The sequence below is a fragment of the Neoroseomonas terrae genome (assembly GCF_018129025.1).
Taxonomy (GTDB): Bacteria; Pseudomonadota; Alphaproteobacteria; order Acetobacterales; family Acetobacteraceae; genus Neoroseomonas; species Neoroseomonas terrae.
Genome location: NZ_JAAEDI010000007.1, coordinates 112,883 through 167,924 on the forward strand (window position 1 = coordinate 112,883; position 55,042 = coordinate 167,924).

Consider the following 55,042-nt stretch of genomic DNA (forward strand, 5'->3'; position numbering starts at 1 on the left):
CGCTGCCCGGCTGCACGCGCCCCGGCCACTTGATGGCGAAGGGTACGCGATACGCCCCTTCCCAGTTGCTGTTCTTCTCGCTGCGGAAGGGCGTCACCGCCGCATCCGGCCAGGAGTTGAAGTGCGGGCCGTTGTCGGTGCCGTAGATGACGATGGTGTTGTCGGCGATGCCGAGGTCGTCGATCTTCTGCAGGATCTTCCCCACCCATTCGTCGTGCTGGAGCATGCCGTCGGCGTACTCGTTCAGCCCGGATCGGCCGCGGAAGTTCGGCGGCACATGGGTGCGGAAGTGCATCCGCGTGGAGTTCATCCATACGAACATCGGCTTGTTCGCCGCCTTCTGGCGATCCATGAAGTCCATGCCGGCGGCGAGGAACTCGTCATCGATCGTCTGCATGCGCTGGCGCGTCAGCGGGCCGGTATTCTCGATGCGACCGTCGGCAAAGGACTTGATGACGCCGCGCGGACCGAAGCGGCGGCGGAACTCCGGGTTGCGCGGGTAATCCTCGTTCTCCGGCTCCTCCTCGGCATTCAGGTGATAGAGGTTGCCGAAGAACTCGTCGAAGCCGTGCGCGGTCGGCAGGTGCTCGTCGCGGTCGCCCAGGTGGTTCTTGCCGAACTGCCCGGTCGCGTAGCCCATCCCCTTCAGGATGGTCGCGATGGTCGGGTCTTCCGCCTGCATGCCGGCGGCGGCACCCGGCAGGCCGACCTTCGACAGTCCGGTGCGCGCGGTGCACTGGCCCGTGATGAAGGCGGACCGGCCGGCGGTGCAGGATTGCTCGGCGTAGTAGTCGGTGAAGGCCATGCCCTCGTTGAAGACGCGATCGATATTGGGCGTGCGGTAGCCCATCAGGCCACGCGACCAGTAGCTGATGTTCGACTGCCCGACATCGTCGCCCCAGATGACGATGATGTTGGGCTGCCGGGCGGCCGCGGCTGGCGCCGCCGGCGCCTGTGCCGGAGCGGCCGGGGCTGCCGGCGGTGTCGCGGGGCGCGTCTGCGCCTGCGCCTGCGCCATCTGCGTGCCGGCGCCGAGCGAGGCCGCCCCGCCGAGCAGCATGTTGCGCCGGTTCACTCGGCTTGCTGTGTCACGCTCGTTCATGCTGGCTCTCCTGGATGGGCCGTGTGTCGCGTCACGCAGCGGAAGCCGATATGGCTCATGCCGCTGTCGATCATCTGTGCGTGCCGTGCCGCCGGGCGGTAGCGCCGGCAATAGGATGGCGCGCAGAGGAAGGACCCACCCTTCACCACCTTGCGCGGGATGCGGATGGTCGGCTGGGCAGGGTCGTAGCTGGCTTCGATCGCCGCGGCGCGGCCGCCGCCGCAGCATGCCGGCGCCGTTGCATCCGGCTGATGGCGCGGGGCGAACCAATCCGTGGTCCACTCCCAGACATTGCCGCACATCTCGTACAGGCCGTAACCATTCGGCGGGAAGCTGCGCACGGGGCAGGTGCGGTCGAACCCGTCCGTGGCGAAGTTGCGCCATGGGAAAGGGCCCTGCCAGGTGTTCGCCATGTGCACGCCGCCCGGGGCGAGTTCCGCGCCCCAGGCGAATTCGGCGCCGTCGAGACCACCGCGCGCGGCGTATTCCCACTCGGCCTCGGTCGGCAGAGACTTACCGGCCCAGGACGCGAAGGCCTCGGCATCGCGATAGGCGACTTGCACGACGGGATGATCCTCGCGCCCGGCGATGTCGCTGCCGCCACCTTCCGGCCGGCGCCAGCAGGCGCCGGGCACCCAACGCCACCAGTTGCGAAAGTCAGACGTATCGACCGGCCCATCGGTCATATGGAAGACAAGGCCGCCAGGCTGAAGCATGTCGCGCATCGCGCCCGGGTACATCGCTGGATCCAGCGGCTCCTCGGCGACGGTCACGTAGCCGGTGGCCTCGATGAAGGCCGCGAACTCGCCATTCGTGACGCAGGTATCATCCATCACCAGCGCCGCAACCTCAGTCGGGTGGGCGGGCCGCTCTTCTGCGTAGTGACGATCAGAGCCCATCAAGAACGTGCCGCCGCAAATTCCGATGGGCACAGGGCGGTGATCGCTGGCGAGGCTATCCACTGCTCCATCCTACCAGTCGCGGATGACCCACTGAGCGCGCATGATGTCTGGGGCGCACGACAGATGCAACCACGCGTTGTTTTGTTTCGTGCGCGGCCGACGCCCGTCTGGGTTGGCCAAACCTGCTGGTCCCCGGACGCCGGCGGTGCGGTACGAGTGAGGCCGTCTCGCTTCCGATCTAACTGATGGCGGATCCTCTTTCGCGATAGGGAGTTAGGGTTGTTCGCGGGGAGCCGGGCGCTACTGACCTGGCCGAATGAGCGCGACAAGTACGCTACGGAAATCGCGCGGCCACCAAGGTTGCGAGCCGCGCGTCTCTGGATGCGACCTCCCGCAGCGTGTCTTTTTGGCCCCGGAGCCGAATGACCCCGTCATCCCGGAACACCGGCACGTTCCGGGTATGGAGCGGTCGGGTCGGGCCGCGCAGGTCGTCCGTCCCCGCCACGATGCTGACCAGGCTCCGCTCCCAGGGCTGCCACAGCAGGCCCTCGGGCATGTCGAGGTAGTCGGCGATTTGCGCACGCGCCGTCACCGGCAGCGCCTTAGGCCGCCAAAAATATCCAACAGGTGGAGAAGCCGGCTTCGCGGACAACAATCGACAACGCGCAAGCCACAACTGGCAAAGGACAACCCTCGGAACTCCGGGAACAATCAACACGCCCTGCCATCAAGGCATGCCGGGAACAACGAGGTAGCCACCGCAGGAGCCGGGCAAGCTCCTTGCCGGTCGATGTTGGAGACGGCCGATCGCCGTTCCTTCCGCTAGCTTTGGCTTCTCCACCGCCCTGCACCGACGTACGCCCAAACTGGAAGGGCCGCCGGGCAAGCTCGTCAGGACGCGATTCGTGCTTCCTTCAGCGTCTCAACGGTCACCGGATCGAGGACGATCCGCGTGTTGAGATTGATAGCCGCCACCGCATCGGCGATGTCAGCGCGCTCCCGACGAGCCGCCGCCTTCTTCTCGGCGATATGCTCGTACCGGAGCGTGTCCACCAAGGGCAGCGAGACGGTCTCGCTGCCATAGAGGTCATGGCCCGAGGCGACGCGCTGCTTCGACATGGTGATGTCCGAAACCATGATGGCAAGTGTCTCGGCCGCGTCCTGCCCCTTGCCGGCCTTCTCGGTGACGACCGTGAGCTTCTTCTCGATCGCCTCCAGCCGTGCCCGGCGGGTCAGCAGGTCGTCAAGGCCGCTCTGAGCATTGGCGGCGCCGATCCGGCCACGGATGGCGTAGTGCGCAGCCAGCAGGGCCTCGAACTTCTCCATCGCGTCATCGAAGGCCTGCATCGCGCGTCCCGCCGCGGCGACCGGATCAGGGGCGTGAATAGAGATGGACGCCTTCGGCTCGAGGTTGAATTCATTCGCCGCATCCAATGCGGCGCGGGCCAGATCGGCGGCCCGCTTGAGAGTGACTTCCATGGTGGCGATCCTGACGACGAAGATGCGGGACAGTCCTTTCCCGAAGACGCCGAGCAGCGGCATCGTCAGCCGCTCCGCGCGGTGGGAAAGGTCCAGCGTCTGACGCGGCCGGGCTACGGCAGCGTTCGGTCTCTTGGGTGCAGCTCAGAGGCCCGCGAATGTGTTGTGCGGAAGCGCGCGGAGAGCAGCAGCGACATTCACCAGCGGCCCTCCTTCAGAGCTCGGATCGCCACTCGATTGCGGCGAGGGGCGGGCGGATATCACCGGGAACTGCCTGAGGTCAACAGAATCCGTCACCATGGACCGACGGGTTGACCGTCAGGGCTGACACCGACTCGAATGCCGCGGCACTGCAGCTTGTGATTGAAATGGACGTCGCATTGGCGGCCGTCAACGCAGAGGATCACGGGCTGCGAAGACAGTTCGGACGACAGCACCGCGCGCATTGGACCCTCTCACCAGGTGGGCCGGCAGCCTCAATGCGCCATCGCTCGCGGAGCCTTTCAACTGGTCCACCGGGGCTCGCACGCTCCAACCTGCCCAGCTGAGCGATTCCCGCGCCGGCCCGAAGGTCGTGACGCTGCAATGGGCCTATGGCCGAGCCCCTGCCAGACCGAGTCTACCACGATTCGCCCGACGACGAACGCGCTGCTGCGTCCGCCGCCCGGCCGGATCGCGACGACGCGTCTGCGCAGAACGCCCTGCTGATCGACCTGGTCCGCGCCCTGGCGCGGCAGGCGGCCGCAGACGCGTGGGGTGAGGCCACCCAACCCAGAACCTCGGAGCCTTACCCGTGAGCACCACCATCACCTCGTCCCGCCGGGCCGGGCGTCATTCCACGTCGTGCCTGCTGAGCGTCGCGGCCATCGCCGAGCGCCTGGACGTCTGCGAGCGCACCGTCCGTCGCCTGATCCAGGCCGGCCATCTCAAGCCGCTGCGCGTCGGCCGCTGCCTCCGCATCAGCGAGGAGGACCTGCAGACCTACATGGCCGGCTGCCGCTAGGCAGCCGTCGAGTCCACTAGAGTCCATGTAGTTCCTCAACATTGGCGGCCATCGTGACTGCGTAGGACGCGATATCCACTACGCTACACGGAAGACGCAGTCACGTTTGTCTATCCCGCCACACTAAGGATACAAAGGATCCCGACGTGTCCACTTCTGTCCACTCGGAGAGCGCGGACCATCCTCGCACCCACCCCACCCTCGGGGAAGTCCGCGCCCGCATCCAGGCGGACCTCGCGCTGCCCGCCAGCCGCCGGCGCGACATGGCCTCGGCGGTTAGCAGCCTCGCCAAGGCCATCGGGCAGCCCGCCGAGATGATCGCCGCGGACCCCAAGACCCTGCGCCCGCAGGTCGCCCATCTCACCCCCGCCATGGCCGGCCACAAGCCCGGCCGGTGGCGCAACATCCTCTCGGCGACCGGCAGCGCCCTCGAATATGCCGGCGTCGTCGCCGTGCCGGGGCGGCTGAACCTCGCGCCGTCGGCGGCCTGGCGCGCCGTCCTCGGGATGCTGGAGGCGGGTGCGCACCGGCATTTCAACCTCTGGCGCTTCGCGCGCTGGGCCACCCACAACGGCATCGAGCCGGACATGGTCGATGACGGTGTGATCGTCCGCTATCGGCTGGATCTCACGGAGCGGAGCCTCGTCACCGAGCCCGATCGCGCCGCCCGCGACGCGGCCCGGTACTGGAACATGGCGGCCGAGGCCCACGAGGCGTGGCCGCAGCAACGGCTGGAGGTGCCCGACAATCGCGACGTCTATTCGCTGCCCTGGGAGCGATATCCGGAGAGCTTGCAGCGCGATGTGGAGGCCTGGTGCGCGTGGCTCGGCGCCGATGACCCGTTCCTCGAGCGGGACTTCACGTCCCTCAAGCCCGGCTCGATCCGCACCCGGCGCAAGCAGGTGCAGCTCCTCCTCGGCGCCCTGGTGCAGCAGGGTGTGCCGCCGGAAGACCTGCCCGACCTCGCCGCGGTGACCGCGCCGAGCATGGCGCAGTTGGGGCTGCGCTACATCTGGGAACGTGTGGGCAAGCGCGCGACGCCGCACACCTTCCAGATGGCCGGCGTCGTGCTGATGATCGCACGACACTGGGTCAAGCGTCCCCGCTCGGATCTCGACGTGCTCCAGGGGATGGTGAAGAAGCTGCGCCCCAGCGGACAGGGCATGTCCGAGCGTACCAAGACGCGTCTGCGCGCCGTGGCGGACAATCCCGACCGCCTGGCCGCCCTGCTCGCGCTGCCCGACCTGCTCATCCGCGAGGCCCGCCAGGTCGGCCCGCCCAGCGAGATCCTGGCACAGCAGGTCCAGACCGCGGTGGTGCTGCTGGTGCTGCTGTACACGCCGATCCGCCATGGGAATCTGCGTGGCCTCCGTCTCGGCACGCACCTCGTGAGCCGGGACGGCGGCCGGATCGCGATCTCCATCCCGGGTGCCGAGACCAAGAACGGCAAGCCCTATGCGGGCATCCTGCCGGCCACGGTGAGCCGGACCATCGATCTGTACATCAAGGCCTACCGCCCCTGCCTGGCGACCGGTTCGGGCGACTGGCTGTTCCCCGGCGCGACGGCCCAGGGGATGAAGTCGGATGATGGCCTGCGCTCGCAGATCCGCAAGGCCATCGAGATCCGCTGCGGCGTCACGCTCACCCCGCATTGTTTCCGGGCGCTCGCCGGCTGGATGGTGCTGAAGGACAATCCGGATGCGCATGGTCTGGTGCAGCGGCTGCTCGGGCACAGCAATCTGGCCACCACGATGGCCTACTACACCGGCCTCGAGCAGTCGCGGGCGGTGGAATCCTACGGCGAGTTACTGGACCGCCATCGGGTGGATGGCGGCGCCAAGCCCCGCCAGCCGAAGCGCCGGAAGATCGCGTCGTGAGCGCCCTTCGGTCCCGCGCGCACGCGGCGTTGCCGCTGGCGTCCTGGCCCGCGGCCGATCGCGCGGCCTGGGCGGCCGCCCATCGCCAGGGGGACTTTCTCCAGAAGGACGGCCACGCCACGACGTGGCGCGCCGCGACGGAGCGCAGCGCGCTCGGCGCCTATGGCCGGTGGCTGCGCTGGTCGGCGGATCAGGGGGTGGAGTTGTCGCGGGAGGAGCCGTCGGCGCGGCTGACGCCCGATCGCGTGCACGCCTATGTCGCTTACCTGCAGCAGGACCGCGCGCCGGTCACCGTCGCCAGCGTGCTGGGCGTGATGTGCATGGTGGTGGTCGCGCTGTTCCCCGAGCAGGACTGGTCCTGGCTGCGTGCCGTCCAGCGTCGCGCCCGACGCCGGGCGCGTCCGGTCCGCAACAAGGAGGCGCGGGTGGTGCCGGCCACCGACCTGTTCAACCACGGACTCGCCCTGATGGCGCAGGCTGACGAGGCCCTCGAGCGTCCCGAAGCGGAGGCACCCCAGTTGCCCGACCGGCAGCGCGTCGCCGCGGCGCGGGATTATCGGGACGGTCTGATCATCGCGGTCCAGGCGACGATCGCACTGCGGGTCAAGAACCTGCTGTCGATCGAGTTGGGGCGCCACCTGCGGATCGCGCATGGCCGCGCCACGCTGTACTTCCCAGCGAGCGAGATGAAGACCCATCAGGCGCATGAGACTGATTGGCCCGCGAGCCTGGTGTCGCACCTCGACCGCTATCTCTCCACGGTGCGGCCCATCCTGGTGGCCGCGCCAGCGCCGGGGGGTTGCGGCCGGTATGCCAGGCCGCCCGGTGCGCGGCTCTGGGTCGGCCAGGGAGGATCGCCGCTGACCCCTGCGGGTGTGCAGAAGGCGCTCGCCCGCCACACCCGGCTGCGCTTTGGCCATGCCCTGAATCCGCACCTGTTCCGGGATTGCCTGGCGACGACGCAGGCCGCTCTGGACCCGAAGCATGGCCGCTACGCCAGCGCCCTGCTGGGCCACGGCAATACGCGCACCACCGAGCGCAGCTACATCATCGCGTCCCAGCAGGTCGCCCTGGATCACCATCACAGGGTGATCGACGCCATGCGCAAGGCGGCGCGTGCCAAGGCCCGATCGTTGTCGCGCCCCCGCGCGCTCGTCGGCGCACCGCCCCGTCGGAGGACTGATCCATGACCGTCGCACGGCGCTGTTTGGTCTACGCGCGCTACTCCACCGACAATCAGCGCGAGGCCTCGATCGAGGATCAGTTGCGGGTCTGCACGGTCCGTGCCGAGCGTGAGGGCTGGCTGATCGTCGGCACCCATGCCGATGCCGCCATCTCGGGGGCGACGACGGTCCGCCCGGGCTATCAGTCCCTGCTCGCGGCCATCCGCGATGGTCAGGCCGACATCATCCTGGCGGAAAGCCTCGATCGGTTCTCCCGCGACCTCGAGCATGTCGCGGCCTTTCACAAGCTGACCGTCTTTGCAGGCGTCCAGGTCATTACCCTGGCCGAGGGCGAGATCTCTGAGCTCCATGTCGGGCTCAAGGGCACCATGGGGGCGCTGTATCTCAAGGACCTCGCGCAAAAGACCCATCGCGGTTTGGAAGGTCGCGCGCGGCAGGGGTTCGGGACCGGCCGGTTGGCCTATGGCTATCGCGCCGTTCGCCAGTTCGGCCCGGATGGCGAGCCGGTGCGCGGGCTGCGCGAGGTTGATGAGGCCTGCGCGGTCGTCGTGCGGCGGATCTTTCGCGACTATGTCGGCGGTGCCAGCCCGCTGGCCATCGCCCGCGCGCTCAACGCCGAGGGTGTTCCTGGCCCCGAGGGCCGGCCCTGGCATGACTGGACGATCCGCGGCCGGCCGGGGCGGGAGAATGGCCTGTTGCGCAACCCGCTCTATGCCGGGGTCCAGGTCTGGAACCGGACCAGCCGCCGACGCGATCCCGTCCGTGGTGGTTGGGTCAGGCGCATCCATCCCAAGGAGGCCATGGTCGAGACGCCGGTGCCGACCCTGCGGATCATTGACGACGAACTCTGGCAGCGGGCCCAGGATCGCCTCGCCGAGGAGGCGTCGCCCGTCGAGCAGAACCGGGGCAACTCCTTCTGGGACCAGCGGCGGCCGAAGCATCTGCTCAGCGGCAAGGTGTTCTGCGGCTGCTGCGGGAAGGCGTTCTCGGCGGTGGGGCAGGACTATCTGGCGTGCCCGGCGGCCCGCGCTGGGCAGGGCTGTCCCAACCGCCAGACGGTCCGCCGCTCGACGCTCGAGGCGCGGGTGCTCGACGCGCTGGCCCGGCGCCTCATGCGGCCGGATCTGGTCGAGGCGTTCTGCAAGGCGTTCATCGCGGAATGGAACCGCCTGTCGGCCGAAGCCTCCGCGGGCGCGGACACGCGCCGGCGCGAACTCCAGGCCGTCGAGCGCAAGATCGAGAACCTGGTCGAGGCGATCTCCGACGGGCTCAAGGCCGCCGGGGTCATGACGAAGCTGTCCGACCTCGAGGCCCGCCGCGACGAATTGGCAGCGATGGCGTCCGCTGAGCCGGCCTCGCCGCCGGCCCTGATGCCGAACCTCGCGCAGGTCTACGCCGCGAAGGTCGCCCAGTTGCAATCAGGGCTCCAGGCCGGGAAGGGCCAGGAGGTGCTGGAAGCGGCGCGCGCTTTGATCGACAAGGTCGTCATCATCCCCGGCGACGGGCCGGACGACCCGCCCGGCATCGAACTGGTCGGGCACCTCATGGCCATGCTCCAGGCCGGCGGGGCCTTCGCCAACGGCGCCGATGAGACTAGCCGCAGTCTCATCAACGCCGTATCCAACGGTTCGGTAAAGGGGACTATGAGGGGGCGGCGCCCCTCCGATCTTCACTACCTGCAAGCGGGACGACGGGCCGCCTCCGCGCCCATCCGGCCGAGGCGGGCTGGCGTCAGGCGCGTGACGCCGTTCGAATCACCAGCGCCGCGCCGGGCCGCAGTCGAGATGGACGAACCCGTCGCGGCGATAGAGGCCGACGCCCCCGATCTGCATGTCGGCCGCGGTACGGGCGATGCCCATCGCCTGCCGTCCCGGCAGCCGCACATCCGCCGCCATGCCCGACATATGCAGCGACACGCGGGAGACGCGGCGCGATTGGCGCGCGCGCGAGGCGTTGGTTTCGGGCGCGCGGTAGCCGCTGATCACCTCGTAGAAGCCATCCGCGTCGAGCCGGTCGGCGACGGTGAACAGCACGTCGAACAGGCGCGGGTCCATGGGCGTCGTCTCGTCCATGGAAGGGTCGCGGAACACCACGTCCAGGCGGCGCAGCGACTCCCGGTCATAGCGACCGTCGCGCCAGTAGACGCCGCTGAAGGATTCGCCGGTCTGCACGCGACGGATGCTGATGCTGCGCGCGGCGGCGCCGCGGGCGGCCTGGGCAGCGGCGGCGGCCGGCGTGACGGCCAGGGCGAGCAGCCCGCCGATCCCGGCGCGGATCAGTTCTCGCCGCTTCGCAGTAGCCGGGTCGCAGCAGGGACAGTCGAAACGGTGAAACAGGCGCGCCATGCTCAGCGCGCCCCCGTGCCGCGTGTTGCCCCCCCTTCCGCGGAAGCGACGCGCTGGCTGGTCGCGCGGTCGAGGGCACGGGCGTAGTCGGCATCCAGGCCATAGACGTCGGGTCGCATGATCACTTGGCCTCCATCCACGATGACGGTGCTGTAGAACAGCCGCACCGGGATGGAGCGCGCGAGCGGCGCGCTGCGGGTGGCACGGCTGGCCAGGACGCGATTCACCTGCGCCCCGTCCCACGACGTGCCCGAGAGTGCGGCGGAAAGCAACTCCATGGGCCGTTCGAGCCGGATGCAGCCAGAGGAGAAGGCCCGTGCGCCGCGGGTGAACAGATGCCGGTCCGGCGTATCGTGCATGAAGATCGCATCATTGTTTGGCATCACGAACTTGATGTTGCCGAGCGCGTTCCGCTCCCCGGCATCCTGCCGGATGAAGTACGGGAAGTTGTTGCGGCTGTAGGCGCTGAAATCCACCGTTTCGGGGTCGATCTCGATCGACTCTCCCTCGACCCGCTGGAACAGGCGATAGCCGCCGGCCCGCATGGCGGCGGGGTTGCGCTGGAAGCGCGGCAGCAGGTCCTCACGCGCGTTGCGCTCGGGCACGCCCCAGGGCGGGTTGAACTGCACCGAGGTCATGCGGACGTTCAGCATCGGCGTCTGCCGGTCACGGCGGCCGACGATCACCGCCATGTCGAGCACGGCGCGGTCCCCTTCCAGCAGCTGCAGCCGGTAGAAGGGGACGTTGACCTCGATGCGGCGCTCGGTCTGGCGCGGGCCCTGGCCGCGGCGCATGTCAAGCGCGACGCGCAGCTGGTTCAGCTTGGCCTCGATGGGCACGTTCAGCGCCGTCCAGGTGATGGTGCCGACGCGGCCGTCGGTCTCGAGGCCCTCGGAAGCCTGGAAGCGCTTCACCGCGTCCAGCAGCGCCTCGTCATAGACGGGCGTCGTCAGGTCGGTCACGGCCCGGTCGGTGGCGGCGAGGCGCGCGCGGAGCTGCGGCACCCGCTCGGCATCGGTGCTGCCGGGTTCCAGAGTGCGGCGTGTGTCGCCGGTGATGCGCGGCCAGCCCCCGGCCGCCACACCCGCGCGATACTGGGCGAGCACCGCCTTGATGGCCCGGGCATCGGGCGGAAGGTCGGCGGCGCGATCGATCACCTGGGCGGGCTCGGCCGCGGCGGCGAGTTCGGCGGTCCAGGCCGGCAGGTTCGCGGCCGCCGGGTCGCGCCGCAGGTCGACGCGGCCGCGGAGGCCATTCACCCGGCCGAGCAGCAGGTCGGACAGCGCGGCCTGGGCCGAGCGAAGCGTCCCGGCACGGTAGGCGGCGGGGTCGGTGGCGGCGAGCTCCGGCGCCGGCACGGCGTAGTGGCGCGGGTCCAGCCCGTCCTCCTCCAGCCGCGCGAGGCGGTCGGCCAGGCGCTGGATGGCGGCCTGGGAGGCGTTCACCGCGGTCATTGCCGTGGGATCGGTGCCGGAAGCGAGGGCCGGACCGGTCGGCGGGACGAGGGCAGTCGCCGCGAGCAGCGGCAGTATCAGCAGAGCGCGCATGTCTGTTGCGTAACCTCCTGACGTATGAAAGCCAATGAAGCGATGCAGTTGCAGCGCGTTATTCCGACCTGTGTTGCAATGATTCCGCAGTTGCGGCGAGCAGCCCGACGCTGAGCGGCTTGTACGGCGCCCGGGGCCGCAGCGGCGGGACGGCATCGGGCGGCAGGCCGCGTGTCTCCGCGATCAGCGCGGCGACGGTCGGCGCGCAGATCCGGCCCTGGCATGGACCCATGCCGCAGCGGAGATAAGCCTTGAGCTGGTTCGGGCCGGTGGCGCCGAGTCGCGCAGCGGCACGCACGGCGCCGGCCGTCACTTCCTCGCAGCGGCAGGCGATGGTGTCGTCGGTGGGGGTCAGCAGGTCGCGTGCCGGAGCGTAGACCGCATCGAGGAAGGGCCGCAGCGCCAGGGCAGTGGCTCGCGCGGCGAGTGGGGCGGCCGCGCGGGCGGCGAAGGCGTCCTCCGCGATCGCGCCGAGCCGACGCGCGGCGTCGAGTCCGGCGAGGCGGCCGGCGGCGGCGGCCGCTTCCCAGCCGCCGATGCCAGCACCGTCGCCGGCCAGCGCGACGCGGTCCAGCGCGGTGGCGCCGAAGGGTCCGGTGACCGGCCGCCAGCAGCTCTGCGCCGCGTCCCAGTCGTGGTCCAACCCGATGGCACGGGAGATCTGCGTGGCCGGGATCACGCCCTCATGCAGCAGCAGCGTGTCGCAGGGGGCGCTGCCGCCGTCCCAGGCGACGCGCTCGACGCGGCCGTTGCCTTCGGCACGCAGGCCACGGACGGCCGGGACGATGCGAAGGCCGGCGCGACGCGCCTCGGCCATCAGGGACAGGCCCTTGGCGAGCATGCGCCGCCCGGCCCAAAGCCCCCCGGCCGCACGGATCAGCGAGGCCGCGACGCCGCCGCGCCGCGTCTCGAGCACCAGGGGCGGTGCGCCGGCACGCGCGAGCTGCACCGCCAGCAGCCAGACGAGCGGCCCCTGCCCGGCGAGCACGATCTGGCCGGCCGGCACGGCGCCGGCGGATTTGAGAAGGATCTGCGCCGCGCCCGCGCCCATCACCCCGGGCAGCGTCCAACCCGGGATCGGCACGGGCCGCTCCTGCGCGCCGGTAGCGAGGATGATGCGTCGGGCGGCGATGGTCTCGGCCGCGCCGGCAGAGGAAAGGCTGAGCACGCCGTCGGCCGGGTCCAGGTGCCACAAGGTCGTGGCAGGCCGGTACGCCGCGCCGCAGTGGCGGAAGGCATCGATCAGCGGCAGGCCCGGGGCGATATCGGGCGCGACGGCGGGGTCATCGGCGGCCGCCTCTGCCGCGCGGAAGACCTGGCCGCCGGGGGCCGCGTTCTCGTCCGCCACCAGCACGGACAGCCCCAGGGCGCGGGCTTCCACCGCGGCCGCCATGCCGGCCGGACCGGCGCCGACGATGGCGAGGTCAACGGTCATATGCGGTTGCTCATGGTCATTGCGCACGCGATCGCGAGGGGGCAGGCTGTCATCGCGCTGCCGGAACGCCCGCCATGACCTTCGACGTCACGACTCTGCTCGGTTTCCATACCGTCATCAGCCTCGTCGCGTTGGCGGCGGGGATCGTGGTGGTGCTCGGCATGGCAAGGAATGCCACCATGCCCGCCATGACCGCGCTGTTCATGGCAAGCGCGATCCTGACCAGCGTCACCGGCTTCCTCTTCCCGGTGGACCGCGTGCTGCCCTCGCACGTCTTCGGCATGGTCTCGCTCATCGCCCTCGCGGCGGCGCTGCTGGGGCGATACCTCTACGGGTACCGTGGCGGGTGGCGAATCACCTACGTGCTGTGCGTGGTGCTGGCGACCTATCTCGATGCCTTCGTCGCGGTGGTGCAGGTGTTCCTGAAGGTACCGGCGGCGCATGCGCTGGCGCCGACCCAGGGCGAACCGCCCTTCGCCATCGCGCAGGGTGCGGTGCTGGTGGCGTTCGTCGTGCTGGCGGTGCTCGCCGGGAAGTGGTTCCGGCCGGGCGGCCTGGAATCCGCCTGGAGACGCGCGCCGATGCCCGACGCTCCGAACAGCCTCTGACGCGGTCATGGCCGCGCCGCCCGTGCGCCGTGCTGGCGCGCGATGCGCATGCCCGGGGCGACCGTCACCATGCAGGCCTGGCGGTTCGCGACGCCATCGATCTCGGCGAGGCAGTCGAAGCAGACGCCCATCAGGCAGAGCGGACCGCGCGGCGCGCCGGTGACGGGCGTCTCGCGGATCGCGACATGGCCGGCGAGCAGGAAGGCGGCAGCCGCCGACGCACCTTCGGGCACCAGCACGGGGTCGCCTTCGACCAGGACCTCGACCGTGGCGGGGCGGGCATCAGGCCGCGTTCTGAACATCGAAGCGCCTTGCGGAGAACGGGTCGAGGACAGGATCGAGTGCACCGGCGGCGATCATCGGGGCCAGCACCCGCGCATGGGCGCCGGCGAGCGTGACGCCGGAATGGCAATTCGCGGTGAAGGCGCCGGGGAAGCGGTCGGACTGGTCGTAGATCGGCAGGCCGTCAGGCGCCATGACGCGCAGCGCCGACCAGGCCCGGACAATGTTGAGTTCGGCGATCCAGGGAAAGGACCGGACGGCGCGCTGGGCTATCGCCGCCATCACCGGCGGCTGCTGGCTGAGGTCGAAGCCGGCCTCCTCCTGGCTCTCGCCGAGCATGATGCTGCCCTCACCGGTCTGGCGGATGCTGGTGGTCGGCATCGGCAGGATGGTGCGGGCGCGCTCGGTGACGAGCACCTGGCCCTTCTGCGGTCGTACCGGCGCATTGAGCCCGAAGACCGGCGCGAGTGCCGCGTTGCCGAGGCCCGCGGCGAGCACGATGCGCGGCGCGGCGAAAACGCCGGCGGCGGTCTCCACGCGGAAGTCGTTCGGCGCCGCAGTGCCGCCCGTGACCTTCGCGTTCGGGATGTAGGCGCCGCCTGCCTCGGTGAAGGCGCGATGCAGCGATTGCAGCAAGGCGAGCGGGCTGACATGGCCGTCATAGGGCGTGAAGGAGCCGCCGACGACGGAAGGACCTAGGCCCGGCAGCATGTCGCGCAGTTCCGGCGCGCGGATCATGCGGAAGTCGAAGCCGAAATTGCCCGCCTCGGCACGCATCTGCTCCATGCGGCGCGCCCGGTCCTCAAACTCGGCTTCCGAGAGGCAGAGGGCGATGCCGCCGGGCTGCTGGAGTGCCAGCTCGATGCCGGTGCGGCCTGTCAGGTCCTGCGCGAGATCCGGCCAGGCGGCGGCCGAGTTGCGCGTCCAGCGTTGGTACCAAGGCGCGCCGAGGCCCTTCGACTGCACCCAGACCAGGCCGAAATTGCCGCGGCTCGCACGGAAGGCGATGTCGCCCTCGTCCAGCAGCGCCGTGTCGAGGCCCTGGCCGCGCAGGCCATGCGCGATCGCCGCACCGACCAGCCCGCCGCCGACGACGATGGCGTCGAAGGCGCGCGCGCTCATGCGGCGCGGCGCGGCAGGGTGACGATGCCCGGCAGAGCGGCAAGCCGCGCGATCCAGGCCGAGACGCCGGGCCAGCGCGCGAGGTCGAAGCCGCCCTCATCGGCGACATGCGTGTAGGCGAACAGCGCGAGGTCCGCGACGGTCGGCCCGGCATCGGTCAGCCAGTCATGCACGCCGAGGCGATGTTCCATCGCATCCAGCGCACGAGCACCGCCCTCGTCACAGCGGGCGAGGCGTTCGGCGTTCTCCGCCGCCGTGCCCTGATAGGCGCGGATATTGCGCGCGACGGCGATGTAGGGCTCGTGGCTGTACTGCTCGAAGAACAGCCATTCCATCACGCGGGTGCGCGGCAGGCCCGGCGCGGGCAGCCACGGCGTGCCCTCCGCGACATGCGTCAGGATGGCGTTGGATTCGACCAGCACGGTGCCATCGTCGAGTTCCAGCACCGGCACCTTGCCGAAGGGGTTGCGGCGGAGGAAATCAGGGCGGCGGGTCTCGCCGCCATTGGTGTCGACCTCGACCCAACGGAAGGGTTGGCCGGTCAGGCGCAGGATCTGCGCGACCTTCCAGCAATTACCGGAGGGGGTCATGCCGTAGACGGTTGCCATGGCGCACAGGTTAGGGGCGGCGCGGCGCGGCGTCATCCCTCCCCTCACCGCGGCGGTGGACGAGTTCCGCGCGGCGCGCAAGCCGGTGCTAACGCCGGGCTGGCAGCCCGGCGCGCCTACCACGCTGTCTGGCTGGGCGGCATAACCTCCTTCGCGCCCGTACGCATCCGCGGGAAGTTCACCACGCCCCAGCTGCCGGGGCCGTAGTTGCTGTCCTGCACCTCGGGCGGCGGGTCGTAGCGCCAGAAGCGGCCATCGCGTGTGGCGACATAGCCCATGATCTGCCGGTAGTCGGAGATCTCCTTGTCGCCGCCGATGAACTTGTCCCATTCGAGCTTCGCCGGCTCGTTGTTGAACTGGATGTTCTCGAGCTCATACAGCGGATGCGTATGATACCAGGCGAGCGGCTTCAGGTTGTCGCCGAGGCCGAGGTTGATCTTGTGCTGGCCGACATCGACCGTGACCGGTTCCCCCTTGATGGGGCCGGTGGCGTGGATCTGCTTCGTCGTCTCGTTGCGATAGATCACGCCGCCATACTCGATGCCCTCGGTCTTCGAGACGCCGATGGCGCGCGACAGCATGTGATAGGCCGCGGCTTCGATGCGGATGCCCTCGACCGTCGTCAGCTTGGGTTGGCCGGGTGCGTCGCTCATGTCCTGTCCCTCCGCCGGCCGCGGAGGGCCGGCTCACCGCCCGCCGCCGATCGGCAGGCAGGTGCCGGTGATGTATGACGATGCGGTTCCGGAAAGGAAAAGAACTGCTTCAGAGACCTCCTCCGCCTTGCCCGAGCGACCCATCGGCACGCCGGGGGTGAGGCGCGCCAGCCGGTCGGGCTGGCCGGACGCCGCGTGGATCTCCGTCTCGATCAGGCCGGGATTCACGGCGTTGACGCGGATGCCTTCGGCAGCGACTTCGCGCGCGAGGCCGATGGTCAGCGTATCGACCGCGCCCTTGCTCGCCGCGTAGTGGATCCATTCGCCGCCGGAGCCGATCTCCGAAGCGCGCGAGGAGACATTGACGATCGCACCGCCCTTGCCGCCGCGCTTCGTGGACATGCGGCGCACGGCTTCGCGGCAATGCAGCGCGACGCCGATGACGTTGGGTGTGAAGACGGATGTCCAGTCTTCCAGCGTCGTGTCGGCAAGCAGCCGCTTCGGTCCGGTGATGCCCGCATTGTTCACCAGCACGTCGAGCGTGCCGAAGGCTTCGTCGCACCGGTTGAAGGCGGCGAGGATGTCACTCTCGGCCCCCGCATCCCCCTGCACCAGAACGACGCGCGCGCCGGCTTCCTCGCACGCCCGCTTGGTGGCATCGGCGCGCTCCACCGCGTTGCGGTAGGTCAGCAGCAGGTCGTAGCCGCGCCCGGCGGCCATCAGCGCGGTGGCCGCGCCGATGCCCCGCGAACCGCCCGTCACCATCATCACGCGCCGCGCCATGGGATGTCCCTCCGGTTGTTGTGCGGCATCTCAGCCTTGCCGGACGTATCCGCGCAAGCGAGCATGGCGCGAGCCGAGGAGACCGCCAATGGACTTGCCCGCCCCGCAGACCTATTCGCCCGTAACCTTCCGTCCGCTGACCTTCCACGATGCGGTGCCGCGCTTCCTGTCCGGTGAAGACACGCCGCGGGCCTATCTGGAACGTTGCCTCGAGACCATCGCGGCCCGGGAGCCGGAGGTGATGGCCTTCGCGCATCTGAACGCTGAAGGCGCACGAGCGGCCGCGGATGAATCAACCGCGCGGCATCGCGCCGGCGTACCGCTGTCGCCCATCGACGGCCTGCCGATCGGCATCAAGGATCTCTACGAGACGCACGACATGCCCACCGAGATGGGCTGCGAACTCTACAAGGGGAACCGTCCGAACCGTGATTCCGCGATGGTGCAGGCGCTGCGCGCCGCCGGCGCGGTGATCGTGGGCAAGACGGTGACGACCGAACTCGGCATGTCGCATCCCGGGCCGACGCGCCACCCCTTCGACCTTCGGCGCACCCCGGGTGGGTCATCCTCCGGCTCCGCCGCCGTGATCAGCGCGGGCATGCTGCCGGTCGCCATCGGGTCGCAGGTGGTGGGCAGCGTGGTGCGTCCGGCCTCCTTCAATGCGAACTGGGCGCTGAAGGTGTCGCAGGGCGCGCTGAACCGCGGTGAACGCCAAGGCTACAGCCAGTCCACCGTGGGCGTGCATGCCGGCTGCCCGGAGGACATGTGGGCCGTCGCCGTGGAGATCGCGAAGCGCGTCGGCGGCGACCCCGGCGCGCCCGGCCTGTTCTGGACCGGCGAGACCGCCCCGCCCGCGTTCAAGCCGCGCCGCCTGGCGGTGCTGGAGACCGAAGGCTGGGCGGCCGCGCATCCCGGCGCGATCGCTGCATTCGAACAGGCGCTGGACGCGCTGCGCGCCGCGGGCGTGACGGTGCTGCGGCGCGGCGACCACCCGCTGCTGGAAGCCTTCGAGCAGCGCGCGTCCACGGCCATGGAGATGTCGCGGGAAGTCGTTGCGTATGAATCGGGATGGTCGGTCGCGAACCTGATGCGGCAGGACGCCTCGAAGCTCAGTGACAGCCTCAAGGCGCGGTTCAAGGTCGGAAACTCGGTGACGTTGGCTGATTACCGCATGCATCTGCTGCGGCGAGAGGAAATGCGCCGCGCCCAGGCGGCGCTGGCCGGCGAGGTGGATGCCTTCATCGGCCTGGCCGCCACCGGCCCGGCGCCGGTGTTGGGCAGCACGGACGGCACGATCAGGGGCATCACCCACACCACTGGCAATCCGGCGATGAACACGGCGAGTTCCTGCCTGGGCTGCCCGGTCGTGACCGTGCCGATCATGGCGGTGGACGGCATGCCGGTCGCGCTGGCCGTCAGCGGCCAGGTGCACCAGGATGAGCGCGCGACGGCCATCGGCCGCTGGATCGCCGGGGCGGTTCCGCCGATCATGGTCTGAACGACCAAGGGAGGGTGCCATGAGCGGGATCGTCGTCACCGACGCGGAGGGGCTGCGGACCATCCGCATCGACCGGCCGGAGAAGAAGAACGCGCTGACGCGCGCGATGTACGGCGCCATGGCGGACGCGCTGCGGGACGCGGCAACGGCGCCCGGTGTGCGCGTGGTGTTCATCACCGGCGGCGATGCCTGCTTCACCTCGGGCAACGATGTCGCCGACTTCAAGGCGCGCGGGGAACAGCAGGCCGAGGTGCCGTCGCCGGCGCGGGAGTTCCTGGCGGCGCTGCGCGCCTGCCCGAAGCCGGTCGTGGCCGCCGTGGCGGGCTATGCGATCGGCATCGGCACCACGCTGCTGCTGCATTGTGACCTGGTCTACGCTGCCGATACGGCGGTGTTCCGCATGCCCTTCGTCGATCTGGGGCTGTGCCCGGAGGGCGGGTCCTCGCTGGTCGTACCCCAGCGCGCGGGGCAGTTGCTCGCCAATGAACTGCTGATGCTGGGCGAGGCCTTCACGCCCGAGACCGCGCTGCGCGCCGGCATTGCCAATGCCGTCGTGCCGCTCGCCGACCTGTTCACCGTGGCGGAAGGCGCCGCACGGAAGCTTGCCACCAAGCCGCCTACCGCCTTGGCGGCCACCAAGCGCCTGCTGCGCCAGGCCGAGGAGACGCGGCTGACGACCCACATGGTCGAGGAGTTCTCACTGTTCGGCGCGCTGCTGCGGGGGCCGGAGGCGGCGGAAGCCGTCGCCGCCTTCCAGGAGAAGCGCAAGCCGGACTTCAGCCGCTTCCTCGCGGCAGAGTAGCACGCCTCCGCCCTTGCACCCGCCGGCGCGGGGTGGGAGGAAGCATCGACGCGGATCACCGCGGCGGGAGCGACTGGGCGCGGCGCGGACCGCGCCTCCGTTGGTCGGCGCGGCCACGCGGGACAGAAAGGGATTCATCATGAGACTCACGGGCTGGATGGCGGCAGTGGCCGCCGGATTGGGAATCGCCTTCAGCGCACCCGCCATGGCCGGCGCGACACTCGATGGCGTGCGCAGCCGCGGCGTCCTCGCCTGCGGCGTGAATGTCGGCGTGGCGGGCTTCTCGCTGCCGGACAGCCAGGGCGTGTGGCGCGGCATGGATGCGGACCTGTGCCGCGCCGTCGCCGCCGCCGTGCTCGGCGACCCGAACAAGGTGCGCTTCGTGCCGCTGACCGCGGTGCAGCGCTTCACCGCGCTTCAGTCGGGCGAGATCGACGTGCTGATCCGCCAGACCACGCTGTCGATGACGCGCGACACCACGCTGGGGCTGCGGCTGACCATCGCGAACCTCTATGACGGCCACGGCTTCATGGTGCGGCGCGATGCCAACATCACCAACCCGCGCGAGATGGATGGCATGACCATCTGCCTCTCGCCCGGCACGACGAACGAGCTGGTGACGACCGACTATTTCCGCACCAACAACCTGAGCTTCACCCCCGTGCTGCAGGAGCGGATGCAGGACAACGCGGCCTCCCTGCAGGCTGGCCGTTGCGACGCGATCGGCACCGATGCGACGCAGCTCGCAGCACTTCGCAGCCAGTTCACCAACCCGAACGACTACGTGATCCTGCCTGAGCGCTTCTCGAAGGAGCCCTACGGCCCGGTGGTGCGCCGCGACGACCAGGAATGGTTCGACGTGATCCGCTGGACGATCTCGGCGCTGATCAATGCCGAGGAGCTTGGCGTGACGGCGGCGAACGCCGAGGAGATGCGCCGCACCAGCACGAACCCGGAAGTCCGCCGCCTTCTTGGCGCCGACCCGCTGCTGGGCAATGCGCTGAAGCTCGATCCGGCGTGGGCGTACAACGCGATCCGCGCGATCGGGAACTACGGCGAGCTGTTCGAGCGGACCCTCGGCCCGAATACGCCGATCGGGCTCGACCGCGGGCTTAACCGCCTGTGGACCAATGGCGGCCTGATGTATTCCTGGCCGATGCGCTGAACGGGAGTTGGAGAGGGGCGCCGCCCCTCTCCGCCTTCCTCACAACCGATACGCCTGCCGTGCCAGCAGCTGCCAGTCGCTGCCCGGCTTCTGCCAGACCTGCAGCACACCGATGCGCACGGGCGAAACCTGCCCCTGCGGCGTCTCCGTCTCGCCGACGAACAGGTGCCGGACGATCGCGGTGTTGCCCACCATGCCGATGGTCTGCTCGCTCAGCTCGATCTTGCGGAAGGCGCTGGCGCGCGAGACGAGATAATCCACGAATTGCTGGCGGTTCTCGATGCGGCCGGCGGAATGGCCGTAGCTGAGCTGCGCGGCAGTCAGCGCCAGCAACTTTTCCCGATCCACCTCCAGCATCGCTTTGGTCAGCGCATCCACGGCCTGCGCCACGGCGGCCTGGTCCTGGGCGGCGGCCTCGCCTGCAGCGAGGGCAACGCCGGCGAGCACGGCGGCGCCGGCAAGGACGTCACGACGGCTTCCTGAAGTCATGGGGTTCCTCCCAAGTTCTTGTGTCCCGGCATGCGTTCTTGCACGCAACGGCACCGTAACGGTCGGATCGCACAGCGTCGACGGGTATCAGCCAGGGGGTACTCGCTTTTCCGTTGCGCATGCCCGCTGCGCAGGCGGATCATCGGCCCAACCGGAGCAACCGGATCGGAGGAAGCGACCGATGGAATTCGGCTACTTCGCCATGCCGTCCCACCCGCCCGAACGCGACCTGAAGGCGGGGCACGACTGGGATCTGCAGGTCCTGCGCTGGCTGGATGAGATGGGCTTCGCCGAGGCCTGGATCGGCGAACACCATACCGCCCCCTGGGAACCCCATCCCGCGCCGGACCTGCTCGTCGCGCAGGCGCTGATGCAGACGAAGCGGCTGCGCATCGGCCCGGGCGGCTTCCTGCTGCCCTACCACCACCCCGCCGAGCTGGCGAACCGCGTCGCCATGCTCGACCACCTGTCGGAAGGACGGCTGAACTTCGGCGTCGCCGCCTCCGGCCTGCCCTCCGACTGGGCGATGTTCAACGTCGATGGCATGTCCGGCCAGAACCGCGACATGACGCGGGAGGCGCTGGACATCATCCTGCGCCTGTGGACCGAGGACGGACCCTGGCATCACGAGGGCAGGTACTGGAAGGTCGACAAGCCGGACACGATGTTCGGCTTCCTGAAGCCGCACATCAAACCCTTGCAGGCGCCGCATCCGCCGATCGGCGTCGCCGGTCTGTCGAAGAACTCCGACACGCTGAAGCTGGCCGGCGAGAAGGGCTTCCTGCCGCTCTCGCTGAACCTGAACCCGGCCTATGTCGCCTCCCACTGGGACAGCGTCGAGATCGGCGCGAAGAAATCCGGCCGGACGCCATGGCGCGGCGACTGGCGGCTGGTACGCGAGATCTTCGTCGCGGAAACGGATGAGGAGGCCTGGCGCCTGTCGGTCGGCTCCCACATGGGCCGGATGATGGGGGAATACTTTCTCGACCTGCTCGCGCAGTTCGGCTTCAAGGACTACCTGAAGCACGATCCATCGGTGCCGGATTCCGACGTGACGGTGGAATACTGCGCAACGCACAACTGGATCGTCGGCAGCCCGAAGACGGTCGCCGAGAAGATCGAGCGCATCTACCACGAGGTCGGCGGCTTCGGTCAGTTGCTCGTCTTCGGCTTCGACTATGTCGAGAACCCGGAGGCGTGGAAGACATCGCTCGGTCTGTTGCAGACCGAGGTGGCGCCGAAGCTGAAGCATCTCGTGCCACCGCGCGGGGCGTCGCTCGCCGCCGCGCAGTAGGTTGCCGGGCAACGGCCATCGCCGCATCCTTCGCGCCGGGGATCGGAGGATGCGATGACCGCCAGCCTGCACCAATGGCCCGCCCAGGGCCGCGTCCATCACGGCGCACCGCTCGCCCAGGTGCTGCCGCGCGAGGTGGAGGACGCCGGTCGGGTCGTGCTGGTCACGACACGCTCGCTTGCGGATGGCGCGCTGGCCGCGTCCGCCAAGGCGGCGATCGGCCCCCGCCTGGCAGGCGTCTTCTCCGCCATGCGCGCGCACAGCCCCGTCGAGGACGTACTCGCCCTCGCCGCCTTGCTGCGCGACGCCGAGGCGGACCTCGTCGTGGCGCTTGGCGGTGGGTCTGTGATCGATGGCTCCAAGGTCGCGTGCATGGCGGTGTGGCGGGGTATCGCCGAGGCAGGGTCGCTGATCGCGGCGGCCGCCTCCCGGGGTGCGGCGCCGGGCTTCTGGGATGGCGCGGCGCCGGCGCCGCGGCTGGTCGCCGTGCCGACCACGCTCTCGGCCGCGGAGTTCGCGCCACATGCGGGCTACACCGATCTCGCGGCCGGGTGGAAGTATCGCGCGCTGGATCCGTGGATGGTGCCGCGCGCCGTGCTGCTCGACCCGGCAGCGACGCTGGAGACGCCGGCAGCGCTGTTCCTGTCCTCCGGCATCCGCGCACTGGACCATGCGGCGGAGCGCTGGTGCTCGACGGAGCCCCTGCCCTTCTCCGACGCCGTCTCCCGCCAGGCGATGGTCATGCTGGCGGAGAACCTGCCGCGGGCGCATCGCGATCCGCGGGACCTCGCGGCGCGCGGGGCGTGCCAGCAGGCCGCCTGGCTGTCGGTGATGGGCGGATGGGCTGGCGTGCCGGTGGGGGCAAGCCATGGGCTCGGCTACATCCTGGGCGCCGCGCGCGGGGTGCCGCACGGCATCACTTCCTGCCTGATGCTGCATGCGGTCATGCGCTGGAACGCGCCGGTGAATGAGCGTCGGCAGCGGGAGCTCGCGCACATCTTCGGCGGCGAGGAGGCCGGGCCGGCGATCGAGGCCTTCGTGCGCGGGCTCGGCCTGCCCACCCGGCTATCGGAACAAGGCATCACGAAAGCCGAGATCCCCGGCCTTGCTGCGCGCTGGACGGGGGATGCGCCGATCGCGACCAATCCCCGCCGGATCGGCGGTGCGGCCGACCTGGAAGCCATTCTGCATCTGGCGGCGTAACCGCCGGCCTGTATCGTTGCGCGGCGGCATGAGGAGACGGCGCGCGATGCACATGGTGCTGGTTATGCTCGGCGGGGTGCTGCTGCTGGGCGTGTTCGTGCTGTTCGGCTGGCTGTGGGGGCATGGGCTCGCCGGGTCGGCGACCGGCGCGCAGGCCTTCGTCGCGGCGTGGCTCGTGGTGGCGCTGGTCAACATGTGGGTTGGCGTGACGCGGGCCGGCTACACCGTCATGCAGGAGCTGCCGATCCTGCTGGTGAACTTCGCGGTGCCGGCGGCGATCGCCATGCTGGTCGCGTGGCAGCTTCCCCGGAGTTGAACGGGTGACGGGCATCCCGGCCTAAGGCGCCGCCGCCGCCGGCGATGCCGATCCGCCGGTGCTGCGCGTCACCGGCCCGGCGGTCTTCGCGGTCTAGAAGCGCTCCGCCGCGAAGGGTGCGAAGTCGAAGTTGGGGCGCTCCCCCGCGATCGCGGCACCGAGCAGCGCGCCGGTCGGCGCCGAGCCCGTCAGGCCGAGATGGCCATGGCCGAAGGCGCACCAGATGCCCTGCCAGTCGCGCAGCGGGCCGACCACCGGCAGGCTGTCCGGCAGGCAGGGGCGGTGGCCCATCCAGCTTTTCGCGCCGCTTGTGTTCACGTCCGGGAACACCGCCTTCAGGTCGCCGAGCAGCAGTTCCGCGCGCGCCTCGTTCGGCGGCGCGTCGAGGCCGGCGATCTCGACCGAACCGGCGACGCGCAGCCCCTCCTCCATCGGCGAGATGAACACCTTGCGGTCGGCGGGCGACAGCACGCGGCCCGGCATGACGCCGGGATCAGGCAGCATCATGTGGTAGCCGCGCTGGGTCTCCAGCGGCACCTTCAGGCCGAGCGGCGCGAGCAGGCGCGCAGACCAGGCGCCGGCGGCGAGCACGACCTGGTCGGACGGGATGAAGCCGTCGGCCGTTTCCACGCCGGTGACGCGGCGGCCGTCGGTGCGCAGCGCGCGGACCTCGGCGGCACGGACCTCGCCGCCCTGGCGCTGGACGCCGCGGGCGACCACCTCGGCAAAGCGGGCCGGGTTCACGCTCGACCCATGGTCGCGCAGATAGGCGGCGCGGGTATAGACCGGCGAGACGGCGGGCTCGAGCGCGGCGAGTGCCGCACGGTCCAGCACCTCGATCTGCAACCCGTGGCGGCGGCGCAGGTCGAGGCCGGCCTTGTCCTTCGCCATCTGGGCATCGTCGCGATAGAGATAGAGCTGCCCGGCCTCGCGGATCAGCTCCGGCGCGCCCTCGGCCGCGAGGATTTCCTTGTGGCGGTCGAGCGTGCCGAAGAACAGCGCGGCGAGCGCATCGGCCGCGGCCTCCACCTTCTCCGTCCGCGCGGACGCCACGAAGCGCAGCAGCCAGGGCGCGGCCTTCAGCCAGTAGCGCACCGGGATGTGGAGCGCGCCCTTCGGGTCCATCATCATCCCCGGCACCTGCTTCAGGATGCCGGGCATGGCGAGCGGCGCAACCGAACCGTGGCTGATCGCGCCGGCATTGCCGGAGGACGCCGCGCCCGGCTTCTGCGCATCCAGCACCAGCGGCTTCAGCCCGCGCTTCGCCAGGTGCCAGGCCACGCAGAGCCCGACGATGCCGCCGCCGATCACGACGATGCGCGGCGATTCCAATGCAGATTCCATGGCCGGCATGCTGCCCCGGCTGCGGCCCGCGCGGAAGCCCGCCCCCGCGTTGACGGAGGCCGGCCCGCATCGCACCCTTGGCGCCAATCAAGACGAGGAACGTTCCGATGAGGATCACCCCGAACAATGCCGGGTTGGGCGCCCGCGTGGAGGGCATCGACCTGTCGCGCGCGCTGTCGCCCGAGGATTTCAGAACCGTGCTGCGCGCGCTCGGCCAGTACGGCGTCCTGTGCTTCCCGGGGCAGGACCTGGACGCCCCGGCGCTGTCCGGCTTCGGCAGCCGCTTCGGCGAGCTGGAAGTGAACGTCGCCAACCTGTTCCACGCCGAGGGGCATCCGGAGGTGATGCACCTGTCCAACATGAAGGACGCTGCCGGCAAGCCGCTCGGCCTGTCGGATGCCGGCCAGGGCTGGCACACGGACATGTCCTATTCGAAGGAGATCGCGCTCGCCAACGTGCTGCACGCGAAGCGCGTGCCGCGACGGGATGGCAAGCCGATCGGCTGCACGCAGTTCCGCAACATGCATGCCGCCTATGACGACCTGCCCGCCGAGGTGAAGCAGCGGATCGAGGGACGCACCGCGATCCATGACTTCGCGAAGTTCTGGGACATGATGCGCATCCGGCCCGGTTCGATCCGTGGGCCGCTGACGCCGGAACAGCGGGCGAAGAAGCCGCCCGTCTCCCAGCCCATGGTGCGGCAGCACCCGATCACCGGGCGGAAGGTGCTGTACTGCAACTCCGGCTACGCGATGTTCGTCGAGGGCATGGACCGGGCGGAGAGCGACGCGCTGCTCGACTACCTGTTCCGCCACCAGGCGCAGGAGAAGTTCTTCTACGAGCATGAATGGAACGAAGGCGACGTGCTGATGTGGGACAACATCGGCACGCTGCACAACGCGGTTGCCGACTACGGGCCCGATGAGCCGCGCTTCATCCTGCGCGTGCAGGTGATGGCCAATCTCGACTACGCGGCGCTCGCGGCATGAGGCTGGTCACGATCGAGGGGCCCGTCCTCGGCGGGCTGATCGGGGATGAGGTCGTGGCGCTGCGGCCCGCTCTGTCGGCGGCGATGCGGGCGGCAGGCGAGGCCGACACCGCGGAGGCCGTGATCCCGGCCGACATGGTCGCGCTGATCGGTGACGAGGCGGCGATGGTCGCGGCGGGCCGCGCGCTCGCCTTCGCCGCGCGGGCGGAGAACGCCGCGCTGCGCGCGCCGGTGGCGTCCGTGCGGCTGCTGGCGCCGCTGACGCCGGGGAAGATCCTCGGCATCGGGCGCAACTACGCCGACCATGCGAAGGAGGCGGGCGGACCGAAGCTCGAACTGCCGCGCGTGTTCATGAAGCCGACCTCCTCGGTGGTCGGACCGGGAGCCGCGGTGTCCATCCCAGCTGCCGTGAAGAAGCCGGATTGGGAGATCGAGCTCGCCGTCGTTATCGGGAAGCGCGCGCGCAACGTGTCGCAAGGCGTCGCGCTGGATCATGTCGCCGGCTACACGGTGCTCGACGACGTCAGCGCGCGGGAATTCCAGTTCGACGTGCCGCTCGCGATGACGTCCTTCGCCAAGGGGATGGATGGCTTCTGCCCGATCGGCCCCTGCCTCGCGACGGCCGACGAGGTGGGCGAGCCCTGGGCGCTCGACCTGCGCTGCTGGCTGAACGACGAGGACGTGCAGCACGGCAATACACGGGACCTGATCTTCCCCGTCGCGACGCTGATCGCCTTCATCAGCCGCTACATGACGCTGGAACCGGGCGACATCATCGCGACCGGCACGCCGGCCGGGGTCGGGCATTTCCGCGACCCGCCGCGCTATCTGAGACCGGGGGACCGGCTACGCATGGAGATCGAGCGCGTCGGCGTCCTCGAACACAGCATCGCCTAACGAAGAAACAGGGAGACGATCCATGATCCGCAGGTTGCTGCTGGGCGCCGCCTTGGCGCTGACGGCCTTGCCCGCCCTCGCCCAGCCACGCGCACCGGGCACCGATTACCCGAACCGGCCGGTGCGCATCGTCGTCGCGCTCGCGCCGGGCGGCAATGCCGACATCAATGCGCGGCTTGTCGCGACCGCGCTGTCGCAGCGGCTCGGCCAGCAATTCGTCGTCGAGAACCGGCCATCCGGCGGCGGCACCGTGGCCTTCGAGACGGTCGCGCAGACGCCGCCCGACGGCTACACGCTGCTGGTCGGCGCGCTGGGGTCGCACACGCTGAATGTCGGGCTTTATGGCGAGCGGCTGCGCGTGCATCCGCTGACCGGGGTGGACCACATCACCATCTCCAGCCATTCGGCGATCGTGCTGGTGGTGAACAACAGCTTCCCCGCCCGGACCTTGGCCGAGTTCCGCCAGCAGGTCGCGGCCAATCCCGGGCGGTTCGACTTCGGCTCCTCCGGCAACGGTACCACGGGGCACATCGCCGCCGCGCTGATGCTGCACCTGATGGGCGTGCAGGCGCAGCACGTGCCCTATCGTGGTTCGGCCGCGGCCTTCCAGGACCTGCTGGGGGGGCGCACGGCGTTCCAGGCGGACACCATCTCCTTCGTCACGGAACCCATCCGCACCGGCCAGGTGCGTGGGCTGGTGATCGCGACGCCCGAACGGTCGCCGATGATCCCGGACGTGCCGACCGCGGCCGAGGCCGGGCTGCCGGAATTCCAGGCCACCACCTGGACGCCGTGGTCCACCACCCTCGGCACGCCGATGGTGATCCGGCAGTTCCTGTATGAGCAGATCGCCGAGGTGTTGAAGCAGCCGGAGATCCGCGACCGGCTTGTCGCCATGGGCAACACCATTCCGGACGGGATGACGCCGGATGCGACGCGCGCCTTCATCGCCGCCGAGATCGAGAAATGGGTCCCGGTGGTGCGGGCGACCGGCGCGCGGGTGGATTGATCGGCGGCCGCGTTCTTCGACCGCGGGCGTCCTTCCTTCATGCCCTCGGGCGCCACAGCCCCGGCGCGCGATGAAACCTCGTGCCGTCGGGATGAAGCGCCCGAGGCGAATTCGCTTGATGCCCGCCATCGCCCCGCGCGATCTTCCTGACTCGGAACGACCTGGGAGCGGGGCGATGGAGAACGGGCTGACGGAACGGAACCGGCTGCGCGTGCGGCAGCTCTATGACGCCTATGTCGGCGGCGACATGGCGACGGTGATGGCCTCCCTGACCGACGACGTCTGCTGGACCTCCGGCGACGGGCCTTCGGCCGCGCCCTGGTGCGGCTGCCGCAACGGGCGGGCGGGCGTCGAGCAGTACTTCGCCGAACTCGCGGCGAAGTGCAGCATCCTCGACTACCGAGTCGGCGAGATCATCGTCGATGGCGACCGGGTCGCGGTCACGGCCGTTGTTCGCGCCCGCTACCACCACAGCGGCGCGGAGCGCGAGGTCACCAAGGTCGATGTCATCCGGATGCGGGACGGGCAGGTCGCAGAGTTCCGGGAATACTACGACACGGCGGCGATGGCGGCGGATTTGGCCGTCTAGGACATCGAGCGCAGATCAGGCGAACACCTCGTCCAGCCAGTCGAGCACGCGGCGATTGAGCAGCGAGCGGTTGGTCATCTCGCAATGCGTCCCCGCGCCCTCGGCTGCGGTGAAGGCAAGCATGGTCTTCGGACAGCGCAGCGCGTCGAACAGCGTCCGGGCACCGATCGCCAGCGCGTCCTTATCGGCCGAGGTGATGAGGGTCGGGCAGGTGATCTTCTCGGCGTGCCCCACCATCGTGTAGGTCTCGGTCTTGACCAGGAAGTCGCGCAGCGTGTCGCAGCCGAGCACCCAGAAGCCGCGCTGGTAGATGCTCCAGCGCAGCCGGCGGTTCTGCGCGATCATGCCGTCCAGCTTGCCCAGCACCGCGTCATCGATGGTGCCGAGATTCGCGGCCTGCTGTTCCGTCGCACCCAGCTTCCGGGCAACGCCGCGGAAGGAATCCCCCGTCGCCCATTGGCCGGGATCGGCGATGCAGGCGGCCAGGCGAGGCTCGCCCGCCGCCGCCCGCGGCGCGAGGTAGCCGCCGAGGCTGGCCCCGTTCAGCGCGATGCGCTTCGGGTCGACGATGGGCTGGGTCAGCGCGAAATCCACCACGGCGCTGATCACCGCGTCCCATTCCGGCGTATGCGCGACACCCTGGCGATACAGCATGTCGCCCTGCCCCGGGCCGTCGACGATCAGCGCGTGGTATCCGCGGCGGGAGGCGGCGACGGCGCTCATGAAATACAGGTCGGTGACGGTCGCGTCGTAGCCGTTGGTGAAGATGATGGTGGGGCGGACCTCCCGCTCCTGCCCGACCGCCGGGATCAGATAGGCCGGCATGGCGGCGCCGCGGAACGGGATGCGCTGCGGCAGGATGGGCGGGTCGAACAGCGCCAGGCCCTTGTCCATGGCCTCGATCTGCCTGCCGAAGCCGGCAAGCAGCCGGGGATCGACCGGCTTGCCGTAGAGCGGATGATAGGAGGCGCCGAAGAAGACGCTGGCCCGCAGGTAGAGTTCGCGGGCGCTCTGCCGATGGCCCTTGGACAGGCAGGTCTCGGCCTCGGCGGCCATGCGCGCGCCGGCGGCGATGAAGGCATCGTAGAAGGCATCGTCGCCGCCATCGCCGACCGCGTCGGCGACGGCCTCGACCTCACCGACATCGGCGCCGCCATAAGGGATGTAGGCGAGCGGCCAGCAGCCAAGCTCGTTCAGAAACTCGTCCTTGAACAGAGTCGCCATGTCATCCCCCGCCGTCCGGCTGCGTCCGGCCCACAATGCCGTGAGGCCGCGGCTCCGTCACCTGGACCTAGTCGCGGATGTCGGCGCGGAACACCTTGCTGACGATCTTCCAGCCCTCACCGGTCTTGAGGAACACCAGGTAGTCGGTGAAGTACCGCGGCGGAATCTGGCAGGCGACCTTGGCGACGGCGCATTCCGGGCCGGACTGGTCGATCATCAGGATGCGATCCTCGCGCGCCAGGCCCTTGGCCTTGGGGTTGTCGCGGGACTTCACCCAGGCGAACCAGTCTTCCCGCGGCAGGTCCGCCACCGTGCCGTCCTTCTCGGAATAGAGATGCGCGCAGGGGTGGAAGGCGGCGCCGAGCTTCGCCGTGTCGCCTTCGTAGAGGCCGTCGAGATAGGTGTGCAGGACAGCCTCGATCGCGGCGATGTCGCTGGCGGGCATGGCGTTGCTTCCTCAATGTCGTGGGGTGGCGTGATGCTGGCGCGGATCGGTCCGGGCCGCCAGGGGCGTTTGCGTGTCAGCGCCGCGGTTTACACGGCCTGCGGGCCGGTTGAATGTCCACGGACGGGAGAGAAAAACGCCATGACGATCCGTCGCCGTCCCTTGCTGGCCCTGCCCGCCGCGCTGGCGTTTCCGGCGCCGCTGCTGGCGCAGACCGCGTCCTGGCCGTCACGGCCGGTCCGCATCATCGTCCCCTACGCCGCCGCGGGCGGGACGGACCTGCTGGCCCGCGCGATCGGGGAGGCGCTGCGGCCGGTTTTCCCGCAGCCCTTCGTGGTCGAGAACCGCGCCGGCGCGGCGGGCGTCGTGGGGTCGGAGGTCGTCGCCCGGACCGAGCCGGACGGGTACTCGCTGCTGGTGGTGGTCTCCACGCATGTCATGAACCGCTACTACCTGCCCTCCATGCCCTTCGACCCGATCCGCGATTTCACGCCGATCGCCATGCTGTCGCGGAACACCATGGTACTGGCCGCCGGGGCCAACCAGCCCTTCGACAGCCTGCGCAGCATGCTGAACCACGCCAAGGCCAATCCCGGCCGCGTCGGTACCGGCAGCACGGAGGCACTGTCCTCCTTCGTCGGCCAGGAACTCGCCCGCCGTGCGGGGGTGGAGATGCCGGATGTCGCCTATCGCTCCGGCGGGCAGCTGATGAACGACATCGTCGCGGGGCACCTGCCGACCGGGTGGACCAGCACGGTCAGCGCGGCGCCGCACATGCAGACGGGCAAGGTGCGCATCCTGGCCGTCTCCACCGCCGAGCGCTGCGCCGCCTTCCCCGATGCGCCGACGGTGCAGGAGCAGGGCATCTCGAATTTCGACCTGTCGGGCTGGGTCGCGATGTTCGCGCCGCCGCGCATGGACCCGGCGCTGGCGCAGCGCATCACCGGCGCCATGCAGCAGGTCTTCGACGATGCGGCCTTCAAGCAGCGCCTGCTCGGCATGGGTGTCGAACGCGATTTCCGCCCTGCCCCCGCGCTGGTCGAGGTGATGCAGCGCGACGATCGCACCTGGTCCGCGGCCGCCGCCGCCGGCCATATCCGTGTCCAGCAATAGGATCATCGCCATGGCCAACCCCGCCCTTCGCCGGGCCTTCCAGGACAAGAAGTTCATCGTCGCGCCCGGCATCTTCGACATGATCTCGGCCAAGGTCGCCGATGGCATGGGGTTCGACTGTCTCTACGGCACGGGCTTCGGCACCGTGGCCTCGCATCTCGGCGTCCCCGATGCGGGCATCGCGACCTATGCAGACATGGTCGCGCGGATGGGGCAGATGGCGCGCGGCGTGAAGACGCCGATCATCGCCGATGCCGATACCGGCTATGGTGGGTTGCTCAACGTCCGCCATACGGTGATGGGGTATGAGCAGGCTGGCATCTCGGGCATCCAGCTCGAGGACCAGGAGATGCCGAAGAAATGCGGCCACACGCCGGGCCGTCGCGTTATCCCGGCCGAGGAGATGGTGCTGAAGGTGAAGGTCGCCGTCGAGGCACGCACCAGCCCGGACTTCCTGATCGTGGCGCGGACGGATGCGCGCACGACGCTCGGCCTCGATGAGGCGATCCGCCGCGGCCGCATGTTCGCCGATGCCGGCGCCGACATCGTCTTCATCGAAAGCCCCGAGAGCGAGGAGGAGATGCGCGCGATCGGCCGCGCGATCGACAAGCCGCTGCTCGCCAACATGGTGGAAGGCGGGCGCACGCCGATCCTGCCGGCGAAGACGTTGCAGGAGATCGGCTACGCCATCGCGATCTATCCGGCGCTCGGCTTCCTCGCCATGGCAGCGGCGATGGAGCGGGTCTTCGGGCATCTGAAGAAGGAAGGAGACAGCTTGGCCATCGGTGAATCATACGGCTTCAAGCGCATGACGGAGCTGATGGGCTTTCCGGAAGTCTGGGAGTTCGAGAAGCGCTGGGCCCAGCCCGAGCCCGCGAAGGCCGCGGAATGAGCGCGCTTCCTGGCGTCAAGGCGCTCGTCTTCGACACCTTCGGGACGGTGGTGGATTGGCGGAGCGGCATCGCGCGCGATGCGCGGACGTTTCTCGCGAAGCACAAGCGCGACGACATCGACCCCCTCGGCTTCGCCGATGCCTGGCGGAAGAAGTACCAGCCGGCGATGGAGGCGGTGCGGTCCGGCAAGCGCCCCTTCACGCGGCTGGATGTGCTGCACCGGGAGAATCTCGATGCGCTGCTGGCCGACCACGGCATCAGCGCCGGGAAAGCCGAGCTCGACTGGCTGAACCGCGCCTGGCACCGGCTCGACCCCTGGCCGGATGCGATCCCGGGGCTGCTGCGGCTGCGCGCGAAGCATTTCCTCGCGCCGCTGTCGAACGGGAACATCCTGCTGCTCGCGAACATGGCGAAGCGCGCGGGCATTCCGTGGGATGCGGTGCTCGGCGCCGAGGCAGCCCAGGCCTACAAGCCGCAGCGCGAGGCCTATACCCGCACCGCGGAGATCCTGGGCCTGGAGCCGGGTGAGGTCGCGCTCGTTGCCGCGCACAACGGGGATCTCGCCGCGGCGCGCAAGGCGGGGCTCAAGACCGCCTTCGTGCTGCGGTCGCATGAGCACGGGCCGGACCAGGCGACCGACCTGCGCGCGGATTCCGACTGGGAGGCCATCGTGGGCTCCTTCGAGGAACTCGCGGACAGGCTGGGCTGCTGAGGCAAGCGCCGCACCGGCCTCACTGCCGGTGCGGCGTTCCGTGTTATTCCGCGCGGATGTTGCCCTCGCGGATCACCGGTTCCCATTTCGCGGCGTCGGTGCGGATGAAGCTCGCGAATTCCTCCGGCGTGCCGGCGACGACCTGCGCTGCCTGCACGCGCTCGGCTGCTTCCTTCACTGCCGGCGTCAGCATGATGGTGCGCAGGATGCGGTTGGCGGCCAGCGTCACGTCCGCCGGCATCCCCGCCGGGGCCACCACGCCGTGCCAGGTGGCGGAGGAGAAGCCGGCGTAGGTCGCGCCGACCGGCGGCACGCCCGGCAGCGCCGGCACCGCTGCCGCGGTGCTGACGGCGATGGCGCGAACCGCATTTTCCCGGATGAAGGGCAGCGAGGTGGACACGGAGGGGAAGGTCCAGTCCGTCTCCCCCGCGATCGTGCTGCGCATGACATCGGCGCCCGAGCGATAATGCACCGCCTGCCAGCGGATGCCGGCCAGCCGGGCGAGCAGTTCGGCGCTCAGGTGGCTGGCATGGCCGACGCCCGGCGAGGCGTAGGTCATCTCCCCGTTGCGGCGCTTCGCCAGCTCGATGAGCTCGGGCAGCGTCGTTGCCTGCAGCCCCGGCCGCGTCACGATGACGAGCGGCAGGTTCACCAGGTGGATGATGGGGGTGAACGCGGTCAGCGGATCGTAGGACAGCGATGGCTGCAGCATCTTGCCGATCGCGTTCGCGCCGAGGTCGGCCATCATCAGGGTGTAGCCATCCGGCCGGCTGGTGGCGACGACGCCGCCCGCGATGGTGCCGCCGGCACCCGAGCGGTTCTCGACCACCATCGGCTGGCCGTTGGCGTGCTGCGGGAAGGCATTGGCGACGGAACGCGACAGCGTGTCCACCGCGCCCCCGGCGCCGAAGGGCACGATCAGCCGCACCGGGCGGTCCGGCCAGGCGCCCTGGGCGCGCGCGGCCACCGGCAGGCCGGCGGCAGCCGCCAGCGCACCGAGGGAACGACGGTGAATAGCGAATGTCATGGCGCGGTCGCCCTCCCAGAATATTGTTGCCGCCACATCGGCAGCACGGCCGCGGGCTGTCAACAGCGGCGCGACTTGGCATGCTTGCGCCACAGCTGAGGAAGCCCCCATGACCTGGTCCATCGTCGCCCATGATGTCGCGAGCGGCGCCTTCGCCGTCGCGGTCACCACCTGCAACCTGGCGGTGGGTGCGTCCTGCCCCTTCCTGCGGAGCGGCGTGGGGGCAGTTTCGACCCAGTCGCTGAGCAACCGCTATCTGGGTCCGGCGGTGCTGGACGGGCTGGCGCGGGGGCTGTCGCCGCAGCTCGCGCTCGATACCGCGCTGGCGGGCGACGAGGGGCGCGGGCTGCGGCAGATCCATGTGGTGGACCGGCACGGCCGCACCGCCTCGCATACCGGTGCGAACTGCGTGGAATGGTGCGGCGGCGTGGCGGGCGATGGCTTTTCCGTCGCCGGTAACATGCTGGCGAACGGAAGCGTCGTCGACGATACGGCGGAAGCCTTCGTGCGGCTGTGGGACGAGCCCCTGCCCGAGCGGCTGGTCGAGGCCCTGCAGGTCGGACAGGCGACGGGCGGCGACCGGCGTGGGCGGCAATCGGCCGCGCTGATGGTCATCGGCGCCGAGGACTTCCCCGACATCAACCTGCGCGTCGACGACCATGCGGAGCCGCTGGTGGAGCTGTCTCGGCTGTTGGGGCTTTGGCGGTCGCAGGCGGAGCCGGGCCTCGCCGGCCGCCCCTGTCGCGCCAACCCGGCCGGCCAGACGGATCTGGATGCCATCGAGGCCGGCTGGCGTTCCCGCTGGCCCGACCTGCGCCTGCGCCGCTGAAGGACTTGCGCGCCGGCCGCGGCGGCGGCAGGGAAGCGCAACACAGGAGGAACGCCCAGCATGCGCACGCACAGGATCGCCGCCATCGGGGGCGACGGCATCGGACCGGAAGTGATCGCCGCGGGCTGCCGCGTGCTGGATGCGGTCGCCCAGGCCCAGGGCGGCTTCGCCTTCGCGTTCGAGACCTTCGACTGGGGCAGCGAGATGTATCGCCGCACCGGGAAGATGATGCCGGATGACGGGCTGAAGGCGCTGGAAGGCTTCGACGCGATCTTCTTCGGCGCGGTCGGCGCGCCGGATATTCCCGACCACATCACGCTGTGGGAGTTGCGGCTCGCGATCTGCCAGGGCTTCGACCAGTACGCGAATGTCCGGCCGACCAAGCTGCTGCCGGGCGTGCGCGGGCCGCTGCGGGAGGATCTCGGCAAGCAGATCGACTGGGTGATCGTGCGCGAGAACTCGGAAGGCGAATATGCGGGCGTCGGCGGCCGTGCACATCGCGGCCTGCCGATCGAGGTCGCGATGGATGTCGCCGTCTTCACCCGCGACGGCGTGGCGCGCATCTGCCGCCATGCCTGCGAGGTGGCGATGGCCCGCCCGCGCAGGCACCTGACGGTCGTGACGAAGTCCAACGCGCAGCGCCACGGCATGGTGATGTGGGACGAGGTCTGCGCCGAGATTACCGCGCAGTACCCGGCGCTGACGGTCGAGAAGATGCTGGTCGATGCGATGACCGCGCGCATGGTGATGAAGCCCGGCAGCGTGGATACCGTCGTCGCGACCAACCTGCATGCGGATATCCTGTCCGACCTGGCCTCGGCGCTGGCGGGGTCGCTCGGCATCGGCGCGACCGGCAATATCGACCCGCAGCGGCGCCGGCCCTCGATGTTCGAGCCGATCCATGGCTCAGCCTTCGACATCACGGGTAAAGGCATCGCGAACCCGCTCGGGTCGTTCTGGACGGCGTCGATGATGCTGGAACATCTGGGCGAACCCGCCGCCGCGCAGCGGCTGATGCGGGCGGTGGAAGCGGTGACGGCGCGCGGTACGGTGCTGACGCCGGATCTCGGCGGCACGGCGACGACCGTCGAGGTGACGAATGCGGTGATCGCGGCGCTGGAGGGTGCCAACATCTGAGGGGACGCCGATGGCGGAGATCGAACCGGGCTTCACCATTATCCGCGGCGGACGCCTCGCCGACCCGGCGAAGCGCCGCGCGGAGCCTGCCGACATCCTGATCCAGGATGGCGTGATCCGTGAGGTCGGCGTCGACCTCACGGCGCCGGACGATGCGACCGTCGTCGATGCCGACGGCTTCCTGCTGCATCCCGGGCTCATCAACGCGCATACGCATGGCCATGGCGCGCTGGCGCGGGGCACGGGGGATCGCTGGACGCTGGAGCTGCTGCTGGCCGCGTCGCCCTGGATCGGCGGCGGCCGGGCGCTGGCCGACAAGAAGCTGTCGGCGCAGATCAACGCCGCGGAGATGGTGCTGAAGGGCTGCACGGCGGCGTATGACCTCTACGCGGAGGCGCCGCTGCCCACCGCCGAGGGCATGGACGCGGTTGCCGAAGCCTATGCCGGCGTCGGCATGCGCGCCGTCGTCGCGCCGATGGTGGCGGACACCACGGTCTATGATGCCATTCCGGGGCTGCGCGACGCTCTGCCGGAGGCGTTGCGCGCGCAGGTGGACGGCCTGCGCCTGCCGCCGCATGAGGCGACGCTCACCGCCATGCGCGGCATCGTTGCGAACTGGCACTGGGCGTCGAAGGACATCCGCGTCGCCGTCGCGCCCACCATCCCGCATCACTGCACGGATGCCTTCCTGTGCGGTTGCCGGGACCTCGCGCGCGACTTCGGCGTCGGGCTGCACTCGCATGTCGGCGAGAGCAAGGTGCAGGCCATCGCCGGCATCAGGCGGTATGGCAGGACGCTGCTTGGGCACATGGATGCGCTCGGGCTTGTCGGGCCGGGCTTCACCGTCGCGCATGGCGTGTGGCTGGACGACGACGACATGAAGCGGCTGAGGGACGCGGGCGGGGCGCTCGCCCACAATCCGGGCAGCAACATGAAGCTGGGCAACGGGATGTTCCCGCTTCGGCGCGCGCTCGACCTCGGTCTGACGGTCGGCATCGGCACGGACGGCTCGTCTTCCTCCGACCACCAGAACATGTATGAGGCAATGCGCGCGGCCTCGGTCATGTCGAAGGTGCGCACGCCCGATCCGCATCAATGGGCGTCGGTCGAGGAAGTCTACGCCGCCGCCACGCGGCATTCAGCCAAGGCGCTCGGCTTCGACGACATCGGCGCGATCGCGCCGGGGATGAAGGCGGATATCGTCTTTCTCGACCTGACCGCCATCAACTGGATCCCGCATCATTGGTCGGTGAACCAGATCGTGCATGTCGAGGACGGGTCCAGCCTCCACCACGTCATGATCGGCGGGCGGTTCGTCGTGCGCGATCGCAAGCTGCTATCCATCGATCTCGCACGGCTGGCGACGGAGGCTGAAGCGGCACGGGAGAGGCTCGATGCGCTGAACGCGCAATGGAAAGGGCTGTTCGACCTGCTGGAGCCGGTCGTCGCCTCCTTCTGTCCTGCGCTCGCCGCGCAGCCTTATCGCGTGCGGCGATACCTGTGCGATGCGCCGGCCTAGGCTGGACCACCGGCCCCAGGCAGCGCAGCATCCCGCCGCATCGAACAGCAGGAGCCACCATGGAGATCGTCGATCTCAGCCGCGAGATCTTCCACCGCACCCAGGTGCACCCCAGCCACCCGCCGGTGGTCATGACGGTGTGGAACGACCATTCCGAGAAGAAGCACGCGGGCGACACGGTGTTCAGCAGCAAGGCGATGTCGATCGCCTTCTCCGACCACGCCGGTACGCATGTCGATGCGCCGGTGCATTTCGACCCGCGGCCGGAGGCGCTGTCGATCGACCAGGTGCCGCTCGAGAAGTTCTACACCAGCGGCTTCTGCATCGACCTGTCGCATATCGCGCTGAAGACCTCCGCCACGCTGGAGGAGGTGCAGGAGGCGGTCGCCAAATCCGGTGAGACGATCCGGCCCGGCGATACGGTGCTGATCTGGTTCGCGACGAATGAAAGGCTGCTGGGCAAGCCGGGCTACCAGCATGACTTCCCCGGGCTTTCGTTGCCCGCCATCCACTGGCTCGCCGACCAGGGCATCGGCATGTTCGGCGTGGAGGCGATCAGCCCCGCCCCCGAGGGCGAGCCGAACTTCCAGGCGCACATGGCCTGCGCGGAACGCGGCATCACGCACATGGAATGCCTCGCGAACCTCGACAAGCTGATCGGCCGCGGGCGCTTCCGCTTCATCGGCTTCCCGCTGAAGATCCGCGGCGGAACGGCAAGCCCGATCAGGGCGGTGGCAGTCTTCGAGTAGCACCCAGGCGCACCTGCCGGTGCTAGTCGGCACCAAGCTGGCAGGTGGCATCCGGGCGCCATGCCGGGCACAGGCGTCGCCACTCGGTGACCATCGCGTCGACCTGATGCAGCGTCGCGTTGCCGGCCGATGGCGTACAGACCTGCGCGCCATGCGTGCCGACGAACAGGTTGGCCATGACGCGCGCAGTGCCGACGATGTTGCGCGACACGATCCGGCGGGATTCCGGGTCCTCGGCGAGGCCCGTATGCATCGCGATGGCGCGCCGCACGGCCGACTGCGCCGCGGCTCCCCATCGGCGGTCCCTGCGGTCGCAGCGCACCGCGAGCTGCGCAGCGAAGGATTGCCAGCCGAGCAGGATCACCGCCGGCGGCAGCGTCGGAAGGGGTGGCTCGCCTTCCGCGCCGATCCGCACGAGATCGTCGGCATCGCGCCAGGGCATCGTGATGTCATCGGCCTCGTTGCAGATCTCGCGGCCATAGGTCTCGTACAGACGCGTTCCGACGGTGACGCTGAACGCGGCCGTGGCCATGAGTCGCCACTGTGCTTCAGGCGGAAACGGACGCACGATTGCGGCAAGGCCCTGCTCCAACTGACGCGCCCAGGCCTCGTCGCGCGCGCCGCAAAGCGGCGCGAGGGTCACGAGCCGGGCGGCGCGAATGTAGACCGCGTCAAACCGGGGCAGGTCGTCGCGATCCTGAGCGGATGCCGGGAGTGCGAGAAAGAAGGCGAGGAGCATGATGGCACGCATGCGGATCGACTATCCGCACGATCCGGCGGCAGCAAGGCAGCGAAGCGCTTCACTGTGATATGGACAACGGCGGGAGATCGGAGAGGAGCACCGCTCCCCCCGTCCCGTCACTGCTGCTCCAGCCCCGCCTCCCGCGCCCGCGCCGTCAGCACCGTGATCTGGTTGCGCAGGAAGTCCTGGAATTCCGCCGGCGTCGAGCCGCGCGGCGCATAGCCCAGCCGGGCTAACCGATCCTTCAGCTCGGTATCGCCCAGCACCTTGTTCAGCGCGGCATTGGCGCGGGCGACGATCGGTGCCGGCGTCGCCGCCGGCACGGACATTCCGAACCACACATCGAACTCGAAGGCCGGCAGGACGGATTTCACCGTGGGAATGTCAGGCGCCAGCGAGAAAGGCTGCGGCGATGTCACGGCCAGCGCGCGCACCTTCCCTTCCCGCACCTGCGGCATCCCGGCGGCGAGGTCGGTGAAGGTGCTGTCGATGCGACCGGCGATGACGTCGGTCAGCGCCTCTGGCCCGCCACGATACGGTACGCCTGTCATCTCCACGCCCGCCAGGCGCGCGAGCGTCGCGGAGGCGATCAGCGCCGAGGAATTGCCATGGCTGAAGGTCAGCGGCGTGCGCGATGCCTTGGCGTGCTCGATGAAGCCGCGCAGGTCCTGCGCTGGGGAGGATGCCGGCACGACCAGCATGTAGACCGTCTCGGCCACGAAGCCGATCGGCGTGAAGTCGCGCAGCGGATCATAGGCCAGCCGCCGCACCGTGTAAGTGTTCAGCGCGCCGTTGGTCACCGACAGCACGCACCAGGTCAGGCCATCGGGCGCCGAGCGCGCCGCGCTTTCCGTGCCGACCACGCCGTTGCCGCCGGGCCGGTTGTCGACGATCACAGGCTGGCCGAGTTCGCGCGTCAGCGGCTCCGCGAGGTGGCGCATCAGCGTGTCGGTCACGCTGCCGGCGGGGAAGGCGACGACGAGGCGGATCGGCCGGTCGGGCCAATTCCCCTGCGCGAAGGCGGGCGCGGCGAGCAGCCCCGCGCCCGCCCCCAGCAGCGCACGGCGGTTCACGGTGGTCATGGCGTTCATCCCTTGGACGTGTTGCTGCCGATGAAACGGTGGATCTCGGTGTTGTCCACCTTGGGGCCCAGGGCGGCGACCGCCTCGGCCCAGCGTTCGCAGCACAGCGCGAGCATGGCGGCGGGGAAGCCCGTCTCCGCGGCGATACTGCCGGCGGTGTCGAGGTCCTTGCGCATCAGCCCGAGCTGGAAGCCACCGGCATAGCGTCCGGAGATGATCTCCTGCCGCGACTTCGTCTCCGTCGCGATGTTGCGGCCGGAGGACGCATTCATCACATCCGTCAGGATGCCGAGGTCGAGGCCGAGCGCTTCGCCCATCCGCAGCGCCTCGGCCGTCGCGAGCAGCCCGGCCGCGTAGACGTAGTTGTTGAGCGCCTTCATCGCATGCGCGCTGCCGACGGTGCCGGTGCGGATGATGGCCTCCCCCATGCCCTTCAGCACCGGTTCGGCCCGGGCGAAGGTAGCGTCGTCGCCGCCGACCATGATGGCGAGCGTGCCGGTCTTCGCCTTCGCGACCGAGCCCGACACGGGCGCATCGGCCATCATCGCGCCGCGCTCGGCCGCAAGTGCAGCGAGCCGCCGCGTCTCCCCGGGTTCCGAGGAGGACATGTCGATCACCAGCATGCCGGGCCGCAGCGCTGCCAGCAGGCCGCCCTCCCCCTCCATCACCGATGCGATGACGCGGCTGTTGGGCAGCATCAGCACGACGACCTCGGCGCCGGCGGCGACCGCGGCGGGCGTTGCGGCGAAGGTCGCGGCGCCTTCCGGGGCCCCTTCGGCCACGGCGGCGCGGGCCGCTTCCGACGTATCGCAGCCGAGCACGCGGAAGCTGCGCGCGATCAGGCTGCGCGCCATGGGCAGGCCCATCATGCCCAGGCCGATGAAACCGATGGGTCCGGCGGCTGCTGCCATGGTCGTTTCCTTCCTCGCTTCTGCGCGGATGGTCAGCCGCGGCGCGGGCGCTGGCAAGATGGCCGCGCGGCGCCGCCGCGCCGCGTATGCCCGGCGATGTTCAGCGCAGCGCGGCGTCGCGGATCAGGACGCCCAGTTCGGCGCGCGCTTCTCCTGGAAGGCGGCGATGCCTTCCTTCGCCTCCGGCCCGGCGGCGCATTTCGCGAAGGCCTCGGCGCCGGCCTCGGCGTAGCCCGCCGGCGAGAGCGGGCCGAGGGCGGCGATCAGCTTCTTGGTCTCCGCGAGCGCCTTCGGCGCGCCCTGGCGGAGATCGGCGACGATGGCCGCGACGGCCGCATCCAGCGCGCTGGCATCGGCCACCACCTGATGCACCAGGCCGAGCCGGCCGGCCTCCGCGGCATCGATGACATCACCGCGCAGCGTCATGCGCATCGCGGCCGACCGCCCCATGCGGCGGACCAGCCAGGGCAGGATCTGCGCCGGCACCAGGCCGCGCCGCACTTCCGGCGCGCAGAACCGCGCATCTTGCGTGGCGATGGCGAAATCCGCCGAACACACCCAGCCGAGCCCACCCGCATGCGCCGCCCCCTGCACCGCCGCGATCACCACCTGCGGCAGGGCGGACAGCCGGACGAAGCGCTGCCCGGTGCGATGGTTGCGCGCCTGCTGCGCAGCCGCGCGCTCCGCCTCGCTGGCGCCGCTGGCGCCAACCTCCGTCAGATCGAGCCCCGCGCAGAAATGCCCGCCGGCACCGGACAGGACGACGACGCGCACCTCGGTATCCGCCGCCAGCGCGTCGAGTGCCGCGTCCAGCGCATCCCCCATCGCGTTGTTCATGGCGTTGCGCCGCTGCGGCCGGTTCAGCGTCAGCCGCGCCACGGGGCCTTCCCGCGTCAGCAGCACCGGGGTTTCGGTCATGCGTTCCTCCGTCGTTCCTGGCGCGAAGGATAGACCCCGGCCGCCCGACCGGCGATATGGGCGCCCCAGCCCTGCAAGGACAGTTTCATGGCGGATCGCATCGGCCTCGGCATCGTTGGCTTCGGCATCATGGGGGAACGCCTGGCGCGCGCCGCGACGGGGCATGAGCAGGTGCGGCTGGCCGGCGTGTGGGACCCCTCGCCGGAGGCCGCGACCCGGTTGGCAACGGCCGCCCCCGGCGTACCGATGCTGGCCTCGCCCGAGGCGGTGATCGCGGCCTGCGACTGCCTCTACATCGCCGCGCCGCCGGCCTTCCACCTGGTCCATGCCAAGGCCGCCTTTGCCGCGGGCAAGGCGGTGTTCCTCGAGAAGCCGCTCGCCGTGAATGCCGAGGAAGCGCGCGCCTTCGTCGAGGCCGCGGAGGCCGCGGGCTCACGCGGGGCGGTGAACTTCCCGATGGCGTCCTCGCCGGCCGTCGCGCAGCTCGCAGCCTGGCGGGCGGAGGGCATGGTCGGCGCCCCGCGCGAGCTGTCCATCGCCGCAGCCTTCGCCAACTGGCCGCGGTCCTGGCAGCGCGACGCCGTCACCTGGCTGGACAAGCCGCAGCAGGGCGGCTTCACGCGGGAGGTCGTGTCGCACTTCCTGTTCCTGACACGCCGTCAGCTCGGCCCGCTGGCGCTGGAGGCGGCGCGCGCGACCTTCGCCGCATCCGGCCGGTCGGAGACGGCGATCGCGGCACGGCTGACCGCGGGCGGGGTACCGGTCATTCTGTCGGGCGGCGTCGGCATCACCCTCGCGGATGATCACAACGCCTGGGTGCTGGAAGGATCGGCCGGTGCGATCCGCCTGCGCGACTGGTCCTTCGCGGAGCGCCGCGGGACCGATGGCGTCTGGTCGGCAGCGCCGGACGCGATGCCCAACCCCGAGATGCGGCCCCTCGTGCTGAAGCGCCAGCTCGACGGCGTCGCGGCGATGACGCGCGGCGAAGCGCATCACCTCGCCACGCTGCGGGAAGCGCTCGAGGTGCAGCAGATCGTGGAGGGCGTGCTCGCTCAGTCGGCATAGGGCAGGCCGACATAGTTCTCGGCGAGCGTCGTCTGCGCCGCCGTGGAACCCGCGAGGTAGTCAAGCTCGGCGCGGCGAATGCGTTCCTCGAAGGCGTCGTGGTCGTCGTAGCGATGAAGGAGCTGCGTCATCCACCAGGAAAAGCGCTGCACCTTCCAGACCCGGTCGAGGCAGGTGGCGGAATAGCTGTCCATCAGCGCCTCTCCCCGCCCGGCGAAGAAGGCTTCCAGCGCGCGCACCAGCACGCGTACATCGGCGATGGCGAGGTTCATGCCCTTCGCCCCGGTTGGTGGGACGATGTGCGCGGCATCCCCGGCGAGGAACAGCCGCCCATGGCGCATCGGCTCCGCGACGAAGGACCGCATGGCGGTGACGCCCTTCTGCAGGATCGGGCCATCCTTCAGCCCATCGCCCAGCCGCGTGCGCAGCGCGGCCCAGATGCGGTCGTCCGACCATCGGGCAAGGTCCTCGTCCGGGGCGCATTGCAGGTACAGCCGGCTGATCGCCGTGCTGCGCATCGTCGCCAGCGCGAAGCCTTCGGGGTGGCGGGCGTAGATCAGTTCCTCCGACATCGGTGGCGAGCGGGAGAGGATGCCGAGCCAGGCGAAGGGATAGATGCGGTCGAAGATGGTGAGGTCCGCCGCCGGGATCGACGGCCGGCAGATGCCGTGGAAGCCGTCGCAGCCGGCGATCACGTCGCAGTCCAGTTCCCGCGCGACGCCGTCCTCCCGCCAGGTGATGCGCGGCCGCGCCGTCGCTATGTCGTGGATCGCGACCTCCTCCGCCCCGAAGTGCAGCGGCAGGCCCGCGTCGAGGCGGATCGCGATCATGTCCTTCACCGCTTCCTGCTGGCCGTAGATGGTCACCACCTTGCCGCCGGTCAGCGCGGAGAGGTCCAGCCGGTGATCCCGCCCGCCGAAGCGCAGCGCCAGGCCGTGATGCACCAGCGCCTCCCGATGCAGGCGCCCGGCGACGCCGGCGGCATGCAGCGTTTCGACCGAGCCCTGTTCGAGCAGCCCGGCCCGGATGCGGGCCTCGATATGGGCGCGGGATCGCGCCTCGAGCACCACGCTGTCGATGCCGCGCTGGTGCAGCATCTGCGCCAGCAACAATCCGGCGGGACCGGCACCGACAATGCCCACCTGTGTCCGCATCCGCCCCTGCCCTCCCCGGTGAGCGATTTGGCGATGCCGCGGGCGGCGCCGCAAGCGCCGCGTGGCCGCCGGGCTTGCCGCCCGGGGTCGGCATTCCCTAGGCTCCCTCTACAAGAAGGGAGACAGGGATCATGTCCATCGGACGACGCAGACTGGGGCAAGGCGTTGCGGCAGCGGCGGGCGGGCTCGCATTGCCCTGGATCGCGGCCAGGCCGGCCGAGGCGCAGCGCAGCGCCAACACGCTTCGCATCGCATTCCGCGACGCGGTGCCGAACATCGACCCCTTCTTCAACAGCCAGCGCACCGGGCTGATCATCGGCCACCAGGCGATGGACGGGCTCGTGCATCGCGAGCCAGCCACCTTCCGCATCGTGCCCGCCCTCGCCACGGAATGGCGCTGGGTGGACAGCAAGACGCTCGACTTCACGCTGCGCTCGGGCGTGAAGTTCCATGACGGGTCGGATTTCGGCGCCGACGACGTGGTCTACACGCTGAACACCGTCGCGAACCCCGCGACGCGCGTGGCGACGCCGTCCAACTACGCCTGGATCGACGGCTGCGAGAAGACCGGCGACAACACTGTCCGGCTGACCATGAAGCGCCCGACGCCGGCTGCGTTGGAATACCTCGCACTGGTCACGCCGATCTGGCCGAAGGCGACGCGCGAGCGGCTGGGGCCTGATGGTTTCTCCCGCCTGCCGATCGGCACGGGGCCCTATCGCTTCACGAAGAACGACGTCGCCGCCGGCGTCGAGTTCGAACGCTTCGATGGCTACTATGAGGGCGGACCCAAGGGCCGGCCGGCGATCCAGAAGCTCGTCGCGCGCTACATCGGCGATGCGGCGACCGAATTGACGGAGTTGCTCGGCCAGCGTGTCGACTGGATCTGGAACATGAATCCGGACCAAGTGAACAACGTGAACCGCATGCCCTACCTGCAGGCCACGCGGCAGGAATCGATGCGGGTCGGGTTCCTCAACCTCGATGCGGCGGGCCGCAGCGGGGCGGACAACCCGATGACGAAGCTGAAGGTGCGGCAGGCCGTGTGGCACGCCATCGATCGCACCGCGATCGCCGAGCGGCTGGTCGGCGGCGGGTCGCGCGTACCGCCGGCGCCCTGCTTCCCCTCCCAGTTCGGCTGCAACGGCGATGTCGCGGTGCGCTACGATTACGACCCCGCCAAGGCACGGGCGCTGCTGGCCGAGGCCGGTTACCCCAACGGCTTCGATGTCGAGCTGACCAGCTACGTCCAGCCGCGGCAGTGGTCGGAGGCGGTGCAGAACTACCTGCGTGCCGCCGGCATCCGCGCGAACCTGAACCTGATGCAGGTGGCGGCGCAGATCCAGCGGTCGCAGCGCGGTGAGCTGGCGATGCAGATGGCGTCGTGGGGTTCGTACTCGATCAACGACGTCTCCGCGATCCTGCCGGTATACTTCGCCAATGGCGCCGACGACTACGCCCGCGACCCGGAGATGATCCGGCTGGTCGAGGAAGGCGGCAACACCGCCGAGGAGGAAGTGCGCAAAACCGCCTACGACGCGGCGATCAGGCGCGCGACGGAGCAGGCGTACTGGTGCCCGCTGCACACCTATGTCAGCACCTTCGGGTTCCAGAAGCAGCTTGAGTTCCCGACGTTCGCGGATGAGCTGCCGCGGTTCTACATGGCGAAGTGGAAGTGAGGGGGGTTGGAGAGGGGCGTCGCCCCTCTCCAAACCTCTCCCCACCAGGATGCTGGGCATCCTGGACCGCAAGCTTTTGGCGCTGAGCACAACGGTCATGCCGGGACCCGCAGAGCACGACTCGTGCGCAACTGCGGGTCAGAGCACAGTGGGCCCGGCGTACAATTGAGGTTTGCAAAGGACCTTTCGGCCTTTGCTGGGGTGAGGTACGGAGAGGGGCAAAGCCCCTCTCCGTTAGGCGCTATGCCGCCTGGCCGACGAGGTGGCACTCCACGAGCCCGACACCATCCTGCGTCGTCCTCGGGACCTCCGATGAACATCGCGTCAGCGCCGCCGGGCACCGCGGATGAAACCGGCAGCCGGTAGGGATGTTCGCCGGGTCGGGCATGATGTCGCCCAGCCCCACATCCGGCACGCCGAGGCCCGGTTCCGGCGTCAGCACCGAGGCGAGCAGCGCGCGCGTATAGGGATGGCGCGGTGCCGCGAACAGCGCCTCGCTTTCCGTGCGTTCCACGATACGGCCGAGATACATCACCGCCACCTCGCTCGCGATGTGCTCGACGACCGCAAGGTTGTGGCTGATGAACAGGTAGGTCAGGCCGAGGTCGCGCCGCAGTTCCGCCAGCAGGTTCAGGATCTGCGCCTGCACGGAGACATCGAGCGCCGAGGTCGGTTCGTCGCACACCACGATGCGCGGCCGCAGCACCAGCGCGCGCGCGATCGCGACACGCTGCCGCTGCCCGCCCGAAAGCTGTGCGGGAAAGCGCAGCCCCTGGTCGCGCGAGAGTCCGACGCGGTCGAGGGCCTCCGCAACGCGGCGGCCGATCTCGGCGCGGCCGATGTTGCCCTGGGCGATCAGCGGCATGGCGACGATGTCGCCGATGCGCCGCTTCGGGTTCAGCGAGGCGAAGGGGTCCTGAAACACCGGCTGGATCAGACGCGCGCGCGCGCGTCGGTCCATGCCGCCGAGGCGCTGGCCATCGACCAGCACGTCGCCGGCGGTCGGTTCCAGCAGGCCGAGGATCAGCCGCGCGAGCGTGGATTTGCCGCAGCCGCTCTCCCCCACCACGCCCAGCACGCTGCCGGCCGGCACGGCGAAGGAGACGTCGTCGACCGCGATCACCTGCTTGGGCGGCGCAAACATGCCCTGCCGAACACGGAATTCGCGGCGAAGGCCGCGCACCTCGATGGCTGGCGCGCTCATGCCGCCGCCTTCCCGCCCCAGCCCGGCGCTAGCGTGCACAGCAATTCATGCCCATCCGACACCGTCTGGCGCGGGATCGTCCCGCTGCACGCCGCATGCGCCTCGCTGCACCTGTCGCGGAAGCCGCAGCCGGCGAAGCCGGGCGTGATGCGCGGAACGACACCGGGGATGGAGCCGAGGGGCTCGTCGCGCTTCACCTTGCCCGGCACCGGCACGCAGGTCAGCAGGCCGCGCGTATAGGGATGCTCAGGCGCGGCGAACAACGACGCGGTCGGCGCGCTCTCCACGACCTCGCCGGCATACATCACCGAGACGCGGTCGGCGATGCGTGCCACCACGCCGAGATCATGCGTGATCAGCAGGATGCCGAGCCCGAAATCCTTCTGCAGCCCGGCGAGCAGCCGCAGGATCTGCGCCTGCACGGTGACGTCGAGCGCCGTCGTCGGTTCGTCGGCGATCAGCAATTCCGGGTCGCACATCAGCGCCATCGCGATCATCACGCGCTGACGCAGCCCGCCGGAAAGCTGGTGCGGGAACTGCCCAAGCCGCAACCCCGGCGCGGTGATGCCGACACGCGCCAGCAGCTCCGCCGCACGATCCACCGCCTGCGCACGCGGCGTGCCGCGATGGCGGCGCAGCACCTCGGTCATCTGGGACCCGACCGTATAGGCCGGGTTCAGGCTGGTCATAGGTTCCTGGAAGATCATCGCCATGCGGTCGCCGCGCAGGCGTTCCATCTGGCGCTCACTGTACTTGCCGATCTCCTCGCCGGCGAAGCGAAGCATCGTCGTTTCGCGCTTCGACCCTCGCGGCAACAGACCCATCACCGACAGCGCGCTGATCGACTTGCCGCAGCCGGATTCACCGACCAGGCAATGCGTCTCGCCCTTATTCACGGTAATGGCAGTGCCGCGCACCGCCGCCGTGCTACCGATCGTCACGCGCAGGTCGCGCACTTCGAGCAGCGCCGTCATCGCGACAGATCCGTGCCCATCATGTCGCGCAGCGCGTCGCCCAGGAAGTTCACGCCGAGTACCAGCACGAACAGCGCGATGCCCGGGATCATGATCACCCAGGGGCTGAAGAACATGTATTCCTTCGCCTCGGAGATCATCAGCCCCCAGGAGGGCAGCGGCGGCGGGACGCCGAGGCCGAGGAAGGACAGCGCGGCTTCCAGCAGGATCGCCAGCGCCATTTCCAGCGTCGCGACCACGGCAAGGTGCGTCGCGATGTTCGGCAGCACCTCCCGCGTCAACACCCACCATTTCGACGCGCCGGCGCACCAGGCGGCCGAGACGTAGTCGAGGTTGCGGATCTGCATGGTGGTCGATCGCGCGACCACCGCGAAGCGGTCCCACAGCAGGAAACCGAGCACCAGCACCACCAGCAGGAAGGACGATCCGCGCAGCGCGGCGACGGCCAGCGCCACCAGCACCGCCGGGATCGACAGCCGCGTGGTGATGCAGAAGACGACGAAATCGTCGACCTTGCCGCCATAGAAGCCGCCCAGCACCCCCATGGTAATGCCGATCAGCCCCGATGTGATGACCGTCAGCACGCCGATCACCATCGAGATCCGCGTGCCGTAGATCAGCCGCGAGAAATAGTCCCGCCCGAGCTGGTCGGTGCCGAGGAAGTTCCGCGGATCGCCCCCTTCCATGAAGGAGGGGGGCACGAGGCGGCGGTCGAGGTCGATGACGAAGGGATCGTAGGGCACGATCCAGGGCGCGATGACCGCGATGATGGCGCAGGCGCCGACGATGAAGGCGCCGATCACGAAGGCCGGGTTGCGCAGCAGCTTCGCGCCGCGCGTGGTGGGCATGACCGTCGCGCTCATGCCGTGCGCAGCCGCGGGTCGAGCACGGCGTTCAGCAGATCGGCCAGCAGCGTCAGCCCGATATAGATGATGGCCAGCACCAGCACGACCGCCTGCACCACGGGGAAGTCGTTCTTGCTAATGCTTTCCCAGGCGAGGAAGCCGACGCCATGCAGTGCGAAGACGGTCTCGATGACGACCGAGCCGCCCAGCATGAAGCCGAGTTGCACCGCCGCGATCGACACCACCGGGATCGCCGCGTTGCGGAAGCCGTGCTTCACCAGGATGGACAGCCGCGTCAGCCCCTTTGCCCGCGCGGTGCGGATATAGTCCGACGCCAGCGCTTCGATCATGCCGGATCGCGTGAGCCGCGTCAGCGACGGGATCGCGGAGAAGGCCAGCACGATGCCGGGCAACACGAAACCTTCCCAACTGTCCGCCCCGGAAATCGGCAGCCAGGCGAGTTGCAGCCCGAACACGATCATCAGCACGAGGCCGAGCCAGAAGGATGGCATCGCCTGCCCGATCATCGCGATCAGCGCGACCACGCGGTCGATCCACGTTCCCTCGCGCACTGCGGCGATGATGCCGAGCGGGAGCGACACCACCAGCGCGATGGCGAGCCCGACCAGCCCAAGCGTGATCGTCACCGGCATGCGGCTGGCGATGAGGTTCGCGACGCGGTCGCGGAAGAAGTAGCTCTCGCCGAAATCGCCCTGCACGGCGCGGCCGAGCCAGTCGAAGTATTGCGTGCTGAGCGGGCGGTTCAGCCCGTAGGCCTCGCGGATCGCCTCGACATCCTGCTGGGTCGCGTTCGGCCCCGCGATCGAGATCGCGAGATCGCCCGAGACCCGCGTGAGCAGGAAGGCAAGCGTGAGCACCGTCAACGCGACGAGCACCGCAACCGCGAAGCGGCGGATAAAGAAGCGAAGCATCCCGGAAGCGAGCCTAAGCGGCCCGGTGCATCCGCCGCAAGATCATAGCATCGGTCAGGCGCGCAAAGCGCGGCTGCGCCGAGAGCGCCCGAACGACAGTGCATGGCGCAAACTCCGGGCACGCGGATGCGTGCGCGGGCATCTGAGACAAAGCAAAGTGACCGGCGGCCGAAGATCTCGGCCGCCGGAAATCAGTACGCCGCGGCCCAGCCGTCACGCCGTGGATCGGACCCCGCCATGCGCACGCCATTGTCGAGCACGCGGATCGCCTCGACACTGCATGCGCCTTCGAGGTCGCCGACCACCTTCACCTCATGCCCGCGCTGGCGCAGGCCGGCGATCGCCTCCTCGCCGAAGCCGCGCTCGATCGTCACGACGTCGCCGCCGCCATGCGGATAGTTGGATTCCTGGCCGGGTTGCGACGAGGTCCACCGCGGCGCCTCCAGCGCCTGCTGCGGGTCGAAGCCGAAGACGGCGCAGGAGACGAGGACCTGGAAGTTGACCTGCACCTGGTTGTCCGCCCCCGGCGTGCCGAACGCCATCCAGGGCTTGCCGTCCTTCATCACCATCGGCGCGTTCATGGTGTGGCGCACGCGCCGGCCCGGCGCGAGCTCGTTCGCGTGGCCGCCGTCGAGATGCCAGTAGGTCATGCGGTTGTTCAGCAGGATGCCGGTGCGCGGCCCCGTCACGCCGGACCCGAAGGCGCCGTTGATCGACTGGATGGCGGAGACGGTGTTGCCTTCGGCATCGACGACGCAGAAATAGGTCGTGTCGGTCTCGGCCATCTCGCGCACCGGCAGATGCGCGGCGCGGTCGCCGATCGCCTTCGCATGCGCCGCGGCGCGTGCATCGGACAGCAGCGACGCGAAATCCGGCTGGTCGCGCCCGGCCTCGGTCTCGCGATCCAGGAAGGCGCGCTTCTTCGCCTCGATCATCAGATGCAGCAGCGCCGCGCTGCCCCAGCCCATGCCTTCCAGATCGGCCTGCTCGACGATGCGCAGCATCTGGAGCATGGCGAAGCCCATCGAGGGCTGCGGGGTCTGCCGCACCTCGAAACCGCGCCACGCGATCCCGATGGGCGGCGCGAATAAGGGCTGCACGGCAGCGAGGTCGGCTTCCGCGACCAGCGCGCCGATGCCTGCCATGTCGGCCGCGATGTCGCGCGCCAGGGCGCCGCGGTAGAAGGTCTCCGGCCCCTCCGCCGCCAGCCGCTCCAGCGTGGCGGCGAGTGCGGGCTGCGTCACCAGCGCACCTACTGTCAGCGGCGCACCGCCGGGCAGGAAGATCGCCGCGCTGGTCTTGTCGGCGCCGATCCGCCTGCGGTTCTCGCCGCAGAAATGGCGCAGCGCATGCGTGGCGGCGAACCCGTCGCGCGCGGCTTCCACCGCCGGACCGAACACCGCTGCCCAGGCCTTGGCGCCATGCGCGGCGTGCAGGGCGGCAAGTCCCGCCACCTTCCCCGGCGTCTGAATGGACAGAGGCCCGTCGATCGGGATGCCGCCCTCCGCCCGGTAACGCGCCACGGTCGCGGCGGCCGGCGCCTGCCCGGTGCCGGCGAAGGTCTCCGCCCGTCCGGTCTTCGCCGACCAGTGGTGATAGAAGCCATCGCCCCCGAGGCCCGACATATGCGGCTCGACGACGCCGAGCGTCAGGGAGATCGCCACCGCCGCATCCGCCGCCGTGCCGCCGGCGCGCAGGACGTCCAGGCCGGCCTGGGTCGCCACCGGATGGTTGGTCGCCACCGCCCCGCGCCGCCCCATGATGAGCGGGCGATGCGCCCGGATGCCTTCGTAAGCCATGGGCAACCCCTTTCGTGTCAGGGTGTTTCAATTCTGGATCGCGCGCCGTCGCGCACCTAGGTATGACCATTAATGCCGGGCTTGTGGCCGGCGCCAACCCTGGACGAGTCGAATGTCGCGCCGGCAAGTTTCCGTTAATCGCGTCCGATCCGCGCCGGATCAGCTGCTGCGGCGCCTGTTCCGCGTGTCGCGGCCCCAGCCGGAGGCCCCGCCCCCGCCCGGTGCGCTGCGGATCGCCACCTACAACGTCCATAAGTGCGTCGGCACCGACAACCGCTTCGATCCCGACCGGATCGCCACCGTGATCCGCGAGCTGGACGCGGACGTGCTGGCCCTGCAGGAAGCGGACCGCCGCTTCGGCAGGCGAGAGGGCCTGCTCGACACGACGGCGCTGGAACGCGACACCGGGCTGCGGATGGTCCCGCTCGCCATGGCGGCCGGCGGCCATGGCTGGCATGGCAACGCGCTTCTGGTACGCAACGGCCGCATGGTCGAGGCGTATCGCCTGCGCCTGCCGGGTGGCGAACCGCGCGGCGCGACGCTGGTCGAACTCGAGATGGCGGGCGGTGCACGGCTAAGGGTCATGACGGCGCATCTCGGCCTGCTGCGCCGGCATCGCGCCCAGCAGGTCGCCGCGCTGCTGGAACGCCTCGCCGAAGCCGACGATACGCCGACGCTGCTGCTCGGGGACCTGAATGAATGGCGGCCGGGTCAGCGATCCTCCCTGCGGGCGCTGGAACGGGATTTCGGCCCGGTGGATCGCGGCCCGCCCACCTTCCCCAGCCGGCTGCCGATTCTCAGCCTCGACCGCATCCTGTGCCGCCCCACCGGGCTCCTGAGTGGGCTCGCCGCGCATGAGACACCGCTCGCGCGGATCGCCTCGGACCATCTGCCCCTGACGGCGCGGCTCGACCTCGCCACGGCTCGGCCCGAGGCGATGGCCGAGGCGGCGTGAGAAGGTCCGCGCGGTGTCCGCCGCGACGCAAGCAACCGCGATGCCGCCGGAGCCGGTTCCGGCCACTGGCGTCGCGCTGGTCCCCGATGGGCTGACGGCCTTCGCTGCCCGCGTCGCGGCACTGCGGGCAGCCACGCGGTCGGCGGACCTGCAATACTACATCTGGCGTGGCGACCTGACCGGCCGGCTGCTGGCGCGGGAGGTGATCCAGGCGGCCGACCGCGGCATATCCGTGCGGCTGCTGCTGGACGACATGTATGCGATCGGCGCCGAGCGCGTGCTGGCGGCGATGGACTCGCACCCACGCATCCAGGTGCGGCTGTTCAACGCGACCGCCTGGCGCCGCTTCGGCCCGCCGGGGCTGGTGCTGGAGATGCTGTTCGGCGGCTGGCACCTCGACCACCGCATGCACAACAAGGCCTGGATCATCGATGGCAGCAGCGCCATCGCCGGCGGCCGCAACATCGGGGACGAGTATTTCGACGCCTCTGGCCACTTCAACTTCCGCGACCTCGACCTCACGCTGGAAGGCCCGCCCGTCGCCACGATGCAGCGGATCTTCGATGCCTATTGGTCGCATCGCCTCGCCCGGCCGCTGCGGCGGATCAGCCGCGCGGCCTATCGCCGCCGCGCGCTGCGCAAGCTGTCCCGCAAGCTCGAAGCCGCCTGGGCGTCGCCGGATGCCCGGCCCTTCTTCGAGAGCCTGGCTCAGACGCCTTTCGTGACCCGCCTGCTGAGCGGCGGCAGCAGCGAGATGCTGGCGCTGCCCGATGCCGCTGTGCGCGTGGTGGCGGACCCGCCCGGCAAGGCGACCGGCACGGTGCCGGTGGAGGAATGCCTCGCCCCCGCGATCCACGACGCGCTGCATGGTGCGGAGCGGGAGGCACTGATCATCTCCCCGTATTTCGTCCCCGGGGCAGAGGGTGCGGCGCAGATGGAGGCGATGCGCCGGCGCGGCGTACGCGTCTCGGTCGTGACCAACGCGCTGGCGGCGACGGACGTGATCGCTGTCCATGGTGGCTATGCGCGCTATCGCGAGCGGCTGCTCGCCGCCGGCGTCGAGTTCTACGAATTGAAGCCGAGCGGCGAGGAAGGCCGCAGCGTTTTCGGCTCGCGCGGCGCGAGCCTGCACACCAAGGCCTTCGTCATCGACGGGCGGCTGAGCTTCGTGGGCTCCTTCAACCTCGACCCGCGCTCCGTCGCTCTGAACACGGAGATGGGTACCTTCATCGAGGATGAGCGGATCGCGCGGATGCTGCAGGCCGAGCATGAGCGGCTGACGCGGCCAGGGTGTAGCTGGAGCGTGCAGAGCGGCGCCGATGGCCGCCTGAGCTGGACCGCAGAGGAAGGCGGCAGGCCGGTGACGGTGTACCGGGAGCCCGACGCCTCGCTCGGCATGCGCATTCTCGCGCGGCTGCTGCGCTGGCTGCCGATCGAGTCGAAACTGTAGTCAGCCGCCGGTCTCGCGGATCTTCGCTGCGATGGGCGCCCAGCGCGCCACCTCCTCCCGCACATGCTGCGCGGCGGCGGCGGCGGAACTGTCCGGCCAGGTGTCCACCCCAGCGCGGCGCAGCCGTTCCTTCACGGCGTCGTCGGCGAGTGCGCGCTGCGAGGCGGCCTCGAGCGCCGCCAGCACCGGCGCCGGCGTGCCGGGCTTCGCGAAGAGCACCTGCCAGGCCGTGAGATCGTAGCCGGCGACGCCGCTGTCAACGAGGCTCGGCAGGCCCGGCACCAGCACCGAGCGGTCGCGCGAGGAGACGGCGAGGCCGCGCACCTGTCCCGCCTCCATCAGCGGGTTCAGCATGGTCGGGCTGTCGATGGTGAAGTGCACGCGGCCGGCGACGAGATCCTGCACGGCGAGGGCCGCCGTGCGGTAGGGCACGATGGTGTAGTCCAGCTGCTCGATCTGCTTCAGCAGTTCGCCGGCGAGATGGTTGGTCGCGCCCGGATTGGTCGAGCCGAAATTGGCGCCCGTCCCCTGCTGCCGCAACCAGGCGAGCAGGCCGGCGATATCGTTCGCCGGCACCGTTGGATTCACGGCGAGCACGAAGGGCTGCCGCCCGACGAGCGCGATGGGCACGAAATCCGTGATCGGGTCGAAGGCGAAGTCGGGGCGCAGCGCCTTCATGATCGGATGGTTGTTGGTGCCGATGAAGATGCTGTAGCCATCGGCCGGCAGGCGGTGAAAGGCCGCGGCGCCGATCGTGCTGCCCGCACCGACGACGTTCTCCGGCACCACCGGCTGGCCAAGGATCGGGCTCATTGCCTCGCACAGGATGCGGCCTACGATGTCGGTGACGCCGCCGACACCGACGGGGATGATCATGCGGATCGGCCGCGTGGGATAGGAACCCTGCGCGAGCGCCGGCGCCGCGAGCGCGGCGCCTGCCAAGGCGAGAAGTGTGCGGCGGGTCTGTGTCATCGAAGTCTCCCGGTGATTGTCCGGCCCGCAGGGTTGCGCCACCTTCGTCTTTTGACGAGCCGGGGGCCCCATGAGCTTTCAGATTGCGCTGCAAGAACCGTTCCGAGCCTTGTTCTACGCGCCGTTCTACGCGGCGCTGGCCCGCGGCGACTATGCCGCGGAGGGGGTCGAGGTGCGACTGTTGCCCG

55 protein-coding genes and 1 pseudogene (2 of these 56 cut by a window edge) are annotated in these 55,042 nt (G+C 69.9%); 28 read left to right on the plus strand and 28 right to left on the minus strand.

The window, feature by feature from the left end:
* The 4 genes from GXW78_RS08165 to GXW78_RS08180 form a co-directional block, all read right to left on the minus strand.
* Positions 1-1,102 carry the 5' portion of an arylsulfatase gene (locus GXW78_RS08165; protein WP_246521967.1) on the minus strand. Its footprint begins 542 nt before the window's first position, so 1,102 of the gene's 1,644 nt are visible here — the first part of the coding sequence; the start codon lies at positions 1,100-1,102; the stop codon falls past the left edge of the window.
* Positions 1,099-2,064 (minus strand): formylglycine-generating enzyme family protein, encoded by a 966-nt coding sequence (locus tag GXW78_RS08170; protein WP_338147706.1) that lies wholly within the window; start codon positions 2,062-2,064, stop codon positions 1,099-1,101. The genes GXW78_RS08165 and GXW78_RS08170 overlap by 4 nt, the downstream gene beginning before the upstream one ends.
* Positions 2,065-2,338: 274 nt before the next feature.
* Positions 2,339-2,596, minus strand: coding sequence for a hypothetical protein (locus tag GXW78_RS08175; RefSeq protein ID WP_211867731.1), 258 nt, complete (start codon positions 2,594-2,596; stop codon positions 2,339-2,341).
* A 299-nt stretch (positions 2,597-2,895) separates the two neighbouring features.
* Positions 2,896-3,546, minus strand: a complete 651-nt coding sequence (locus GXW78_RS08180; RefSeq protein ID WP_211867733.1) for a hypothetical protein — start codon at positions 3,544-3,546, stop codon at positions 2,896-2,898.
* A 530-nt stretch (positions 3,547-4,076) separates the two neighbouring features.
* On the opposite strand from GXW78_RS08180, the gene GXW78_RS08185 reads away from it, so the two are divergent.
* The 5 genes and pseudogenes from GXW78_RS08185 to GXW78_RS27865 form a co-directional block, all read left to right on the plus strand.
* Positions 4,077-4,280: a hypothetical protein gene (locus tag GXW78_RS08185; protein ID WP_211867735.1), complete on the plus strand. Its 204-nt coding sequence runs from the start codon at positions 4,077-4,079 to the stop codon at positions 4,278-4,280.
* Positions 4,277-4,486, plus strand: coding sequence for a helix-turn-helix domain-containing protein (locus tag GXW78_RS28260; protein ID WP_211867737.1), 210 nt, complete (start codon positions 4,277-4,279; stop codon positions 4,484-4,486). The genes GXW78_RS08185 and GXW78_RS28260 overlap by 4 nt, the downstream gene beginning before the upstream one ends.
* Before the next feature lie 146 nt (positions 4,487-4,632).
* Positions 4,633-6,363: a site-specific integrase gene (locus tag GXW78_RS28450; RefSeq protein ID WP_211867739.1), complete on the plus strand. Its 1,731-nt coding sequence runs from the start codon at positions 4,633-4,635 to the stop codon at positions 6,361-6,363.
* A complete protein-coding gene (locus GXW78_RS08200; protein WP_211867741.1) occupies positions 6,360-7,553 on the plus strand; it encodes a site-specific integrase in 1,194 nt (397 codons plus the stop codon). The genes GXW78_RS28450 and GXW78_RS08200 overlap by 4 nt, the downstream gene beginning before the upstream one ends.
* A pseudogene (locus GXW78_RS27865) lies at positions 7,550-8,635 on the plus strand (recombinase family protein); the annotation flags it as partial. The gene GXW78_RS08200 and the pseudogene GXW78_RS27865, both read left to right, overlap by 4 nt.
* Before the next feature lie 666 nt (positions 8,636-9,301).
* Here the strand turns inward: GXW78_RS27865 and GXW78_RS27870 are convergent.
* From GXW78_RS27870 to GXW78_RS08215, 3 genes are read right to left on the minus strand one after another with little or no spacing between them, the layout of a single operon-like run.
* Positions 9,302-9,892: a DUF882 domain-containing protein gene (locus GXW78_RS27870; RefSeq protein ID WP_246521983.1), complete on the minus strand. Its 591-nt coding sequence runs from the start codon at positions 9,890-9,892 to the stop codon at positions 9,302-9,304.
* A 2-nt stretch (positions 9,893-9,894) separates the two neighbouring features.
* The gene (locus GXW78_RS08210) at positions 9,895-11,439 is read right to left on the minus strand and encodes a L,D-transpeptidase family protein (protein ID WP_211867745.1); all 1,545 of its coding nucleotides are present in this window, start codon (positions 11,437-11,439) and stop codon (positions 9,895-9,897) included.
* Positions 11,440-11,497: 58 nt separating this feature from the next.
* Positions 11,498-12,874 (minus strand): FAD/NAD(P)-dependent oxidoreductase, encoded by a 1,377-nt coding sequence (locus tag GXW78_RS08215; protein ID WP_211867747.1) that lies wholly within the window; start codon positions 12,872-12,874, stop codon positions 11,498-11,500.
* Between the two features lie 74 nt (positions 12,875-12,948).
* Between GXW78_RS08215 and GXW78_RS08220 the strand changes: the two genes are divergently transcribed.
* Complete coding sequence (locus GXW78_RS08220; protein ID WP_211867749.1) at positions 12,949-13,482, plus strand: hypothetical protein; 534 nt, start codon at positions 12,949-12,951, stop codon at positions 13,480-13,482.
* Between the two features lie 5 nt (positions 13,483-13,487).
* Here GXW78_RS08220 and GXW78_RS08225 read toward each other — a convergent pair whose 3' ends face one another.
* The 5 genes from GXW78_RS08225 to GXW78_RS08245 all read right to left on the minus strand — a co-directional run bounded on the left by GXW78_RS08225 (position 13,488) and on the right by GXW78_RS08245 (position 16,930).
* Positions 13,488-13,784 (minus strand): (2Fe-2S)-binding protein, encoded by a 297-nt coding sequence (locus GXW78_RS08225; protein ID WP_211867751.1) that lies wholly within the window; start codon positions 13,782-13,784, stop codon positions 13,488-13,490.
* Complete coding sequence (locus GXW78_RS08230; protein ID WP_211867753.1) at positions 13,765-14,886, minus strand: NAD(P)/FAD-dependent oxidoreductase; 1,122 nt, start codon at positions 14,884-14,886, stop codon at positions 13,765-13,767. Before GXW78_RS08230 ends, GXW78_RS08225 begins: the two co-directional genes overlap by 20 nt.
* A complete protein-coding gene (locus GXW78_RS08235) occupies positions 14,883-15,494 on the minus strand; it encodes a glutathione S-transferase family protein (protein ID WP_246521968.1) in 612 nt (203 codons plus the stop codon). Before GXW78_RS08235 ends, GXW78_RS08230 begins: the two co-directional genes overlap by 4 nt.
* Positions 15,495-15,610: 116 nt before the next feature.
* Positions 15,611-16,147, minus strand: coding sequence for a DUF4329 domain-containing protein (locus tag GXW78_RS08240; protein WP_211867755.1), 537 nt, complete (start codon positions 16,145-16,147; stop codon positions 15,611-15,613).
* A 33-nt stretch (positions 16,148-16,180) separates the two neighbouring features.
* On the minus strand, positions 16,181-16,930 hold the full coding sequence (locus GXW78_RS08245) for an SDR family oxidoreductase (RefSeq protein WP_211867757.1): 750 nt from the start codon (positions 16,928-16,930) through the stop codon (positions 16,181-16,183).
* Positions 16,931-17,018: 88 nt separating this feature from the next.
* On the opposite strand from GXW78_RS08245, the gene GXW78_RS08250 reads away from it, so the two are divergent.
* From GXW78_RS08250 to GXW78_RS08260, 3 genes are all read left to right on the plus strand, one after another.
* A complete protein-coding gene (locus GXW78_RS08250; RefSeq protein ID WP_211867759.1) occupies positions 17,019-18,428 on the plus strand; it encodes an amidase in 1,410 nt (469 codons plus the stop codon).
* 19 nt (positions 18,429-18,447) lie between these two features.
* The gene (locus tag GXW78_RS08255; protein WP_211867761.1) at positions 18,448-19,230 is read left to right on the plus strand and encodes an enoyl-CoA hydratase; all 783 of its coding nucleotides are present in this window, start codon (positions 18,448-18,450) and stop codon (positions 19,228-19,230) included.
* Positions 19,231-19,369: 139 nt separating this feature from the next.
* Positions 19,370-20,395 (plus strand): amino acid ABC transporter substrate-binding protein, encoded by a 1,026-nt coding sequence (locus GXW78_RS08260; RefSeq protein WP_211867763.1) that lies wholly within the window; start codon positions 19,370-19,372, stop codon positions 20,393-20,395.
* A gap of 39 nt (positions 20,396-20,434) precedes the next feature.
* Here the strand turns inward: GXW78_RS08260 and GXW78_RS08265 are convergent, their stop codons facing one another.
* Positions 20,435-20,884 carry a nuclear transport factor 2 family protein gene (locus GXW78_RS08265; protein ID WP_211867766.1) on the minus strand — a complete coding sequence of 150 codons (450 nt, stop codon included), beginning with the start codon at positions 20,882-20,884 and terminating at the stop codon, positions 20,435-20,437.
* A gap of 181 nt (positions 20,885-21,065) precedes the next feature.
* Here GXW78_RS08265 and GXW78_RS08270 point away from each other — a divergent pair, with 181 nt between their 5' ends.
* The 3 genes from GXW78_RS08270 to GXW78_RS08280 are packed head-to-tail and all read left to right on the plus strand — an operon-like array spanning position 21,066 to position 23,697.
* Positions 21,066-22,178 (plus strand): LLM class flavin-dependent oxidoreductase, encoded by a 1,113-nt coding sequence (locus tag GXW78_RS08270; protein ID WP_211867768.1) that lies wholly within the window; start codon positions 21,066-21,068, stop codon positions 22,176-22,178.
* Between the two features lie 54 nt (positions 22,179-22,232).
* Positions 22,233-23,381: an iron-containing alcohol dehydrogenase gene (locus tag GXW78_RS08275; RefSeq protein WP_211867770.1), complete on the plus strand. Its 1,149-nt coding sequence runs from the start codon at positions 22,233-22,235 to the stop codon at positions 23,379-23,381.
* A 28-nt stretch (positions 23,382-23,409) separates the two neighbouring features.
* Positions 23,410-23,697, plus strand: a complete 288-nt coding sequence (locus GXW78_RS08280) for a hypothetical protein (protein WP_211867772.1) — start codon at positions 23,410-23,412, stop codon at positions 23,695-23,697.
* A 93-nt stretch (positions 23,698-23,790) separates the two neighbouring features.
* Here GXW78_RS08280 and GXW78_RS08285 read toward each other — a convergent pair whose 3' ends face one another.
* Entirely contained in the window at positions 23,791-25,041 is a 1,251-nt protein-coding gene (locus tag GXW78_RS08285) for an NAD(P)/FAD-dependent oxidoreductase (protein ID WP_211867774.1), read from the minus strand.
* A 107-nt stretch (positions 25,042-25,148) separates the two neighbouring features.
* On the opposite strand from GXW78_RS08285, the gene GXW78_RS08290 reads away from it, so the two are divergent.
* The 4 genes from GXW78_RS08290 to GXW78_RS08305 all read left to right on the plus strand — a co-directional run bounded on the left by GXW78_RS08290 (position 25,149) and on the right by GXW78_RS08305 (position 28,524).
* On the plus strand, positions 25,149-26,030 hold the full coding sequence (locus GXW78_RS08290; RefSeq protein ID WP_211867775.1) for a TauD/TfdA dioxygenase family protein: 882 nt from the start codon (positions 25,149-25,151) through the stop codon (positions 26,028-26,030).
* Positions 26,027-26,926 carry a fumarylacetoacetate hydrolase family protein gene (locus GXW78_RS08295; protein ID WP_211867777.1) on the plus strand — a complete coding sequence of 300 codons (900 nt, stop codon included), beginning with the start codon at positions 26,027-26,029 and terminating at the stop codon, positions 26,924-26,926. Before GXW78_RS08290 ends, GXW78_RS08295 begins: the two co-directional genes overlap by 4 nt.
* A 22-nt stretch (positions 26,927-26,948) precedes the next feature.
* Complete coding sequence (locus tag GXW78_RS08300) at positions 26,949-27,935, plus strand: Bug family tripartite tricarboxylate transporter substrate binding protein (protein ID WP_211867779.1); 987 nt, start codon at positions 26,949-26,951, stop codon at positions 27,933-27,935.
* Between the two features lie 175 nt (positions 27,936-28,110).
* Positions 28,111-28,524 carry a nuclear transport factor 2 family protein gene (locus GXW78_RS08305; RefSeq protein ID WP_211867781.1) on the plus strand — a complete coding sequence of 138 codons (414 nt, stop codon included), beginning with the start codon at positions 28,111-28,113 and terminating at the stop codon, positions 28,522-28,524.
* Positions 28,525-28,539: 15 nt separating this feature from the next.
* Here GXW78_RS08305 and GXW78_RS08310 read toward each other — a convergent pair whose 3' ends face one another.
* The gene (locus GXW78_RS08310; RefSeq protein WP_211867783.1) at positions 28,540-29,748 is read right to left on the minus strand and encodes an alpha/beta hydrolase family protein; all 1,209 of its coding nucleotides are present in this window, start codon (positions 29,746-29,748) and stop codon (positions 28,540-28,542) included.
* A gap of 67 nt (positions 29,749-29,815) precedes the next feature.
* Complete coding sequence (locus GXW78_RS08315; RefSeq protein WP_211867785.1) at positions 29,816-30,193, minus strand: nuclear transport factor 2 family protein; 378 nt, start codon at positions 30,191-30,193, stop codon at positions 29,816-29,818.
* A 141-nt stretch (positions 30,194-30,334) separates the two neighbouring features.
* Between GXW78_RS08315 and GXW78_RS08320 the strand changes: the two genes are divergently transcribed.
* Genes GXW78_RS08320 through GXW78_RS08330 form a run of 3 tightly spaced genes read left to right on the plus strand, consistent with a single transcriptional unit; the run spans position 30,335 to position 32,911 of the window.
* On the plus strand, positions 30,335-31,306 hold the full coding sequence (locus GXW78_RS08320; RefSeq protein ID WP_211867787.1) for a Bug family tripartite tricarboxylate transporter substrate binding protein: 972 nt from the start codon (positions 30,335-30,337) through the stop codon (positions 31,304-31,306).
* A 10-nt stretch (positions 31,307-31,316) separates the two neighbouring features.
* Entirely contained in the window at positions 31,317-32,198 is an 882-nt protein-coding gene (locus tag GXW78_RS08325) for an isocitrate lyase/PEP mutase family protein (RefSeq protein ID WP_211867789.1), read from the plus strand.
* Positions 32,195-32,911 (plus strand): haloacid dehalogenase type II, encoded by a 717-nt coding sequence (locus GXW78_RS08330; RefSeq protein ID WP_211867791.1) that lies wholly within the window; start codon positions 32,195-32,197, stop codon positions 32,909-32,911. Before GXW78_RS08325 ends, GXW78_RS08330 begins: the two co-directional genes overlap by 4 nt.
* Before the next feature lie 43 nt (positions 32,912-32,954).
* Here GXW78_RS08330 and GXW78_RS08335 read toward each other — a convergent pair whose 3' ends face one another.
* Positions 32,955-33,938, minus strand: coding sequence for a Bug family tripartite tricarboxylate transporter substrate binding protein (locus GXW78_RS08335; RefSeq protein ID WP_211867793.1), 984 nt, complete (start codon positions 33,936-33,938; stop codon positions 32,955-32,957).
* Positions 33,939-34,047: 109 nt separating this feature from the next.
* Here GXW78_RS08335 and GXW78_RS08340 point away from each other — a divergent pair, with 109 nt between their 5' ends.
* From GXW78_RS08340 to GXW78_RS08355, 4 genes are read left to right on the plus strand one after another with little or no spacing between them, the layout of a single operon-like run.
* Positions 34,048-34,767 carry a DUF1028 domain-containing protein gene (locus tag GXW78_RS08340; protein WP_211867795.1) on the plus strand — a complete coding sequence of 240 codons (720 nt, stop codon included), beginning with the start codon at positions 34,048-34,050 and terminating at the stop codon, positions 34,765-34,767.
* A gap of 60 nt (positions 34,768-34,827) precedes the next feature.
* Positions 34,828-35,904, plus strand: a complete 1,077-nt coding sequence (locus GXW78_RS08345; protein WP_211867797.1) for a tartrate dehydrogenase — start codon at positions 34,828-34,830, stop codon at positions 35,902-35,904.
* Positions 35,905-35,914: 10 nt separating this feature from the next.
* Positions 35,915-37,423, plus strand: coding sequence for an amidohydrolase family protein (locus tag GXW78_RS08350; protein WP_211867799.1), 1,509 nt, complete (start codon positions 35,915-35,917; stop codon positions 37,421-37,423).
* Positions 37,424-37,482: 59 nt separating this feature from the next.
* A complete protein-coding gene (locus tag GXW78_RS08355) occupies positions 37,483-38,172 on the plus strand; it encodes a cyclase family protein (protein ID WP_211867801.1) in 690 nt (229 codons plus the stop codon).
* 22 nt (positions 38,173-38,194) lie between these two features.
* Here the strand turns inward: GXW78_RS08355 and GXW78_RS08360 are convergent, their stop codons facing one another.
* The 4 genes from GXW78_RS08360 to GXW78_RS08375 all read right to left on the minus strand — a co-directional run bounded on the left by GXW78_RS08360 (position 38,195) and on the right by GXW78_RS08375 (position 41,825).
* Complete coding sequence (locus GXW78_RS08360) at positions 38,195-38,911, minus strand: hypothetical protein (RefSeq protein WP_211867803.1); 717 nt, start codon at positions 38,909-38,911, stop codon at positions 38,195-38,197.
* 119 nt (positions 38,912-39,030) lie between these two features.
* Positions 39,031-39,996 carry a Bug family tripartite tricarboxylate transporter substrate binding protein gene (locus GXW78_RS08365; RefSeq protein WP_211867805.1) on the minus strand — a complete coding sequence of 322 codons (966 nt, stop codon included), beginning with the start codon at positions 39,994-39,996 and terminating at the stop codon, positions 39,031-39,033.
* Between the two features lie 5 nt (positions 39,997-40,001).
* Positions 40,002-40,907, minus strand: a complete 906-nt coding sequence (locus tag GXW78_RS08370) for an NAD(P)-dependent oxidoreductase (protein ID WP_211867807.1) — start codon at positions 40,905-40,907, stop codon at positions 40,002-40,004.
* A gap of 123 nt (positions 40,908-41,030) precedes the next feature.
* Positions 41,031-41,825: an enoyl-CoA hydratase/isomerase family protein gene (locus GXW78_RS08375; protein ID WP_211867809.1), complete on the minus strand. Its 795-nt coding sequence runs from the start codon at positions 41,823-41,825 to the stop codon at positions 41,031-41,033.
* 87 nt (positions 41,826-41,912) lie between these two features.
* On the opposite strand from GXW78_RS08375, the gene GXW78_RS08380 reads away from it, so the two are divergent.
* Complete coding sequence (locus tag GXW78_RS08380; RefSeq protein ID WP_211867811.1) at positions 41,913-42,890, plus strand: Gfo/Idh/MocA family protein; 978 nt, start codon at positions 41,913-41,915, stop codon at positions 42,888-42,890.
* Here the strand turns inward: GXW78_RS08380 and pobA are convergent.
* Positions 42,878-44,044 carry a 4-hydroxybenzoate 3-monooxygenase gene (gene pobA / locus GXW78_RS08385; protein WP_211867813.1) on the minus strand — a complete coding sequence of 389 codons (1,167 nt, stop codon included), beginning with the start codon at positions 44,042-44,044 and terminating at the stop codon, positions 42,878-42,880. The genes GXW78_RS08380 and pobA overlap by 13 nt on opposite strands.
* A gap of 131 nt (positions 44,045-44,175) precedes the next feature.
* Between pobA and GXW78_RS08390 the strand changes: the two genes are divergently transcribed.
* Positions 44,176-45,723, plus strand: coding sequence for an ABC transporter substrate-binding protein (locus GXW78_RS08390; RefSeq protein WP_211867815.1), 1,548 nt, complete (start codon positions 44,176-44,178; stop codon positions 45,721-45,723).
* A gap of 241 nt (positions 45,724-45,964) precedes the next feature.
* On the opposite strand, the gene GXW78_RS08395 is transcribed toward GXW78_RS08390, so the two are convergent.
* From GXW78_RS08395 to GXW78_RS08415, 5 genes are all read right to left on the minus strand, one after another.
* Complete coding sequence (locus tag GXW78_RS08395) at positions 45,965-46,927, minus strand: ABC transporter ATP-binding protein (RefSeq protein ID WP_211867817.1); 963 nt, start codon at positions 46,925-46,927, stop codon at positions 45,965-45,967.
* Positions 46,924-47,901 carry an ABC transporter ATP-binding protein gene (locus GXW78_RS08400; protein ID WP_211867819.1) on the minus strand — a complete coding sequence of 326 codons (978 nt, stop codon included), beginning with the start codon at positions 47,899-47,901 and terminating at the stop codon, positions 46,924-46,926. The genes GXW78_RS08395 and GXW78_RS08400 overlap by 4 nt, the downstream gene beginning before the upstream one ends.
* A complete protein-coding gene (locus GXW78_RS08405; RefSeq protein WP_246521969.1) occupies positions 47,898-48,764 on the minus strand; it encodes an ABC transporter permease in 867 nt (288 codons plus the stop codon). The genes GXW78_RS08400 and GXW78_RS08405 overlap by 4 nt, the downstream gene beginning before the upstream one ends.
* Complete coding sequence (locus GXW78_RS08410) at positions 48,761-49,678, minus strand: ABC transporter permease (protein WP_211867821.1); 918 nt, start codon at positions 49,676-49,678, stop codon at positions 48,761-48,763. Before GXW78_RS08410 ends, GXW78_RS08405 begins: the two co-directional genes overlap by 4 nt.
* A gap of 191 nt (positions 49,679-49,869) precedes the next feature.
* Positions 49,870-51,477, minus strand: a complete 1,608-nt coding sequence (locus GXW78_RS08415; protein WP_211867823.1) for a gamma-glutamyltransferase family protein — start codon at positions 51,475-51,477, stop codon at positions 49,870-49,872.
* A 184-nt stretch (positions 51,478-51,661) separates the two neighbouring features.
* Here GXW78_RS08415 and GXW78_RS08420 point away from each other — a divergent pair, with 184 nt between their 5' ends.
* Together GXW78_RS08420 and GXW78_RS08425 are read left to right on the plus strand one after the other, a co-directional pair.
* Positions 51,662-52,432 (plus strand): endonuclease/exonuclease/phosphatase family protein, encoded by a 771-nt coding sequence (locus tag GXW78_RS08420; RefSeq protein WP_338147707.1) that lies wholly within the window; start codon positions 51,662-51,664, stop codon positions 52,430-52,432.
* Positions 52,433-52,472: 40 nt separating this feature from the next.
* Positions 52,473-53,882, plus strand: coding sequence for a phospholipase D family protein (locus GXW78_RS08425; protein ID WP_211867827.1), 1,410 nt, complete (start codon positions 52,473-52,475; stop codon positions 53,880-53,882).
* Here the strand turns inward: GXW78_RS08425 and GXW78_RS08430 are convergent, their stop codons facing one another.
* The gene (locus GXW78_RS08430) at positions 53,883-54,854 is read right to left on the minus strand and encodes a Bug family tripartite tricarboxylate transporter substrate binding protein (protein ID WP_211867830.1); all 972 of its coding nucleotides are present in this window, start codon (positions 54,852-54,854) and stop codon (positions 53,883-53,885) included. It abuts the gene before it with no gap.
* A gap of 70 nt (positions 54,855-54,924) precedes the next feature.
* On the opposite strand from GXW78_RS08430, the gene GXW78_RS08435 reads away from it, so the two are divergent.
* On the plus strand, positions 54,925-55,042 hold the start of the coding sequence (locus tag GXW78_RS08435) for an ABC transporter substrate-binding protein (RefSeq protein WP_211867832.1). It continues 791 nt past the right edge of the window; the window shows 118 of its 909 coding nt (coding positions 1-118); its start codon is at positions 54,925-54,927; the stop codon falls past the right edge of the window.

Coding starts and splice junctions, on each gene's coding strand:
- GXW78_RS08180 (WP_211867733.1), bottom strand. CDS start 3,546: ATGCCGCTGCTCGGCGTCTTCGGGAAAGGACTGTCCCGCATCTTCGTC.
- GXW78_RS08185 (WP_211867735.1), top strand. CDS start 4,077: ATGGCCGAGCCCCTGCCAGACCGAGTCTACCACGATTCGCCCGACGAC.
- GXW78_RS27870 (WP_246521983.1), bottom strand. CDS start 9,892: ATGGCGCGCCTGTTTCACCGTTTCGACTGTCCCTGCTGCGACCCGGCT.
- GXW78_RS08210 (WP_211867745.1), bottom strand. CDS start 11,439: ATGCGCGCTCTGCTGATACTGCCGCTGCTCGCGGCGACTGCCCTCGTC.
- GXW78_RS08215 (WP_211867747.1), bottom strand. CDS start 12,874: ATGACCGTTGACCTCGCCATCGTCGGCGCCGGTCCGGCCGGCATGGCG.
- GXW78_RS08220 (WP_211867749.1), top strand. CDS start 12,949: ATGACCTTCGACGTCACGACTCTGCTCGGTTTCCATACCGTCATCAGC.
- GXW78_RS08225 (WP_211867751.1), bottom strand. CDS start 13,784: ATGTTCAGAACGCGGCCTGATGCCCGCCCCGCCACGGTCGAGGTCCTG.
- GXW78_RS08230 (WP_211867753.1), bottom strand. CDS start 14,886: ATGAGCGCGCGCGCCTTCGACGCCATCGTCGTCGGCGGCGGGCTGGTC.
- GXW78_RS08235 (WP_246521968.1), bottom strand. CDS start 15,494: ATGGCAACCGTCTACGGCATGACCCCCTCCGGTAATTGCTGGAAGGTC.
- GXW78_RS08240 (WP_211867755.1), bottom strand. CDS start 16,147: ATGAGCGACGCACCCGGCCAACCCAAGCTGACGACGGTCGAGGGCATC.
- GXW78_RS08245 (WP_211867757.1), bottom strand. CDS start 16,930: ATGGCGCGGCGCGTGATGATGGTGACGGGCGGTTCGCGGGGCATCGGC.
- GXW78_RS08250 (WP_211867759.1), top strand. CDS start 17,019: ATGGACTTGCCCGCCCCGCAGACCTATTCGCCCGTAACCTTCCGTCCG.
- GXW78_RS08255 (WP_211867761.1), top strand. CDS start 18,448: ATGAGCGGGATCGTCGTCACCGACGCGGAGGGGCTGCGGACCATCCGC.
- GXW78_RS08260 (WP_211867763.1), top strand. CDS start 19,370: ATGAGACTCACGGGCTGGATGGCGGCAGTGGCCGCCGGATTGGGAATC.
- GXW78_RS08265 (WP_211867766.1), bottom strand. CDS start 20,884: ATGACTTCAGGAAGCCGTCGTGACGTCCTTGCCGGCGCCGCCGTGCTC.
- GXW78_RS08270 (WP_211867768.1), top strand. CDS start 21,066: ATGGAATTCGGCTACTTCGCCATGCCGTCCCACCCGCCCGAACGCGAC.
- GXW78_RS08275 (WP_211867770.1), top strand. CDS start 22,233: ATGACCGCCAGCCTGCACCAATGGCCCGCCCAGGGCCGCGTCCATCAC.
- GXW78_RS08280 (WP_211867772.1), top strand. CDS start 23,410: ATGAGGAGACGGCGCGCGATGCACATGGTGCTGGTTATGCTCGGCGGG.
- GXW78_RS08285 (WP_211867774.1), bottom strand. CDS start 25,041: ATGGAATCTGCATTGGAATCGCCGCGCATCGTCGTGATCGGCGGCGGC.
- GXW78_RS08290 (WP_211867775.1), top strand. CDS start 25,149: ATGAGGATCACCCCGAACAATGCCGGGTTGGGCGCCCGCGTGGAGGGC.
- GXW78_RS08295 (WP_211867777.1), top strand. CDS start 26,027: ATGAGGCTGGTCACGATCGAGGGGCCCGTCCTCGGCGGGCTGATCGGG.
- GXW78_RS08300 (WP_211867779.1), top strand. CDS start 26,949: ATGATCCGCAGGTTGCTGCTGGGCGCCGCCTTGGCGCTGACGGCCTTG.
- GXW78_RS08305 (WP_211867781.1), top strand. CDS start 28,111: ATGGAGAACGGGCTGACGGAACGGAACCGGCTGCGCGTGCGGCAGCTC.
- GXW78_RS08310 (WP_211867783.1), bottom strand. CDS start 29,748: ATGGCGACTCTGTTCAAGGACGAGTTTCTGAACGAGCTTGGCTGCTGG.
- GXW78_RS08315 (WP_211867785.1), bottom strand. CDS start 30,193: ATGCCCGCCAGCGACATCGCCGCGATCGAGGCTGTCCTGCACACCTAT.
- GXW78_RS08320 (WP_211867787.1), top strand. CDS start 30,335: ATGACGATCCGTCGCCGTCCCTTGCTGGCCCTGCCCGCCGCGCTGGCG.
- GXW78_RS08325 (WP_211867789.1), top strand. CDS start 31,317: ATGGCCAACCCCGCCCTTCGCCGGGCCTTCCAGGACAAGAAGTTCATC.
- GXW78_RS08330 (WP_211867791.1), top strand. CDS start 32,195: ATGAGCGCGCTTCCTGGCGTCAAGGCGCTCGTCTTCGACACCTTCGGG.
- GXW78_RS08335 (WP_211867793.1), bottom strand. CDS start 33,938: ATGACATTCGCTATTCACCGTCGTTCCCTCGGTGCGCTGGCGGCTGCC.
- GXW78_RS08340 (WP_211867795.1), top strand. CDS start 34,048: ATGACCTGGTCCATCGTCGCCCATGATGTCGCGAGCGGCGCCTTCGCC.
- GXW78_RS08345 (WP_211867797.1), top strand. CDS start 34,828: ATGCGCACGCACAGGATCGCCGCCATCGGGGGCGACGGCATCGGACCG.
- GXW78_RS08350 (WP_211867799.1), top strand. CDS start 35,915: ATGGCGGAGATCGAACCGGGCTTCACCATTATCCGCGGCGGACGCCTC.
- GXW78_RS08355 (WP_211867801.1), top strand. CDS start 37,483: ATGGAGATCGTCGATCTCAGCCGCGAGATCTTCCACCGCACCCAGGTG.
- GXW78_RS08360 (WP_211867803.1), bottom strand. CDS start 38,911: ATGCTCCTCGCCTTCTTTCTCGCACTCCCGGCATCCGCTCAGGATCGC.
- GXW78_RS08365 (WP_211867805.1), bottom strand. CDS start 39,996: ATGACCACCGTGAACCGCCGTGCGCTGCTGGGGGCGGGCGCGGGGCTG.
- GXW78_RS08370 (WP_211867807.1), bottom strand. CDS start 40,907: ATGGCAGCAGCCGCCGGACCCATCGGTTTCATCGGCCTGGGCATGATG.
- GXW78_RS08375 (WP_211867809.1), bottom strand. CDS start 41,825: ATGACCGAAACCCCGGTGCTGCTGACGCGGGAAGGCCCCGTGGCGCGG.
- GXW78_RS08380 (WP_211867811.1), top strand. CDS start 41,913: ATGGCGGATCGCATCGGCCTCGGCATCGTTGGCTTCGGCATCATGGGG.
- pobA (WP_211867813.1), bottom strand. CDS start 44,044: ATGCGGACACAGGTGGGCATTGTCGGTGCCGGTCCCGCCGGATTGTTG.
- GXW78_RS08390 (WP_211867815.1), top strand. CDS start 44,176: ATGTCCATCGGACGACGCAGACTGGGGCAAGGCGTTGCGGCAGCGGCG.
- GXW78_RS08395 (WP_211867817.1), bottom strand. CDS start 46,927: ATGAGCGCGCCAGCCATCGAGGTGCGCGGCCTTCGCCGCGAATTCCGT.
- GXW78_RS08400 (WP_211867819.1), bottom strand. CDS start 47,901: ATGACGGCGCTGCTCGAAGTGCGCGACCTGCGCGTGACGATCGGTAGC.
- GXW78_RS08405 (WP_246521969.1), bottom strand. CDS start 48,764: ATGAGCGCGACGGTCATGCCCACCACGCGCGGCGCGAAGCTGCTGCGC.
- GXW78_RS08410 (WP_211867821.1), bottom strand. CDS start 49,678: ATGCTTCGCTTCTTTATCCGCCGCTTCGCGGTTGCGGTGCTCGTCGCG.
- GXW78_RS08415 (WP_211867823.1), bottom strand. CDS start 51,477: ATGGCTTACGAAGGCATCCGGGCGCATCGCCCGCTCATCATGGGGCGG.
- GXW78_RS08425 (WP_211867827.1), top strand. CDS start 52,473: ATGCCGCCGGAGCCGGTTCCGGCCACTGGCGTCGCGCTGGTCCCCGAT.
- GXW78_RS08430 (WP_211867830.1), bottom strand. CDS start 54,854: ATGACACAGACCCGCCGCACACTTCTCGCCTTGGCAGGCGCCGCGCTC.